Raw genomic sequence first — 56,238 nt, 5'->3', positions numbered from 1 at the left:
GCAATCTCCAGACCGAATCCGCGAGACGCGCCGGTGATGAACCATGTGCTCATGACAGCCACCCTCCACCGCGGAAAACACCTCTTATGTAGCGATTTACCCTGTTGGGCATTTTACGATCGGTGCAGTGCCTACGCCTTTTGGCGGCCGACAAGCCTGGGACACGACGCCTCGCTCTCCGCGCTCGATCTTGCGGACCGTGCCGAGGCGATGTGCGCTGCACAGGCGAGTTGCTGCTGGGTCATATTCGGGGGGCGAAGCTGCGGTGGTACGCGATACGACGGCCTACCGGCCCGGGTGTGGTCGGCGGCGTACTCGCTCCGTTCGAGGCATCCGCTTCGAGCCGTACGGGGAGCTTCACGTCCTGAAACGAAATCGGCCCCACCCGAACCCCAGGTCCCGGGTGGGGCCGTCCGGTCGCATCACTCGTTGACGATGCCGCTCAAGTCGGTGAGTGAGCGGATGGACCAGTCCGCGGCGGCAGTGACGTCCGGGTCGTCACCCCACCAGTTCCCCCACGGGCCGCGGCGGATGTGAGCAACCCGCAGCCCGGCCGCCTTGGCGGGGAAGACGTCGTTGACGGGGTGGTCGCCGACGTACACCGTCTCGTGAGCGGCCGCGCCGGACTCCTGCAGAACCCGCTGGAAGAACAACGGGTCCGGCTTCGCGACGCCCCATTCGGCCGAGGTGGCCACAAGGTCGGCCGGGAGGTCGAGGGACCTCAACAGAGTTCCGGCCTTCTCCGTCTGGTTCCCGACGACGATCACGCGGATCCCCATCTTGCGGAGACCGGCCAGAGCTGGGCGAACATCCGGGTAAAGATCCGCCTCGTCGAGTTGCTCGCCACGGCCGGCGGCCTCGCGGGCGCGGTGCTCGGCTGCGATGTCGATATCTGGTCTCAGGATCCGAAGGGCCTCTGTGTTGTCCCGGCCCTGGGTGACGACGGCTCCGACGAGGGCGCTGACCGTGTGCCGGGGGATGTCGAGCCAGTCTGCCCAGGACGCCCAGTAGTGGTCATCTCGGGTGAGGGTTTCTCCGATGTCGAAGACGATGGTCTCAATCACGTGCCGACCCTATGTGTGGACGCGATGTCACACGGACGCATGAGCCGCAGTCCTTCCGGGTGGTGAGCACCGGCCCGGACCCGAGCCGGTGCGGGGTCGACAGGACGAGACGCCTGGCCTGTGACCTCGGACGCCTTCCGCAGCAAGCGGCGCAGCCCTTCGCGCCGATCCCCGGTCGGATCGGAGGAGTCGGAGCAACGGGCTGCCCGGTCCCCTCACCCGGCCTCGGCTCCATCGGCAGAGCGGTGTCGGCACCGGCTCTCCGGCTCACATCAGTGAGAGGAGACCTTGCGGACGGTGATGTCGTCGGGGTTCAGCCGTCGCCCCTCCGCCGACCGGACTTCCAGTGCACGAAGGCGCTGTCCCTGCCGGCGGTCGACCATCTGCGAGTGCGGTTCGCCGGGGGCGAAGAAATTCTGTTCACCCCACTGCCGCAGAGCCACGATGACGGGGAAGAGTGCTTCGCCCTTCGGGGTCAGTACGTACTCGCGGTAGGCGCTGCCGTCCGAGGCGGGGACGGATTCGAGGACACCGCCGGCTACCAGGGCGCGCAGGCGCGCGGTGAGGATGTTCTTCGCCACGCCGAGGCTGCGCTGGAACTCCCCGAAGCGACGGCTCCCGTCGAACGCGTCACGCACGATCAGCAGGGACCACCAGTCACCGATCGCGTCCACTGACCGCGCGACGGGACAGTCGCTGTCGTCGAAGCGTGTCCTTGTCACCATGTCGTCCTCCATTCTCACACTAGTTGCAAGATGCTACCAACAAAGCTACGGTCCACATTGGTAGCAAGATGAAACCAAGTGGGGGTGCTGAATGCTTGGCAACCGTGAGGCTGCGACACCACGGACTGCGGCCCGGAGCGGCGGAGGCTCCGGGTTCGTCCTTTCCCGCGGCATCGTCCTACTGTTCGCCGTCGCCTCTGGAACCGCGGTGGCCAACGTCTACTTCGCCCAGCCGCTCCTGGTGACTGTGGGCCATGACCTCGCTATGAGCCCGGCACTTGTCGGCAGCGTCGTCACCCTCACTCATGTCGGATACGGGCTGGGACTCTTCTTTCTCGTGCCGCTGGGCGACGTGGCCGACCGCAGACGGCTCATCGTGGCCCAGCTGCTGCTCCTGGTCGTGGCGCTGGCAGTGGTTGCCACCGCTCCCACCGCGGCGATCCTGCTCGCGGGCATGGCTGGGATGGGCCTTCTGGCGGTAGTCACGCAGACACTGGTGGCCTTCGCGGCGTCGCTGGCCCATCCCGCCCGGCGCGGACGCGTCGTCGGCCTGGTGACCAGCGGCGTGGTCGTCGGGATTCTGCTCGCCCGTACCGCTTCCGGCCTCATGGCCGACCTCGCGGGCTGGCGCTCCGTCTACCTCGCTTCAGCGGCGCTCACCGCCCTGCTCGCCCTGGTCCTGTACCGAGTGCTTCCGCGCCACAACGATGTCCCGCCGACATCCCTGCGTTACGGACAGCTCCTGCGCTCCACGATCACCTTGTTCGCACAGGAACGGCTTCTGCGGCTCCGGGCCCTGCTCGGCCTGCTGATCTTCGCCGCCTTCAGCACCCTGTGGAGCAGCATCGCGCTGCCGCTCAGCGAGCCCCCGTTTTCCCTTTCCCACACCGAGATCGGGGCATTGGGGCTGGTCGGAGTCGTAGGAGCCCTGGCCGCGACCATGGCGGGCCGCCTGGACGACCGCGGACTCTCTCAGCGGACCACCGGCATCGCCCTGGCGCTGCTCACTACATCTTGGCTGCCTTTGGCCTTCACCCGTAGCTCACTCTGGGCCCTGGTCGTCGGGGTGGTCCTCCTCGATCTCGCCGTGCAGGCGGTCCATGTCACCAACCAGACCCTGATCCATGCGCTGCACCCGGACGCGGGCAGCCGGTTGATCGGCGGATACATGGTCTTCTACTCGATCGGCAGCGCCACCGGTGCCATCGCCGCGACCTCCCTCTACACAGCGGCCGGCTGGGGCGCCGTGTGCGCACTCGGCGCCATAGTCAGCTGCCTCGCGTTTGCGCTTTGGGCGCTCACGCGACACAACACCCCGAACCCCAGCACCAAGGCCACCGACAGAGGTCATTCCGTGGCTGTTGAGGAATCGACCGATTGATGCGCAAGGTCGGTAGGCGAGGACTCGCGACCGGATCGACCGCCGGATCATCTCCATGAAGCAGTGTCAGAAAGTCTATTCAATCAAGAAGTTGAGCAGCACACTGTGCCGATGGGCGCTCTCACGTCCGCCGGACAAACCTCCGAGTGATCATGTTCGGGCACCGATCGAGCCGAGACCCCAGATCCAAATTCAACGTGCCCCGGCCGGGTTGGCGTCCTCGCCGAGGTAGGTGCCGTATCCCTGGGCGACCAGCGGGCCTTCGAAAGTCAGCACCTCGTTGACCAGGCCGCCCTTCTGGTTGCGGTAGTTGATGACCAGGCAGTCCACGCCGACGTAGCATCCGACCACTTCGAACTGCAGGTCCGGGATGCGTCGCAGGCCCTCTGCCCAGTAGGCGCGCAGTGCCTCCTTGCCGTGAATGACCCCGTCACTGCCGAGCAGTTGCGCGGCCACAGGCGACCGAAACGTCACGTCGTCGGCGAAGTGCGTCAGCAGAGAGTCCAAGTCATGCGCGTTCCACGCCGTCACCCATGAGTCGACGAACGCCCGCGCTGTTCCGTGATCCATGGACGCATTATGCCGTTCCACAGGTCGGCTGATCGGCTGAACGGCTGAACGGCTGGAAGAACGAGCGGCCACCCACCCGATACGACGAGGAGGTGTGGGACGCCACGATGGCTGATCATCAGGTGTGTCTCCCGGCCGCGTCCTCAGGTGGGGCAGAACAGGCGGTCTGGACTGCACTCGGCGTCGGGCCGCAGCCAGTGGGACACGTCCACGGCCGGCACGAGCCGCCCGTCTGCCGCCTTCGGCTGGGGCGGTCCGGCCAGCAGGGCACCGCGCAGTCGGCGGGCATCGATCCGACCGCGGTTGAGGGCGTCGTACAACGCGCCGTGCCCTCGGCGGTGTTCGGCCAGCAGAGTCAGGTCCACGGGCGTCGTCACGGACCCGTCCGCGCAGAGCAATGCGTCGGTCAGCTCGAACGGCTCGTCACGGCGAGCGGTCAGACATGCGTAGGAGTCGTCCCGGAAGTGTGACGCCACAGCGAACGGCATCGTTCGAGGCCAGAGTCCAAAGGAACAAGCTCAGCCGGCGCAACGTCACGCCTTCAAGGCGATGGGACGGTACAGCGGGTCCGGGCGTGCCGCGTCCTGGGCCGGTAGTGCGGCCAGCCGTCGGCACACGTCGGTCGCCTGGTCCGGGGACGCGCGCGTGCACCAGGGGATGTGGCCCGCCTCGATCACCTCGCGCCACCTGCGCGGGCTGCGGCCCTGCCCTGTTCCGGGGAACACCATCTGCCCTGCAAGCCCCAGCCCCAGCTCCGCCGCCCAACTGAGCACCCGGGCGGAATGATCGGGCACGCGGGGTGCGTACTGGCGTCGCAAGTCCACCGTGACCTGAGCGATGTCACTGTCCTCGACGAAGTACGCGTCGTCCTTGTCGACGGTGGTGATCAGCACCCCGCCGGGCCGCAGCACCCTGACTGCCTCGACCAGCACCGATGCGGGGTCCGGCAGCAGATGCAGCAACCACACGATCACGACGGCGTCTACCCCGTTCGACGCAACGGGCAGCCGCGTGGCGTCGCCGCGCACGACACCTCCCGGCACCCGCTGCCCGGCAAGGCTCAGCATCCCGGGCGAACGGTCGACGCCCACCACCGCCCGCTCCGAACGCAGCAGCCTTCTGGTCACGATGCCCGTGCCGCACGCGATGTCCAGGATCATGCAAGGTCCTTGCGGCAGTAGCAGTTCCACCACATCTGCCGCGCCCCGGGCTCTCGGTTCACCACCTCGGGACGCGTCGTAGTCCTGGGCCTCGCCCTCGTAATCGATCACCCGTCCATCCTGTCCCAGCGCCTGCCGCGCGACGCACCTCTTACGGGCCCCCTCAGAGCATCGTTCGAGGCCAGACCTTGAAACACAAGCTGAGCTTGTTCTTTATCTTCTGGCGCTCCTGAAGTGGTGCGGGCAGAGTGGGCAGCATGACAGATAGGTCCGGCCCTGTTCCTGCGGACGTAGAGGACCGCCAGGCGATAGAGCACATCCTCTGGCGTCCCTTGAGGCAGACATGGCCGACAGGTGCATTGGCACCGGGCAGCCGGGTCACGGTCGTTCGCGCTCAGGACTGGGACGGCCCTTGGCAGGTCGAGTTTGCTGGAACGATCGATGCCATGGGTGCGCCCGAACCCAACGAGCATGCCCAGGCGCTCGATGGCGAGTTGCTGTACTGGGTCACCTTCGACACGTCGCAGTACGACAGCGGCGGGGATGGCCCCTATCGCAAGGCTCAGATCTGGGGACGGTACCTGAGGGCCGAGCCGGAGCCCGAAGCGTAGACATACCGCAGGTCGTGTTGCTGTGCTCGAATCATCCGTCGAACTAAGAAGTCGTCTCATTTGGTGAGTCTGCGGTAGCAGATGAGGGTGCAGGCGATGCTGGTGAAGGCGAGGAAGTGCTTGGCTTTGCGTTCGTACCGGCGGTGCAGGCGGCGGCAGCCGGCGAGCCAGGCCATGGTGCGTTCGACGGTCCAGCGGTGAAGGCCGAGTCGTTGGGAGGACCCGATGCCTTTGCGGGCTGTGCGGTGCGTGATTCCGCGTAAGCTGAGCCATCAGCGCAGGTGGTTGTAGTCGTAGCCCTTGTCCGCGTGCAGTCTGGCGGGACGCCGGCGACGCGGACCGCGGCGGGAGCGAATCGGCGGAGTGCCGCAGACCAGTGGGATGAGGGCCTGGCTGTCGTGCAGGTTCGCCCCCGAGATCCAGCCTGCTCGTGGGCGATGTTCCGTGTCCTGAAATCGTCCCCGGAATGTCTCATTCGTGACTGAGGAACAGCGGACTCCGCCCGTAGCTTCTCGGTGCATTGATGCAGTAGCCAATGACGTGGCTCGGACGGGTGCCCCATTTCTCGCCTCCGGTGAGTGGGGCAGTCCTTTTCCCGGGCCGTTCCGAGACGGGAGTAAATATGCGCAAGTTCGCACGCACTTTGGCTTGTGCAGGCGCCGCCGCCGTGCTGGGCCTGGCCTTCACGCCGAGCCCCGCCAGCGCGACCGACTCTTATCACCTTTCCTGCGACACGACGGGCGCCACAGGGGACCTTGAGGTCCAGTGGAGCAATGGCGCCACCAGCCAGCCCGTGGTCTTCAGCGTCTCAGACGCGCTCTCCGACGGGCACGCCGTCGAGATCCGCATCATCGGCAGGAACCAGGTCGACACCCCGCTCAGTTGGCCGTGGCACAAGGTCACCGCAGGTTGGGGCCATGGCCAGTCATGGGCGAGCACGGCCACTTACAGCGGCGGTATTTACGACATCGGCCTGGAAGTGGCGCGCTATTCGGGGACCGGTACGATCATGAACCACTGCACCAGTTCACTCAAGGACGGCATCTGACGGTCCGTCAAGCTACAGGTGGAGCTGGCCGGTCAGCTTCTCGATACGCTCATCCAGGTCGGTGCGGTGTGCCGGTTCGCTGGGCTGGCTTTGGCGGTTGCTCAGTAGTTACAGCGCATCCTAGGCGGCGGAGGCTTCAAGGCGCCACCGCAGGGCGTCACGGTCTGGGGTGGTGTGTCGGTCGTAGATGAAGGCGACGGCGGCCGGCGATGTCTCCGCCGACGCCGGTAATTCGATGCGCGAGGCGTCCATGGACTCAAGGTCCAACCCCCACAGATGGCTGCGGACGAGCCCGCCAAATGAGACGACCTCCAAGTCGGGCACCTGCGGATTCGCCGGACGTGGGGGGCGGCCTTCGTCTGATCATGTGCTCCGACGAAGGTGCACATGCCCAAGACGAAGGCCGTAGGTGAGTCTGTTGCCCGATGGTGTCCGGAGGGAGGCGTCTGTCGCTGTGAATTCCGGCGTGAGTCACACCCGCGCGAGGGCCAAGACTCACTGACCATGGCCACACACCTTCGCGGACATCATCGACCCGATTCCTTCGTCCGCTGCTGAAACGTCAATTTCCGCTCAGCGAGGGGGCTCTACGCCGACCGGACGGGGAGAGAGCCGGGTGGGCGCCACCGCTTCGGGTGCGGTGGTCGGCTTGCGGTCGGTGCGCACCGGCAGCGCTCTTCTGCGTGAAACCGGAGGCGCACCACCGCAGTGACTCCGTCGGCTCAGGACAGGATCTGCTCGCTTCCCCGCAGTCAGAGCCCACGCCGTCGTGCCGCGCAAGCACAGGGCAGTAGTCGAGGACGGCACTCCTGCGTTGCATCCGTACGGATGAATCCCCGCCCAGCCGGGAATAGCAGGCACGGGTGGCTGTTGTTCACACCATGACTTCTGAGACGCGCGAGACATTCGGACGGGTCGGCATCTGGAGCAGTGCCCTGCACGGGTCGCGGACGGACGACGCGGGCAGGGGGGCGATCGCGGAGGCGGTCGCCGAGCTCGAAGAGCTGGGGTACGGCACGCTCTGGATCGGGGGCAGTCCTTCGCCCGACGACGCCGCGGCTGTCGTCGCCGCCACCCGCACGGTCACCGTGGCCACCGGCATCCTGAGTATCTGGGACCACACCGCCGAGGAGGTGGCGGCGCGGATCGCGGCGATCGACGCGGGCGCACGCGGGCGATTCGTCCTCGGCCTGGGCGTCAGTCATGGCCCGTTGGTGCCGCAGTACGCGAAGCCGTACAGCGCGATGGTCGCCTACCTCGACGCACTCGACGCCGCCGTACCGCCTGTCGATCGTGGACGTCGGGTCCTGGCCGCGCTCGGCCCGAAGATGCTGAAGCTCGCAACCGGCCGGGCGCTGGGCGCACACCCCTATCTGGTCACCAGCGAGCACACGGCGGAGGCACGCGAAGCGCTCGGCCCCGACGCGCTGCTCGCCCCGGAACTCTCGGTAGTGCTCGACACCGACCTCGACCGGGCCCGCACCACCGCGCGGAACATGCTGGCGAGGTACCTCGGACTGCCCAACTACACCGACAATCTGCTGCGCCTGGGGTTCACGGAAAGCGACTTCGAGGGCGGCGGCAGCGCCCGTCTCCTCGACGCCCTCTTCGCCCTGGGCGACGCCGAGCGCGTGAGGGCCCGGACCAGTGAGTACCTCGACGCCGGCGCCGACCACGTCGCGCTCCAGGTACTCACTGCCGACGAGGGCAGCGCAGGCCTGCCGCGGACCGAATGGCGTGAGCTGGCCAGGACCTTCGCCGCCGAGTTGTAGAGGGCGGCTCGCAACAGCCGTTCGAAGTGGCCACCCAATCCCGTCGAGGGCCATCGATGACGCGGTGCCAGACATGGCCGCCGCCAATTCTGGACCGCTCCGCGACGGCGAGGTGCTCCCCCGCCGTGCATCCTCGGCCCGCCGACATGAAACGCCGACGTAACGACCGATTAGGTGCCCGTTCGAACCGCCTTACCTTGATCGGCCGGACAGTTCCGCCTCGGTTGGACGGGACTTTCTCAGGACGCCGCGCGGACGAAGCGGAGGGATGCGGTGACGGTGGTGCGGCCGCGCATCATGCCCAACTGGTTCCAGCCCATGCTGAACTCCTCCCGGTCCACGGTGAACTCCGCCGCGACCGTGACCGCGTCGGCGCTCGCCTCGATGAGGTGCGCGGCGAAGGACTGCGGTCGACTGATGCCCCGCGCGGTCAGCTGACCGGCGACCTGGACCGTCTTGCCTTCCCCCGGAGTCGCGCTGCTCACGGCGAAGGTGAGCTCGGGGTGCCGGTCCGCGTCGAAGAAGTCGGCGGACCGCAGGTGCGTGTCGCGCTTGGCGTTCTTGGTGTCCAGGGATGTGGCGTCCAGGGTGACCGAACCGCTGGCGGAACCGTCGGGGCCGACCTCACCCCCACCCGTGAGACCGGTGAAGGCACCCTTCACGGTAACCATGCCCCACATCGTCTTGTGCCGGACTCCGACGGTGGAGCGGGCGGGGTCGAGCTGCCAGGTGCCGGTTTCGACTGCCATGGACATGCGGTCCTCCTGATGGGACGCCCGAGGTGAGTGGTGGACCGGAAACGGAGTACGACGCCTCCCCTCCAGTCATCCAAATTTGGATGACTGGAGGCTAGCCGATACTCCAAATTTGAACAATAGGTACACTGGGATCATGGTGACTCCCCCCGTCCCCGCCGACCCGCCCGGACATGACGCGACCGGCGAGTCCACCTTGCTGCCGCCCGAACTACGGGCCTGGATGGGGCTGCTGGCCGCGGCCGGCGCGATCGAGCAGCAACTGCGTGCCCGCGTGAAGGAGACGCTCGGCGTCTCCCACGACGAGTTCCTCGTACTGTGCCTGCTGGCTGACGGCGCCGCCACCGGCCTGCGCATGACGCAGATCGCCGAACGTCTCGGCCGCCCCAAGACCCGGCTCACCTACCAGGTCGCCTGCCTCCAGCACGCCGGGCTGATCACCCGCAGCACGGCCTGCGGTGACCGGCGGGGCATCCAGGTGACGCTCACCGACAAGGCGCGGCAGCTCCTCCGAGAAGCCTCCGGCGCGCTGGCCGAAGCCGTCACCCAAGCCATCAAGGGCCTGGAGGGCCCGCACGACTGCGCGATGATGCACAGCCTGCTGCCGAACTCGGCGGATGCCGAGGACAACACGTAGGTCCAGGGGCCCGTACCTGGGCCTCCCCGCTCTGAAACAGAACTCTCCGGAGCCTGACCCGCCCACCGCAGCCGGTCGGACTCCGATGGCAACCGGTCCGAGCTCACTGGCACAGGACACGGCCCCCGCAGAGTCCCGTAACCCGACCTGAAGCCCGCAGTCACCACAGGACAGGGCCGATTGCACAGGCCGGCCCGGGATTGGACAGCCACTCCGAACCGGCGCTCGACTTCGCCGGCACAGCGCCGTTCCAGGAGGGCAAAGAACCCGTCGATTCGCAGGAAAACCGGTGGAACAGTCGGAGCGTGTATCCGTACCGTCCGCGGTGTGACGTATCTGAGCCCCCTGGGATATCTGCTGGGCATCGAGGGTGCCGCTCTGCTGCGCGGCTTCAGGGAGGGAAGCGCCGACCGGGCGTTCGTCGAGGCCCGGATCGCCGAAATCCGCACCCTGCTGGACACACCCACCCTGGCGCAAGCCGAGGGGGTCACGGCGCATGCCGGCACGATCAGCGCGGCCGACGTCTACCAGGACTGGGCGCCACATTATGACGCCCCCGGCAACCAGATGATCGACATCGAACAGCCCGTCGTGCGACGCCTCCTGGACGGCCTGCCCGCCGGTACGGCACTGGACGCGGCCTGCGGAACCGGTCGTCACACCGCCTACCTGCAGGAACTCGGCCACCATGTGATCGGCGTCGACGCCTCACCGGACATGCTCACCCAGGCCCGAAAGCGCCTGCCAGGCGTCGAATTCCACGAGGCCGACCTGCATCGGCTGCCCCTTCCCGACAACGCGGTCGACACCGTCGTCTGCGCACTGGCCCTCACACACGTCCCCGACCTGGCCCCCGTGCTGGCCGAGTTCGCGCGCGTCCTGCGCCCCGGCGGAAACCTTGTGATCTCGGATGCCCATCTCCTGGTGTCCTACCTCCGCCCGACCCTGGCCCGCCGTCCCGGCCTGGATGGCCGCCCGTCCCTCCTCACCGAATACCACCGCCCGCTCAGCGCTTACCTCGCAGAAGCCCTCCCACTGGGCTTCCAGGTCCGGCACTGCGAGGAACTCCGTCGTCCGCGCCCCTCCCCCGACCCCGATACCGCCCCGGACCCTCTCCCGACCCACATGTCCTGGGACCTGCTGCGCTGGTACCCGGAAGCGTCGGCCGCGGCCATGGACGATTCACCGATCGTGGTCATCTGGCACTTCCAACTCGACGGCACCCGGGAGGGTTGAACAACCGGCCTGAGCCGAGGCCGCGATCTGGGCAGGCATCGACGCAGGTAAGAGACGTTGCCACTGCCTGGTGATCGACGAGAACAGGGGTCGGCTGCTGTCGCGCCGCGTCGCCGACGACGAGCCGGGAGCTGCTCCAGTCGCTCGCCGACGTCATGTCTTCGGGTGACGAGGTGACCTGCGGCATCGACCTGGCCAACAGCGGGGCCGCCCTGACCATCACCGTGCTCCTCAACCACAGCAGGCGAACGTTCTACATCTCCGGGCGGGTACGCCCCTCCGCCTTGCGATGCACCGCATCTGACGCCGCGCACTGATCCACCGGGCATCACGGGACAGCCCTTAGGCTGCCGGTCATGAATCCGGACATGACCAGCGGTGCGACCACGGAGCCCGCGATCCTTGACGCCTTTGAGCTGGCTTCCGATCCGGAACTGGAGGCCCGGTTTGCGGAGTCGGCCCACCGGATCCTGTCGCACCTGGTCGGTGGAGGTGCCGCGCTGGGCTGGGTCGAACCACCCTCCCGGGATGAGGTGGCGGAACTGCTCGGCCACGTCGTCTCTGCGGTGCAGGCTGGGGATGCGGCCTTGCGTGCTGCATACCTCGACCGTCGGCTTGTCGGATTGGGATACTGGCTCCGCTACGGCAGGCCGACCCATCGGCCGCACGCCGATCTGGAGAAGATCGCGGTAGACGCTGCTGCCCATGGCCGTGGCGTCGGTCGGGCGCTGGCCGCCGCCTTGATCGCTGACGCCCGGGAGGCGGGTATCGAAGTCCTCACCCTGGACGCCCGTGGCGACAACACCAATGCCCTGCACCTCTACCGGTCGCTGGGCTTCACCGAATACGGCCGCCTGCCCGGCTTCGTCGCCGTCGGCGAACGCCGCTACGACAAGGTCTTCTGCATGCTGGACTTCCGCCAACAGGACTGACCGGACACGCACCGACGCCCGGCGGCGGCCCGTCGGCACCTCGCGATCTTTCATACGAGATGATCTCGATATGCGTGGCAGGGATGGACTGTTCGACCGATGGCCGTGATGGGTGGTGGTGTGCATCTGCATGTCGCCACGGCTGGCCGAGCGCTCCGGCGCCCCGGTCACGACCCTGCGTTTTCACGGATCCTGGCTGCTGTCCGCGAAGCGGACCATGCCGGCCTCTCGCGTCGATGACCGGAACGCCGTCGAACGCCGCACGTCAATCCCGACCGGCGTCCGCCCCTCTTCCGTGCCGGCCCACCGACCCACTGGCCCACCGCAAGATCCCGCCCCGCCTGCGGCTCATGGATACCCGGCAACCGTCAGCGGTGTGGCGGTCGGATTCCGGGCAGCGGCGACGCGGGACCTCTCGGCCGAGTGGTGCCGGATCAGCGGATCTCGGTGGTCCGCTGCTCCCTGAGCGCTGCACAGTTGGAGTTCTCCACCGATACGTACACGTTGGCGATGTTGCCGCCCCAGCTCACGCAGTGGCCCTTGCCATACACGTAGCCCGGCCCCGCGTACGACGTGTAGTTACCGGAGTCCCCGGCCCACTCGTCGGTGTCGGTGACGTAGATGTACGTGGACATGTCCTTGGCCTTGCCCGGGTTGGCACGGATGGTCGCGACGCAGTTCTTGCCGTTCGAGGAGTTGTACGTCAGATAGACGGTGCCCAGCGAGCCGACGGGTACCGAGTTGACGGTCTTGTAGGCACTGCCACAGACGCCCTGCGGTGTGACGTTAGGTGCGGCAGAGGCCGCCGTGCCGAACACGGCCGTGCCACCCACCACCAGCGTGGTTAACGCCCCCACAGCCGCGAAATTGCGCATGCTTCCCATGTGTCCCCCTTGTGTCCCTGAGAGCTGTTTACTCCCACTTGATGTGACTCCCGAACGGCAAGGATGGTTGCACCGGGTGCGCACAGAAATGCCGGGTGAACTCATGGATGCGGCGATCGGACAGAGCGACGCAGTGCGGCCCCTGTGCGCCGCGCGCACCCCCGACCCCGGGCACCTGCGGGAACGGCGCCTCCGGGCTCGGGCGACGGGTCGAGCGGGCGCAGAATCGTGCTGCGGCCGACGGGAGCGAGACCGATCTCGCTCTTGTTGGCGTGTACATGATCTGGAAGTCTCTCTTCACATCGGCCTGCCGCCCGAGTGGGCCCATCGACTCCAGGAGTGTGCATGCTCCCCCGCTCTCCCCACCGCCCGGCGCTCATCGCCGCGATCACCGCTGCCCTGGCCGGGCTGCTGATGACGCTGACGCCACAACCCGCCGAAGCTTGGGGCTACGGCGTCAACCGGGTCCTGAGCGCCGCCGAGGACAGCCACACCCAGACCGGGATGGGCCCTGGGTGGGTGCTGCTGAGCTACAAGGCCAACGGCCCGATGGTCGGCTACCTGTTCGGCCAGGACTTCGCCTTCGCCGATGGCAGCGTCAAGCCCGGCCCTGATCACATGGACATCCGCGACACGGGTGACGCAACCGCCGGCAACACCGAGGGCATCGACCGCTGGCCCTGGGGCTATGCAGGCGGCAGCTTCGACGGCTGTGCATACGCGTACGGCACCAGCAAATTCGGATTCGAGCACGGCGGCTTCACGTCCGCCAGCTGCGCCGGCGGGCCGAACGTCATCGGTTCCAGCAATGCCGACGGCAGCCCCGACCAGCTGAACTGGTGGCATTCCGAGAATGTGTTCTGCACGGACACAGCGACTGATGTGCTGTGCAGCCCGTGGGGTGTGTGGAGCGAGAACAAGGGCGGCGGCCTGAAGGTCACCTCCTCCATCGCCTCCTGCACCACCTACGGCAACATCGGTTCCGCTGCGGCTTACGGCTCCGGCGCGGCGGTGCCCGCGCACCCGCTCGGCACCGTACCGCCCGGCCAGCAGGTCGACGTGCGCTATGTCGCCAAAAGCCGCCAGTGGGTGATGGCCAAGTGGCACGGCCAACGCCTGGCGGGCGGTATCGCCTGGGCGTTCTTCCCCCGCAGCTGCCTGGCCTGAGCGGACGGCATGTGGCTCCACGCCGGGGTCACGTTCTTGCCGCGGGTGCCCTTTCGGGAGCTCCCGCCGCTACCCGTCCCTGCCGCTGAATCTGCCGCTCACCCCGGTCATGCTGCTGCTCTTCGCCTACGTCCATGGCGATCTCACGAACACCGGCATCGGGCACGCTGTCGACAGCGTGCTGCAGTGCGTGATGAACGTGGTCCTCATCGGGGCCACGACAAAGCGCTGACACTGATGATCCTGCCGCTCCTCTCCAGCACCTTCGTACCGGTCGACGCGATGCCCGGCAGGTTCCAGCAGATCGCCGGGTACCAGCCGTTGACCCCCGCCGTCGAAACGCTGGTGGCATCCTCCTCGGCAGCGAGATCGGCAACAGAGAATGAATGGAGGTCGCCTGGGGCCGGCCGTGCTCGGCTCCTTCCGGTCCACGTCGCTGTTCAACCGCGACCCGAAGTAACAGGAGAGAGACCGGCCAGCAGCCTGAGTGCCGTGGCCTTCAGCCCCACTCCGGGGCGGCGTACTCCGACTCCGTGTCGGCGTACGCCGCCCCGTTGGCGGTCTCCGCCGCCCGCCAGGCCCGCAGCGCCGACAAGGCTCGCCCAAGATTCGGCGATTCGCGGGCCCAGGTCGACCCGATCCGAGATGACGACGGACGGCAGTTCGGCGAGCGCCTACATCACGGCGGTGTCCCGCGCAGTGCGAACGGGCAGGCCAACGAGCTTGACCGGCCAGGGAAACCGACCGACTCGCAGACCTGTTGAGGCATCACCTGAGTTCGTCCTGGTGGACCTCCTCGATCCGGAAGCGACGCTCAGGGATCGCAGAGTGCGTATTCCGCGTCCGGGTTTCCCAGTCATGTGACTGACACGGCGGCCTGGACGAAGCCCAGACTGCGAACGTGCAGAGAGAAGGAAACCCTCATGAGACGTATCGCCTTTTCGGTCGCGGCCCTGCTGATCGGGGCCGTTCTCCCGCCCCACCGGCTCTGACGGCATCCGGCGGGTACACCGCACAAGTGATCGCGTGGGGTCCGTGTGCGGATGCCCAACTGTCCGCCGGCGGTGCGGAGCGTCTCCGAAGGGAAGGTGCGCACGAGCCCTTCCAGCCGAAGCGCGGGGCGGCCTGTCCCCAGGAGCCCCACGGGCCCGCGACGGCCAGGCCGGCGCTCCGACCGCGAACACGAGCGCCGACGACGACAGGAAGCCGCCATCGCGACCGTGCGTTCAACTCCTTGTGCATGCAGAGCAATTACGGGGTCTCCTTGCTTCACATCTTGACGCGCCTGGTTCAGACCTTTAGGTTCACCGATCACCACCGTTCCAAGAATGCACTCGACGTTCACATGTCTGGACGGGCCACGCACCTTCCGTCCCGATGCCTGCACCTGCGCGCCACGCCCCCGCCCCCACCGTCGGCCACGCACGAAAGGCTGTGACCTCTCGATGACCAGACATCTCCTCCTGCGGCCCACGACGCTTCGCGGCACCCTCTCGACACCAGTACTCGACCTCTCGGCCAGTACCCTCAGCCTGTCGCCAGCCGCGGGCCCGATCACCGGGCTTTCGGGCAAGCGCTTTGACGTCACCGGCAATTCGCCCCTGACGGAGCCTGGCCAATTGCGGGCCTGCAGCATCGCCGACAGCCACTCCGGAGTGAGCCGGCAGAACTGGCACTGCACACGCACCGTCGCGCAGTACACCGGCTGACGGACGCGTGCGCCCCTCCCACCCCCCACCCCAGCCCGTGAAGGAGATCCCACCGTGCCCGGATCCAAGAGAGAAACCGGCCGCAGCCGGATACCGAAGCTGCTCACCCTGATCGCCCTCCTGGCCACGGCTGGAACCAATGTCGCGGCCGTCTCACAGGACATGCCGACCGCGCAGACCGCTGCACTGCCCACCAGTTGGGCCACCGTGGTCAACATGGGCAGCGGCAAGTGTGTCGACGCGCGAGCCGCGGGAACGGCCAACGGCACCGTCGTCCAGCAGTACGCCTGCAACGACAGCCAGGCCCAGCAGTGGCAGTTCGCGGCCACCTCCGGCGGCTACGCCCAGATCGGCAATCACACCGACGCCACCAAGGTCTGGGACGTCACCGACGTCTCCACGGCGGACAGCGCGCTGGTGCAGCTGTGGACGTACGGCGGCGGAAACAACCAGCAGTGGCAGGCCGTGGCGGAGTCCAGTGGCGCCTACCATTTCGTGAACCGCAACAGCGGCAAGTGCCTCGACGTGCCGAGCGCCTCGACTGCGGACAGCGTGCAGCTCCAGCAGTACACCTGCAACGGCAGCCCGGCCCAGTCCTTCCGCGTCAACCCCGTGGATCCCCAACAGCCGCCCGGGACACCGGACCTCGGCCCGAATGTCACCGTCTTCGACCCGTCCACACCCGCTGCCACCATCCAGAACAGCCTCAACGCGGCCTTCGCCCAACAGGAGACCAACCAGTTCGGCACCGCCCGCAAGGCCTTCCTCTTCAAGCCGGGCACCTACGACGCCGATGCCAACGTCGGCTTCTACACCCAGGTCGCTGGGCTCGGCCTCTCCCCCGACGACGTCACCATCCGCGGTGCGGTACACACCGAGGCGGACTGGTTCCAAGGCAACGCCACCCAGAACTTCTGGCGGTCGGCGGAGAACCTGTCCGTGACCCCGACCTCCGGCACGGACCGCTGGGCGGTGTCGCAGGCCGCTCCGTATCGCCGGATGCATCTGCGCGGCAACCTCCTGCTGGACGACGGCGGTTGGTCCAGCGGCGGCTACATGGCCGACACGAAGATCGACGGTCAGGTCAACTCGGGTTCGCAGCAGCAGTGGCTGTCGCGCAACACCGAGTGGTCGAGCTGGACCGGCTCCAACTGGAACATGGTCTACGTCGGCGCCAAGAACGCTCCCGCGAACAGCTTCCCGAGCCCGCCGTACACCACGGTCGATCAGACCCCGGTGTCGCGTGAGAAGCCTTTCCTGTACGTCGATTCGGCGGGCGCCTACAAGGTGTTCGTGCCCGGTGTACGCTCCAACTCATCTGGCACCTCGTGGAGTTCAGGTACTCCCACAGGCACATCTGTTCCTCTGTCCGACTTCTTCATCGTCAAGCCGGGCGCGACCGCCGCGCAGATGAACGACGCACTCGCCCAGGGCAAGAACCTGCTGGTGACGCCTGGTGTCTACCACCTCGACCAGACGCTCAGGGTGACCAGGGCCGACACCGTGGTTCTGGGCCTCGGCCTGGCCACGCTCATTCCCGACAACGGGATCACCGCCATGACGGTCGCCGATGTGGACGGCGTCCAACTGGCCGGGCTGCTGATCGACGCCGGCACCACGAACTCGTCCCAGCTCCTGGAGATGGGGCCGAGCGGCTCGTCCGCCGACCACAGTACCGACCCCAGTTCCCTGCACGACGTGTTCTTCCGCGTCGGCGGCGCGGGCGTCGGCAAGGCCACCTCCAGCCTGACCATCAACAGCAACGGCGTCATCGGCGACCACCTGTGGCTGTGGCGCGCCGACCATGGCAGTGGCGTGGGCTGGACCAGCAACACCGGCGCCACGGGGCTCGTCGTCAACGGCAACAACGTGACGATGTACGGCTTGTTCGTCGAGCACTACCAGAAGCACCAGACCGTCTGGAACGGCAACGGCGGCCGCACGTACTTCTACCAGAACGAGATGCCGTACGACCCGCCCAACCAGGCTTCCTGGATGAATGGTTCGACGCAGGGCTACGCCGCGTACAAAGTCGCGGACTCCGTCACTAGTCATCAGGTGTACGGGTTCGGCAGCTACTGCTACTTCAACGTCAATTCGAGTGTGACCGCCGAGCACGCCATCGAGGCTCCCAACAACGCGAATGTGCGTTTCAAGGACATGGTGACGGTCTCGCTGGGCGGCACCGGGACGATCCGGCACGTCATCAACGACCGTGGCGGACCATCCAACTCCACCACCAACGTCGCCAATCTCGTCAGCTACCCCTGATACTCGAAGGAAGGATCGTCGATGGACATCGGCACGCACATCAGCAGATCCGGTCCGGCGCGTACGACCCTGTGGGTACTCGTGCTGCTGGCGACAGTGCTCGGCCTGGCGGCACCGCCCGCCGCCCGGGCGAGCACGGCGGCGACGCCTTTCAAGGTGCTCGCCCTGTACAACGGCACCTGGGACGCCGCGCACATCAGCTTCGTCCACGAGGCCAACGACTGGTTCCCCAAGCAGGCCACGCAGAACGGCTTCACCTACACGGCCAGCAACAACTGGGACCTGCTCAGCAACGGAGGCGTGAACGCCTATCAAGTCGTCCTGTTCCTCGACGACTTACCACAGACGGCCGCCCAGCGGTCCGGCTTCGAGCAGTACATGCGCGGTGGCGGTGCCTGGATGGGCTTCCACGTCTCCGCCTTCACGACGGACGCACAGGCCTGGCCCTGGTACCACAACCAGTTCCTCGGCAGCGGCACCTTCAAGTCCAACACCTGGGGTCCGACCACGGCCGTCCTGAAGGTCGAGGACCGCACTCACCCGTCCACCATGGACCTGCCCGCGACGTTCACCTCGTCGGTCAGCGAGTGGTACAGCTGGTCCAACGACCTGCGGCAGAATCCGGACATCAAGATCCTCGCCTCGATCGACCCCAGCAGCTTCCCGCTGGGAACGGACCCCGACCAGACCTGGTACAGCGGCTACTACCCGATCCTGTGGACCAACACGAAGTACAGGATGCTGTACGCGAACTTCGGTCACAACGCGATGGACTACGCATCCAACACCGCGCTGTCGTCGACATTCGCCAGTGAGACACAGAACCGGTTCCTGCTCGACGGGCTGAAGTGGCTGGGCGGGGCTGGAGGCACCACGCCACCGGCGGACCAGATCCCCGAGACCGCTTGGTACTCGCTGACGAATGCCGCCAACGGCACCTGTGTGGACGCTCGTTCCGCCGCCACCGCGAACGGGACCGCGATCCAGCAGTATTCCTGCAACGGGACCCTGGCGCAGCAGTTCCAGTTCCGCTCGACGGACAGCGGATACACACGGATCACCATCCGCGGGAACCCGCAGCAGGTCATCGACGTGACCGACCGCTCGACCGCCGCCAACGCTCCACTTCAGCTGTGGAGTTACTCCGGCGGGCAGAATCAGCAGTGGCAGCCCGTGAAGGAGAGCAGCGGCCGTTTCCACTTCGCCGCCCGCCACAGCGGCCAGTGCCTGACTTCCGCGAGCTCCTCGGCGAACGGGGTCCAGCTGACCCAGCGACCCTGCGACGGCTCCTCCGCACAGAGCTTCACACTCACAGCACAGCCCTGACCGCTCCACCTGACGGTGCCCCTCGCCCCTGATCCGCGGCGAGGGGCACCGGGCCGTTCTCACGACAGGGAAACACAGGGCGGCCGGCATCCGCCGGGGCGCCTGCGGATCATTCCGGCCGCTCATGTCGACGAACAGGCCTTCTCGCATCCGGGCCAGGCACTGACGCCCGAAGGGCAGCGCACCCTCCCTGGCATGGGCCCACGGCTCATACTTCAAAGGGCGCCGCCGAACCGTGAACTGCTCAGAAAACGCTCGCACGAAGCCAGCCGGGACGTCACCCGTTTGCCCCGCAGTGGTTGCCGTTGAGCCCGGTGGGAGGTGGGCTGTCAATGCGCCTGGCGACAGTCGCCAGCGCCAGGAGCGGTCGCCCGAACGGGACGGACCAGCTCCGACCGAACCACACGAGACTTGGAGATTCACATGCCCTACCGCAAGGGACAGCACGTGGAGTACCGGGACCAGCAGGACGAGCTTCAGCGCGGCGAGATCCGCAGCTCCGAAGGCAGCGGGGCGCAGGCGCGCTACGCGGTCCAGAACGAGGCGACCATGCGCGAAGACAAGGTCAGCGAGAACCAGATCGAGCGCGAGCTGTAGTAACCGCTCTGCCGACTCGGCCGCCGTTGCACTGAACCAGAGTGCAGCGGCGGCTGCGTGGTGCCCGAGACAGGGCCCACCGAACACCAGCGGCCGGGCCGCCGAGCCGCCCGTCCTGTACCGCAGTGCCGGTTCCTGACGCGCGTCCACGTCGCCACCCGAGTGCGGTGAGAGTGGCGAAGGCCTGGCCGACTCACCCGGTTTACGTAGAACGTGGCCTGAACGCCGCGATGCCGGCGTCGGCTACGCACCCCCGCCTCGTGACGACACCTGCTCGGGTGTCGCGACAGAGGCCACCCCGAGGGGGCGGGCCAGACCGATCAGCCCTTCGTCCAGGCGTTGCAGGTGCCGCAGGACGCGGTCCGTGACACGGTCGTGCCGGGGGCCGGGCTTGTCCGTCTCCAGCATGGAGGCCAGGCTCGCGCCGGTCTCCAGCACGCCGTCGCTGTTGTCGTCCTCGACGCGAGCGATGAGCACGTCGATGTTGTGGGCGATGCGCCGGCCAGCTCCCTTGAGGAGGGGGTCCGCGGCGACGCTCTTGCTGGTCGGGAGGAGTTCGGCCGTCGCTGCCAGCGAGCGCGCGTGGTAGGCGCAGGTCTCCAGGAGCGCCACGACGTAGCGTGCGGTCTGGCGGCGGGTCCGCAACGGGGTGATCGGGTGGGTCAACGGCTGCGTGGAGGACCGCAGGTCGTCCAGTGCCGTATCGAGCTCCCGGGCCATGTCCAGCAGATCGAGCGCACGCCCGCCGCTCAGCTGCTCCACCGCGGCATCGGTGACGTCACCGAGCCGGGTCAGCACCGTGCCAAGGAGTTCGTCGGTACGGCGATCGGTGTGCACCGGCAGGACCACGGCCGCTGCGACCACGCCGCAGACAGCGCCGAGCGCGGTCTCCTGGATACGCAGGAGGAGCACCGCGGAGCTGTAGGTGTTGAGCAGGGTGTACAGCAGCCCCAGTGCCGCCGTGACGAAGAAGGACATCAGGGCGTACGACAGCGGCGCGGTGAAGAACATGGCGAAGATGAACAGCAGCACGAGGGCGAACGCCGTCCAGGTGTGGTGGCCCACCAGGCCCGCCAGGACGACACCGGCGACGACGCCGAGAACCGTACCCAGCAGCCGACGGTAGCCCTTGACCAGGATCTCACCGGTGGACGCCGTGTTCAGGAAGACGACCCAGCAGGTCAGCACCGCCCAGTACCAGCGCTGACTGGAGAGGAGCTCCCCGCCCACGATGGCCAGCGCCGAACCCACCGACACCTGGACCGCGGCACGGGTCGTGGGACGCTCCAGCCCCTTGCGGAGATCCTCGACCGGCTCGGTCTCCTCGGCCTGCGCGATGGCGACGTCCTCGGCATCCAGCTCCTCGCGGGAGCGCGTGGTCGCAGGTGTGTCGTCGGATTCGTCCTGCGGTCCGTCGAGAGCCAGCCGTAGGCCCATGACAGCGCGCGCCGCCTCTCCGATGCCGCGGAAGACGTCCTGGACGGGGGCCGGTGCCCGCGGCAGGTTTTCCTCGTCCCGATAGCCGAGCAGCCGGTTGCGTAGGTGGGCCACCGCGGCGCCGCGGTTGTCCGGCCCCGGGCGGCCGACGAGCAGGCGCAACGCGTTGAGATCACGGCGCAGCGTCGCGGTGATGTCGTCCTGTGTCCGCAGCTGGTCGCCGGGCGTCGGCACGGGCGCGTGAGGCAGATGGAGCGTGAGCGTATCGGCGCGTTCGGAGCTGCGCGCGGTGAGGATGAGTACGCCGAGCCGCTCGGCGGCGATCTCGGCGTCGGCGATACGGCGCTGGACGAGCAGGGCGGTGGCGCTGTCACTGGTGCCCTCCTCCAGCCGCCCCTGGATCATCATCGCGCTCTGGTGAAGGCGCGCGGTGTGCCGGCGTACGTCCTCCAGCGTCTTCTCAGCATGGTCCGGCACAGCGTCGAGCAACTCGATCTGCGCGAAGACCAATTGGGCGAAGCGCGCACGGAATGCCTCGCGCAGTCGCAGCAGAATGCGTTCGGGTGTCTCGACAACCAACGCGAACCGCACGACCGCGCTGCAGACGAACGCGACGACCAGTGTTCCGCACAGCCCCGGCAGCGCGGAGATTGCGGCCCTGACGAACAGGGACACGAAGTAGATCTGAAACCCGATGAGTCCCAGGGCCGTACCGCGATCGCCGAACCGGCGACTGTAGACCGCGGCGAAGATCAAGGCCAGGAAGACGAGGTCGCCCGCGACGACCTGGGTACTCAGCAGCGCTCCCAGTGACATCGCCACGAGCGCGACGGGCAGGCCGAGCGCGAGCGTGATGGCCTGTTCGCGCCGCTGCTTCTCCTTGATGGCGAAGGTCGCGACCATGGCCGCGATGGAACCGGCAACCATGTGGCTCACATCAGCCTTGAGCAGCGCCAGGACCACGAGCGTGAGCGCGATGGCGCCGACTGTCCGCAGGCCGGCCATCAGCCGCAACAGTCCGGGGTCGGAAGCCGAGAACCACTCCCAGACCCTCGTCCGGCTCGCCCGTTTCACTGTCCTCACCTGCCGCTTTCCCCGCACGCCACCATAAACCGGAGCGTCCAGCATGGCACGCGTCACCCCCCGTCATGACCTCGCCGTCCCGTGGGAGTGATCAAGCGGTTGTGTGTACATGCCGAACGAGAAGGGCGTTGGCGAGGCACACGGCCTCGTCATCCTGCACGCCATGGTGGTCCTCATGCTGATCACCGACCAGGTGGGGAAGCCGGGGGTGCTTCCTTCCCGCTCGCGGCACGGGCGGTGGTCGCGGCGATGGACCGGACGACGGCTTCGTGACTGTCAGCCCGGATCGGGCGGCGAGCCGGGCAGGACCGCGCCCACCCGGTCGTCGGCGGGGGCGCGGAGGGGAAGGCAGGCGCGGACAGTGGCGCTGGACCGGATGTGGTCGGAGACCCGGGTGAAGAGGTCGCGGCGCCGGAGGGCCGGACGGCAAGTCCCCACACCCTCAAATGGAGTGACGTGCGTCACGTCGCGTCGTGTCACATCTTGGAGATCCGCGGTGTCCTGAGGGCATGACTGAACACAGCAAACCCAGCAAGGTCGTGGTCATCGGCGGTGGTTACGCCGGAACACTCGCGGCCAACCGTCTGCGCACGCGTGCCGACATCGACATCACGCTGGCCAATCCCCGCCCGACGTTCGTCGATCGAATCCGGCTGCACCAGTTCGTGGCCGGCACCGGTGACGCCGTGGTGGGCTACGACACGCTACTCGGTGAGGGGGTCCAGTTGGTCGTCGACAGCGCCACGCGCATCGACACCGTCGCCCGCACGGTACTGATGGCGTCGGGCCGCGCGCTGGACTACGACTACGTCATCTACGCGGTCGGCAGCACCGGAGTGGCACCGTCATCGGTGCCTGGCGCGGCCGAGTTCGCTCTCCGCATCGCTGAATACGAGTCCGCCCGGCGGCTGCGCGCCAGGCTGGAGGAGTTGCCCCGCGACGCTCCGGTCACCGTGGTCGGCGGCGGACTGACCGGCGTCGAGACGGCCGCCGAACTCGCCGAGCAAGGACGTACGGTCACGCTGATGTGTGGCGGGACCCTGGTGCCGTCACTGAGTGCGCCAGGTCGTCGGTCCGTCGCCAAGTGGCTGTCCCGGCACGGTGTCGCCGTAGTCGAGGCCGGCGTGGTGACCGAGGTCCGGCCGGAGGAGGTCGTCCTTGCCGACGGTTCTGCCGACGGTACGGTGCGTCCGAGCGCACTGACCATCTGGACGGCCGGTTTCGGCGTGCCGGAGCTGGCGGCCGCGAGCGGACTGCGCACCGACGCACTCGGCCGGCTGCTCACCGATGAGACACTGACCAGCGTCGACGACGACCGCATCGTCGGGGCCGGCGACGCCGCCGCACCCTCGGGCCAGCCGCTGCGGATGAGCTGCTATGCCGCGGGGCCGCTCGGGGCGCAGGCCGCCGACACCGTGCTGAGCCGCGTCGCTGGGAACCAACCAGCGGTGATCGACCTGGCTTTCTCAGGCTCGTGCGTCAGCCTCGGCCGGCACGCCGCCGTCCGACAGCTCGCCCGCAAGGACGACGCCGTGGTGAACGCCTACATCGGCGGACGGACGGGCGCAGGGATCAAGGAATTGGCTTGCAAGGTCGCGGTGTGGAAGATCCGCCGCGAAGCCCGCAAGCCAGGTTCCATGATCTGGCCCAAGGGCGGCCCACGGCCCGAGCAGCCCACCTCCGCTTCGCAGGAGGCCACGTCCACGTGACCACCGACGAGCACGCCGAGCGGTTCACCCTGTTGCGGCCACTGCTGTTCACGATCGTCTACGAGGTACTCGGCTCGGCGACCGAATCCGACGACGTGCTGCAGGACAGTTACCTGCGGTGGGCCGACGTCGACCTCACAACGGTGCGGGACACCAAGTCGTACCTGGCACAGCTGGTGACCCGCCAGGCGCTCAACGCGCTGCGGGCGAGTGCGCGCCGTCGCGAGGACTACATCGGCCCGTGGCTGCCGGAACCGCTGCTGCTCGACGAGCACGACCCGTCGACCGATGTGGTGCTCGCCGAGTCGGTGTCGATGGCGATGCTGGTGCTGCTCGAAACACTCACCCCGGATGAGCGTGCGACGTTCGTGCTGCGCGAAGTGTTCGGCTTCGACTACGACGACATCGCCGCAGCGGTCGGTAAATCCGTGGCGACGGTGCGCCAGGTGGCGCACCGCGCCCGCAAGCACGTACAGGCGCGGCGTAGGCGCTTCACACCCGCCGACGCCGCGAAAACCGCGCAGATCACCGAGCAGTTCATGACCGCGGCAGCCACCGGTGACCTGGAGGGGCTGCTCTCGCTGCTCGCACCGGACGCCACCTGGACCGCCGACAGCGGCGGCAAGACCACCGCAGCACGTCGACCGGTTGTGGGCGCGGCCAAGGTGGCCGCGGTGGTCCTGAACATCCTCCGCGTGGGACGGCTGGCGGACCTGCGGACCGAGTTGGTCAACTGCAACAACACGCCGACGATGGTCATCTACAGCGGCGACCACGTCGAAGGCGTCTTCCTGGTCGAGATCATCGAGGGGATGATCACCAGCATCTACGCCATCCGCAATCCGGACAAACTCGTCGCGGTAGCGGTTCCGCGTCGGATCAGCCGGTGAAGAGCCGTTACGGGCTCTCCCACCATTGGTAGTGAGGCGTGTCGGCCAGGCTCCTGGGGCAAGGGCTCGCTACGCGGAGCCGCGCCAGTGCTGCTCCGCGCAAGTTGGTAGAGGTCGTGATCTTGCGGGCGGGGGGCCACTGGCTGACATCATGTCGCCATGGCAGCGGACGAGGTGGCGCAGTACGGGGCGGGCGAGACAGCGCTGATCGTCAGGGTCTCCGAGGCGGAGCCTGTCGTGGGCGGCTGGCGTGGACGGTTCGATGGGTCGGTGAAGGCCGGGGTCCCAGCGCATGTGTCGTTGCTCTACCCGTTTCTGCACCAGGACCGCATTGACGAGCAGGTCTTGGGCGTCCTGAGTGACGTGTTCGGTTCCTGCAGCGCTTTTGACCTTCGTTTCCGGGAGTGCGGTCGCTTCCCCGGGGTGCTCTTCCTCGCCCCGGAACCTGACGGCCCGCTGCGGGCGTTGACCGCGGCCGTCGTCGACAGGTGGCCGGAGGCACCACCGTACGGGGGTCGATTTTCCGAGGCCATTCCGCATCTGACGGTGGCGAACGGTCAGGAGCCGAGCGTGTTGGACGCGGTTGAAGCCGACCTGGCGAGTCGGCTGCCCGTCACGACACGCGTCAGTTCCGTGCAGTTGCTCGTGTTCGACGGCGTGGTGTGGCGTGAACGGGCGGACTTCGCTCTGCGCGCACCACAGGTCGATGCCGGTCAGGCGGCCTTGAGCGGGCTGCCGTCGCAGGTCCAGCGGTAGGGCTTTGCGGTGGTGTTGTGATCGATCGCGTAGGTGTCGAGCTTGCCGATGAGGTCGTCGCGGCCGGGGAAGTCACCGTGCCGCAGGACCCGGCGGGTCAGCGCGGAGAGGAACAGCTCCTCCTGGTTCGACCAGGAGGCGTGCGGCGGGGTTCAGTACACGGTCCAGCGCGGGTGGCTGGCCGGCCATCTCCTGGTGTGCTCGGCGGTATATGAGGAGCCGTTGTCCAAGAGATGTGGACCTCGTGGTCGGGTGCGATGACCGCGTCGAGCCGGTCGAGGAATGCGGTGAACGTCGCCGTGTCGTTGCGGGCGATGATCTCGGCAGGCGAGTTGCCTGGCGAGGAGGATCTGCTGCCGCTGTGCCGCCTGCGCTTCACCGGTGTCGTGCACACCTGGGGCTTCGCGATCTACCTTGCCGGCCGAGGGAAATATGAGGGCAGCTTCCTCCCCACCGGACTGCCCACCGGCTCACCCGAAGACGCCCTGGACTGCGCCTGCCTCCTCTGCCTCGGCGACCCCACCCCCTGACCAACACCCCTCCACGACTTCGGCGGAGCCGCGCTAGTAATAGCCCTTCGTGCCGTCGAGCAGCTCTCGGACGATGTCCGCGTGCCCCGCATGCCGCCCTGTCTCCTCGACGAGGTGGATCAGCATCCAGCGGAGGTTGGCGCTACCGGAGCGGAAGCCGGGGTGTCGGCCGATCGCGTCCGGGGACGCGGCGGCAACGATCTCGTTGCTTCGGGCGCACTGGGCCTCGTACTCCGCGAGGAGCTCGGCGAGGGGGCGGCCGTCGGTGTGCCAGTCGGCGTCCTCGCTCGACTCGTCGAACGACGGGTTCTGCTTCTCGTCGCCGCCGAGGAACAGCACCTCCAACCACATGTGCTCGGTCCAGCGCATGTGGGAGATGAGACCGGCCATCGTCATGACCGGTGAGGTCGGGATGACCGGGCGGTGCGCGTCCTCGTCGCTCAGCCCCTCGCATTTCCAGCGCAGGATCTGCCGCTGCAGGTCCAGCCAGCCGATGAGCGCGGTACGTTCGTCCGCTTGGAGCGGGGGGCGTTCCAGTTCCGATGTCATGTCGGCGCACGCTACCGGGGCGGTCAAGAGGGGACACCTGGGTTTCCGGGCTCTTCCGCGATTGATGATCTCCGACACGGCTGAGGACAGTGGGGTGCTGCCCCGGGCCGCGGCTGCGCACATCGGAGGATGTTCGCCAATGCCGAGGCCGAGGAGGCGACCTGCGGATCGACGATTTGGATACCCAGGTGAGCCGCCCCAAGGCCCACCGACCCGGCAACGTGACTTTGTGCCCGGCAAGCGCGAGCAGTACACGGTCAAGACGACCACGATCAGCGATAGGCAGGGTCGGACCCTGTGGTCCGGAGCGGTGCGTCCGAACCGGATGCATGACCGGACCTGCGTACGCACCGAGGACATCGCCCACCACGCAACCGAGCGCACCACCCGGAGTCGGACGAGTACCCAACTCGTGCCCGTCCGCCCCATGACCTGCTGGCCCAACCACCGGTCGAACCTCCAGACCGACACGCCTCACGACCAATCGCGGGAGAGCCCGTAAGTCTCCTTCTTCGCTTCAGCACTCTTCTACCGCTGTGACCGCAAGGGGTTCGCCGGGTTGCGTTCAGGCCGCTTGTGATTCGCAGCCGTGGATGGCCACTCCCGAGACGGCATCGAGCGATGAGTTCCGATACGAAGAGAGGTCTTCATGGGCAGACGTGCTCGTGAGGTGCCGGTAGAGGCGCCGTCCGGTCCTCGGATCGTGGGCACGTACGAACTCGACCAAGCTTGATGACCGGTAGGGAGACTCCAGCGTGAGCGACATCGTGGTCCAGAAGATCGTCCGTCCTGAGCGCGCAGTATCGGGCCCGTGGCTGGAGGTGATCGCCTCCAATCTCGATTACCACCGGGCGACCTTCTTGTGGAAGTGCGAGGACCTCTCGGATGCACAACTGCGGCTTCGTCCTGTGCGGTCGTCGGCGTTGACCCTGCTGGGGCTGATGCGCCATCTGCAGGGGGTTGAGCGTGCCTGGTTCCAGCGGACGTTGGCCGGCGCAACTCCTCGCTTCTTCCCCTATCGGACCTACGTCACCACTGACGGCGGCGAGTGGTACGACGAGTCGGACGCCACGACGGCCAGGGACGTCTACGAGGACTACCTGAAGGCGTGCGAGGAGTCGCGGCAGGTATTCGCGAAGGTGACCGTCGACCTCGCACGCATCGTGCCGAACCCGGAATTCGGCGACACCGATGTGCGGTTCGTCCTTGAGCACGTGATCGAGGAGTACGCCCGCCACGTCGGCCATGCGGATCTCCTCCGCGAGGCCATCGATGGCGCCACCGGTGAGTGACCGCGGCACGCCGGTCCGGGGTGCCGCCGGTGTACGACGATCCGGCATGCACCGGCCGGCAATGCTCCAGGTGCGGACACATCGACCGGAAGAACCGAGTCGATCCAGCAACGTTCGCGTGCCGCGCCTGCGGCGTCACCCTGCACGCGGACGACAACGCGTCCCACGACATCGAACGCAAGGGCGAGACCGTGTGAACTGCGGGACGTGAGTCACGCGTCCCAGCCGCCCCATGGGTGGTCCGGACGGAGGAGACAACCCAGCGGCCGGCTGGGCTCTCATCCGAGCCCGTTCCTTCAGGACCAGGTCGAGTTGACCAGTGCTGCGACCGCACACGTTCGCCGGGCTGGTCCCCCGCAGTGTCGAGTAGTGTCGAAGCCGTGGAGACGACAAACCGACCCGCCGCGCGGGTGATCTGCCTGGATGCCGCCGAGCGTCTGCTTCTTCTCCACTGGCGTGATCCGTTCGACGGGGCATTGCTCTGGGAGCCGCCTGGTGGCGGTATCGAACCGGGCGAGACACCGCTGATGGCGGCCCGGCGGGAACTCTCGGAGGAGACCGGCCTGAACCCCGATGCGGTCCGTGACCGGTCCGTGCCGGTCGAACGCGACGTTCGGTGGAACGGGAAGCGGTATGTCGGGCCGGAGCATTTCTTCGTGGCTCATTTCGCCGAGGAGCGGCCGGTGTTGAGGACGACCGGCCTCCTCCCGGATGAGCAGGTCAATCTTCACGCATACGCCTGGGTCGCGTGGTCCGACCTGAACACATTGGTGGATCGAATCGAGCCGCCGACGTTGTTGCGTGTTCTCGCCACGCTGGTGCCGGACGGCCCTTGGTGCGGTCCGGTGTGGTGAACGGGACCTTCTCGCTGCGGACGCGTTCGCGTCGCTGGGCGGCCATCATGCCGGGGTGACCCCGCGTCCAGATTGCGCCGGCGCAGGTAACGGTGCAACGTCCGGGTCTGGACTGTGTGGTGGCGATGGTGGGCGTCGGCCAGGGTGAACTGCCGCAGCAGCCCGAAGCGCTTCATCCGGATTCTCCCAGGACGCGTTCATCGGCGTGAAGCACAGATCGATCTTGTTCTTCTGCACCCAGCGCCTGATCATCCGTCAGTTCTTGCAGGCCGGACAGGCCGGCCGTGGTCACGTGGATCGGAGCACCGTCCGGGCGAGCCTCGTGGATCGACTTGCGCACGGCCCAGGTCGGCGTGCTGCCTTTGCGGCGCCGGTCGACGTCCCAAGGGGTGTCATCGCCGGCCGAGCACCATGGAGGCAGGTGGTGCCATGGGCTCGTTGACAGGTCGCAGGCAGCCGGGGCTGCCCTGCTTCGCTCCGCAGGCCCCGATGGTCGGGGGGATGCCCGGCGGCGGGCCCCGCATCATCCCGACCGACGGGGGGCGGGGGCGTGTGCGGTGGGTGCGCATGCAATGGCGAACCGTCAGCAGGTTGCCCGTCGGAGGATTTCAGAAGCACGGATTTCTCGGTTCCATCGGGGCGCAAGAGCGAAAGTCACAGTCCCCGAGGTGATGGGGGAAGAAGTTTTCCCGCCACGAAGAAACGGGGTTCCCATCCCGAAATGTCTTGCCATGCACATGGCACACTCGATCGATCTCGAACTGTTTATTTTCTGTTTCAAACATCTCTTCCCTCGCTGGCCAGAGACCCCACAGATCCTTCAGGTGGGTCAGTTGGACCTGATTCGTACGACATTAATCGGGCCGTGAAATTTATTCCTGCGGAACGCCGTCGAAACATGAACATGAACGCAATTCGGTCACCCGAAAATATCCTTCGACGGGCTTCCCATCGATATTCGCCGCGCTCTAAAGTCTGCTCCCGTCGACGTTCCCCCCACGTTCGCTTCTTTTCCCTTCACTCCGCCAGAACGAGGACAGGAACGCCTGTAGATGTCAGCAGACCGCTTCGCCTCCACCTCCCCGACGACCCCCGACAGCGCGCTCGCCGTACCCGAACCCCGGCACGGACTCAGTCGCCGGGCGATACTGGGCGGCGCCGCGGCAGTGACCGGAGCCGCCGCAATGACGGCCGCCACGGTGACGCCCGCCGCCGCGCACTCCGAGAAGCCGTCCACGCACTGGGCCGACTACGAGCACGCCTTCCCCTCCGTCGGATCCGTCAAGCGCCGGGCCCGGCTGGTCGACTACGAGGTGGTCGAACTGGCCGCCCTGCTGAGGGCACGGGTCGTCACCGCTGTGCAGGTGACCACCGCGTACCTGGACCGTATCGACCGATTCAACGGACCTTTCGAGACCTATGGCGACAACGGCGCCTACAACGCCTTCGTACGCGTCGACCGGTCCGGCGCGCTGGCCCAGGCGGAAGCCGCCGACAAGCAGTTCGCCCGCGCCCGCTCCAGCCGTGAGGCCCTTCCCCCGCTGCTGGGCATCCCGTTCGGCATCAAGGACTCGGTCGCCGTCCAGGGGCTTGAGGCCAAGGACGGCAGCCACGCCTTCGACGGCAACGTCGCACTGCGCGACGCCACCGTCGTCCACCGGCTGCGTGAAGCGGGCGCCGTCATCCTCGGGCACACCGTGTGTTCGGCGTTCTCCGGCTCCATCACCGGTAGCTTCGCCGGCAACGCCTGGAACCCCGCCTACGTGCCCGGCGGCTCCAGCCAGGGCTCGGGCGTGGCCCCCGTGGCGCGGCTCGCGGCGGCCTGCATCGGCGAGGAGACCGGCGGCTCCATCATGATGCCGTCAGCCGCCAATGGCGCCAGCGGCATCAAGCCCTCGCTGGGTACCGCCCCGGTCGCCGGGCTGATGCCGCTGTCCCCCGGGTACGACGTGCTCGGTCCGATCGCTCGCTCGGTGCGTGACGCGTCGCTGATCCTGTCGCTGATCCTCGGTCCCGACGCCGCCAACGACCCGCTGACCCTGTCGGCACCCGACCCGTTCCCTGCGATGCCGCTGACCGCGCGCCAAGGCAGCAAGCCGCTGCACGGAGTGACCATCGGCATCCCGCAGACCGACTGGATGCGAACCAGCCAGGGTGTCCAGGCCGGCACCGCGCCGCAGGACACGTACGACGCCGATCACTCGGCCGCCTTCAATCGCCTCAAGCAGCAGCTCACCTCGCTCGGCGCGACGGTGAAGGAGTTCCCGGGCCTGGACGTCACGCTGCCGGAGAACGACCCGTACTTCTCCAGCTCCGACGTGCTCGCCACCGTCGACGGTTCGGTGGTCTCGCCGTCCTCCGCGGTGCTCAGCCCCAACCGGTACGAGATCCGATACTGGGACGCGGTCAAGGAGTTCGCCGCCACCCGACCGGCCGACCAAGCTGCGGCGCTGCTCTCCCAGTACGGCCGCCGAGCCCCCGGCGAGACCGCTGCGTCCTTCGAGTCGGCGACCCGATTCGGTGGCGCCATACCGGCCTCCGTCCGGGTCGAGGGCGAAAAGCGGCGCCGTAAGCTGCAGGCCAACTACCAGGCCGCGCTGGACAAGGCGGACGTGGACTTCATGCTGGTGATGTCGCTCGGCGCGCAGATCGGCCTGCGGACCGGTGGCGGCTTCCCGGTCTATCGGGCGTACTACCAGCTACCCAACGCCCTGACCTGGCCGATGGTCTCCTTTCCGATCGGCTATGACAGCACCGTCGGGCTGCCGATCACCGCGCAGTTCTGGGGCCCCCGGTTCAGCGAGCCGGAGATCGTCCAGGCTGCCATCGACTACCAGGACCACTACCCGCAATACCACAACGCGGCGCCGCCCGACCCTGTGTTCACCGCTCCCCCCAAGGTCGCGCCGCGTGAGCTGAGGGTCGAGTCGACCACGCCGCCGGAGCTGTCCAACGATCCGCTGGTCGCCGAGGAGGCCCTGCGATGAGCTTCCTCACCGTCGGCTGGGGTCCGGTGATCAACGCCGGGCTGCCCCCGCAGCGTCCCGAGGCCGACGCCCCGATCGCCACCGTGGGCTGGCTGCCCAAACTGGGGACCGCCTTCTACCCCTACCCGCACGACGACCCGGATGTGGAGGCCTCCTCGTCCCGGTGACCCGACTCGGGTGCGCCGGCTCTCCCCCGAGGCCGGCCCACCCGTCACCGTTGCGGCCCGGCTCCCGCACAGCCGGGCCGACCCACCGGACGGCTCGTCACCGGACGCCGGGCCGCACACGCCCGTGCGGCCAAACGCTCTCGTCCCGCACGCCGTGGCGCGAGGACGCGGTGCATCTCGGCGATGAAGTCCGGGTCGCTGGACACCTTCCACGTGGTGGTGGTCTCCCGGAAGACCTTGCCGGCACGCAGGATCCGGCGCAGGCCTTTCCGTCACCAGCCACCGGCCGGGACAGGGCCGCTGGACGAGTGATGCGGTTCGTTTGCGACCGCGCACTGATCGGCCACCACGAAGGTACTGGCGCAGTCCGGGCACTCGGCCCGGCCGATGAGGCAGGACCGCTGATCGTCAGAAGATGCCGAAGAAGCGCTGCCACCAACTGGGGCGCCGGCAGTGCCAGAGCAGCCGGCTCGGCCCGTCGTAGTCGCGCTCCAGCTGCTCCTCGGGAACCACCGTGTACCCGAGGTCTACCAATGCCCGATTGACCTGGTCGAGATCAGCATCGCGGCCTCAGGAAGGCGGTCGGCGCATCTTCCAGGTATGTGTGTGGGTTCGCCATATCGCTCTGCGCCGCACCACAAGGCACGGCGCAGGCGACGCTGATCATCCGTCACCGGAAGTTCGGTACTCTGCGGTCCACTTGTTCCGCGGCTTCCGGTCGTTCGTGAGACGGCGGCTGTCCAGGGAGCGCCGGAAGGTCGCAGGTTCTTCGCCTTCTGGTGGTACAGGCATACACGGACCCGTACTCGACCGAACTCTTTTCTTGAATTTCAGAGCATGATGAGCAGACGCGTCTTCGGCTTGAGTTTCCTGTTCACCGAACGGCTCTGTACGTACACCTCCAACTCAGGATTGTTTCCCGCCTTCACGGAGACGGTCCCCTGGATACCCGTACCGAAGAGAAGACTGCGTGCCGCGTCGCCCGTATAGGCGCGATCAGTTTCCTTCTCGACCACGATGACTTCCTTGTTCGGCTGAACCTGAGCCCGGGCGCCCAGCTGGTAGTAACACGAACCGCGTTCGTACATCACGCCCGGATGCGAATCGACGAAGGGGCGAATCTCGACCTCCTTGTCGACTTTCAGGAGCCGATACCTGTCGGCCGGAATCGGTTCGAGTTTCGCCCGCACCTCGTCAACCGATATGTCCTGACCGACGGCGAACAGGTTCTTGGTCCCGCGCACGCCCTGCTCGCGGCCGCGGAGGAAGCTGGTGGCGGCAGCGCGTACAGTGCCGATCGCCTCCTCGACGCCCTCCTGGGAATCTGCGTCCCAGATGGCGATGTTTCCGGCCGGGAAACCGTAATTCTGGGCGGTGCGCTTGGCCAGAGAGTTCGGAACGAGGATTGCGGACGTCCAGTGACCCGGAAGTCCGCCCATCTTCAGCGCGATCCTGTCGAGCCAGGGGCCGAGGATCGCCATATCGCCGTCGTGCCGCCTGTCGCCGCCGGAGGCGTTCTCCTCGCCGTCCGTCACCACGATCTGGAGGAAGCTGTGCTCGCCGTACTCCTCCCAGATATGGCCCAGGTCGTCCAGAGATTTCAGAGATGCCTCGATGAGGGCCGTAGCACCATTCTTGACTTGGTACAGACCTCGCATGGACGGCAGATGCTTCACGTCCATGTCCCAAACCAGGTTCTCGACCTTGTGGTCGAAGGAGTAGAGACTGATCCGGGTCTCATGGCCGAGGCTGTCCGACTCGGCCTTCAGGCCCGCTACGAACTCATCCACGACGCGGATGAGCTGACCCTGGTGCTGACGCATGGAACCCGAACAGTCCACCACCAGCGCGACGTGATTCACCTTGTGTTGGATCTTGTTGGCAGACACGCTTCTGCTCCTCTTCCCAGGCTCCCCGAGTGATGCTTGAACTCTATGGGGAGGCACTGACAACGGCGTTTGACGCGCACTCACCCTGGCGGCCGTGCAAGGTACCCAACAGACGATCAGGCAGCCGTCCCGATACCGGCGCCGACGCGGGGGACGTCATCCCCTCGGCATCGGTCCGCGCGAGATGACAGAACACAACGACGGCTGGTGCTGCGTAAGCAGGGCCGATGGGTTAGCGGTGGGACCGAGCCGAACGCCGCGTGCGCTGCACCCGTTCCAGGAGTAGGACATTGGCGAATGCGGCGGCGGTCAGGATGACAGCGTTCAAAGTCGCGCTCCCTGTGCTGAGCCAGGCGGCCTCGCTGCCGTCCGGCCGGACGACGGGAGCCCAGATCCGTCCGATCGCGGAGAGTGCCGCATAGCCTGCGTAAATCGCCGGAAGCGCCACGGCACCGAAGGGCAACGTCAGCACGACCGCCACAAGGTAGAAGGCGGCACTCTCGCGGACCGCCCCCGCTGCGGCGAGGGCAGCGATCAGGATCAGATAGACGGCTTCCGCGACTCTTCTGATCTTGCCCCTCATCGTCCGCCCCCGTACCGCTCATACCTCAGCCGACGGCACCACGATACGCCGCCCGGTGAGATCCACCGTTGAGGTCGAGCAGGTCTTTCCGGCTCCGGCCGCGTGTTGGTGAGCCCGGCAGACCGTGGAGTCCACCGATACGGTCCACCCCTCCTCGTCACCGGCGTCCGCCATGGCGTGGACGGCCGCGAGGATCCGCGGGCGCCGCACGCGCCGCAGTAGGGGCGAACGGACTCCAGCACCCCGCGTCAGCGTTCCGCTGCACGGACTCCGGGAGCAAGGCCGAGAAGCCCATTCCAGGCCCAAGGGGAGCAGCGCGACGGCCGGAAGTCTCTTTTGCAACACACCGTCCTCTCCCTGTTCGCGTCAGGCGCGGACGCGACCACCATGGGCGGATGCACGCGGATGCGTCAACGGCGCGCCAGCCCTTGACGCATCCGCGTCACGGGTCCAGACTCGCCTCCGGCGTGGGTGACAACGTTGTCGCGTGAGTTCTCTGACAGCCCCCCACGGAAGAGTCGTGCAGGGTGACAGGGAAGGTCTCACGTGTACCGGCACCGAGGGAAATACCACGACAGAACCAACGGCAGCCGCCGCTTCGGCCGTCCGGCCGTCGTCGCAGCGGTGCTTGCCGCGGTCAGCCTGCTGGCGGCGCCGACCGCGCTGGCGGGGCCGTCAGGTGCAGCCGGGCGGGGCGACGGGACCGCGCTCGTCGCGGACCCCACGGCCTACGTCAACACGTTCATCGGCACACAGAAGGGCGTCGACTGGGAGAACACCTTCCCCGGCGTCACCGCGCCCTTCGGGATGATGCAGTTCAGCCCGGACACCGCTTCCGCACCGACCGGCTACGGGTACACCGACACCACCATCAAGGGCTTCAGCCTCGACCACTTCTCAGGTGGCTGCTCGTCCTTCGGTGACATCCCGATCCTGCCGGTGACCGGCGAGGTCGGCGCCGACCCGGCCGGGCGCACCGAGCACTTCTCGCACGACGACGAGCAGGCGGCGCCCGGCTCGTACGACGTGCACCTCGCCGACTCCGATGTGCAGGTGAAGATCGGCGCGACGGCCAGGACCGGGATCGCGTCGTTCGACTACCCGGCGGGCAGCCAGGCGCAGCTGTTGGTCAAGTCCGGTACGAGCCTGGGCGGTGACCTGGCCGCCGAGGTGGACGTGGTCAGCGACCACGAGATCTCCGGCACGACCACTCCGCGCGGGCTGTGCGGCAACAGCAAGTACACGATGTACTTCGACATCACCTTCGACCGCCCGTTCACCGCTCACGGCACCTGGCAGCGCGGCGGGGGCAGCGGCAGCGGTGCCACGGCCGTCACCGCTGGCTCGTCCACCGCGGCCGGCTCCGGGTCCGGCGCCTACCTCACCTTCGACACCTCCACCGACCGCAGCGTCACCGCCAAGGTCGGTATGTCGTACGTGAGTACAACCGGCGCGGCGGCCAACGCCGCGGCCGAGATTCCCGGTTGGAGCGTCGGTCACGTCCAGGCGCAAACCAGGGCTGACTGGCGGGACGCGCTGCGCAAAGTGTCGGTCGGCGGTGCATCCGACGACGAACTCACCACGTTCTACTCCTCGTTGTACCGCTCGCTGCAGTCGCCGAGCGTCTTCAACGACGTGGACGGCCGCTACATCGGCTTCGACGACGCGATCCACCAAGTGCCGCGCGGGCACACCCAGTACGCGACCTTCTCCGACTGGGACATCTACCGCTCGCTCGCGCCGCTGCAGACGATGCTCTACCCGGACAAGGCCGGCGACATGGCCAACTCCCTGCTCCGGGACGCCCAGCAGCAGGGTGGCTGGTGGCCCAAATGGCCATCTCAGAACATGACAGGGAACGTCATGAACGGCGACAACGGCGTACCGTTGTTCGCGCAGTACGTCGCCTTCGGCGCGACCGGCGTGGACATCAAGGACGCGCTGCCGATCATGAAGAAGGCCGCGACGCAGTCGCAGAAAGTCGGTTGGGGCTGGGTGGAGCGCCCCGGCGTCGAGGACTACGTGCGGCTCGGCTACGCGCCCAACAACAGCACTTCGCAGGGCGACCACGGACTGCAGGGCGCATCGGAAACCCTGGAGTGGGCCACCGACGACTTCACGATCTCGCAGCTCGCGGCCCGGATCGGCGACCACGCGACCGCGGCCCGGTACGCGGTGCGCGGTAACAACTGGCAGAACATCTTCGACCCGGCCACCAACTACTTGCGCCCTCGCGACGACAACGGCGCCTTCCCCGCGGGTCCCGGCTTCAAGACCCCGCCGGCCGGCGCGTTCGGCCAGGACGGCTACGACGAGGGCAACGCCGCCCAGTACAACTGGTCGGTGCAGCAGAACATCGCGGGCCTGGTCACCGCGATGGGCGGCAACGACGCGGTGATCCCGCGCCTGGACGACTACTTCAGCCAGCTCAACGCGGGCGGCAACGCGCCCTACGACTGGGCGGGCAACGAGATCGACACCACCACACCGTGGATGTACGACTACGTCGGCCAGCCGTGGAAGACCCAGGAGGTCACCCGGCGGTTCGAGACGGAGCTGTTCACCACCGCGCCCGACGGACTGCCCGGCAACGACGACAACGGCGCCCTGTCGTCGGAGTACGTGTGGGCGGCGCTCGGCATGATGCCGGCCACCCCCGGCACCCCGACGCTGGTGCTCAACAGCCCGCTGGTCAAGCGAGCGGTGATCAGCCTCGGCAACGGCCACCGGATCACCGTCGACGCGCCGAAGGCCGCGGACGACGCGCCCTATGTCACCGGAATGCAGTTGGACGGACGGCACTTCGAGTCCACCGCGCTGCCCGCCTCCTTCGCCACGCGAGGCGGCTCACTCGACGTCGACCTCTCCACCCGGCCCGACACCCACTGGGCCACCGGTGCCAAGGCGGCCCCGCCGTCGTACCGCACCGGCGAGGTGCCCGCGGTCGGCTATCTCACCCCGACCGGCAATCAGGTGATGCCCAGCGGTACGAGCCTGCCCGCGACGGTGGGCGTCTCCAACCTCGCCGGGCACGCCGGCTCGGTGCGCTGGACCGCCGCCTCGGACGTACCTGGGGTCACCGTGACCCCGTCGTCCGGCACCCTCGACCTGCGGCACGCCGACCGCGTCACCGTGCCCGTCACCATCTCGGTCGCGGGCGGAACCCCCTCCGGCTACCACCCGGTGAAGGTCGCCTTCCGTACCGCGGACGGCACCTCGCTGCCCGGCGGCGCGGCCGTGGTGACCGTACCTGCCGCGGACGGCGCCGCAACCGCCTGCGACACGCTCGGCGCGACCGACACCGAGTGCGGGCTGCGCTTCCGGGACAACGGGGACGGGCACACCACGGCGGTCACCGTCGGCGGTCGCAGCGGCCGGTCCACGACGGACGGATCGCCGTACGAGTACTTCGACATCGACAACACCATCGTCCCCGGCGGCGCCTACCATGCGACCGTCACCATCGACTACTACGACCACGGCACCGGCAGCTGGAGCCTGCAGTACGACTCCACCGCCGGCGCCTACAAGCAATCCCCTTCGGTGGCAAAGACCGGCACCGATACCTGGAAGACGGCGACCTTCACCCTGGACGACGCGGCCTTCCACAACGGTGAGAACGCCGGCAGCGACTTCCGGGTCGCCAACGGCGGGGACACCGGAACACTCGGCCGGGTCCAGGTGACCGTCAGCGGAGGCAACGTCCTGGCCCTGCACCTGTGCCCGGACGGCAGCTGACGGCAACTGACGGCAACTGACGGCAACTGAACACGACCGACGGCCCCCTGGGCGCTGGACAGCACGACCGTCCGGCGCCCAGGGGGCCGTACGGCGCGGTGCGCTCGCATCGTTGTGAGCTAAGGCGATACGTCGAAGGACCGGTGCGTGAGCCGTATCGCAAACTCACGGGGAAGCCGAACGGGTGCGCCTTGCGCACATCGTCGGATTGTGGTGATCGACGACAAATTGACCGCTGCGGCGGCCCACCGCGTGCGTGGCCCGGTGACCGATGGCCGCCGGGCCCGCACCGCCTTCAGGGGCCGATTGTCACGTGACCCACCAGGTCCAGGTGTTCTCGTGGTCCACCAAACCGCCTCCTTCGTAGCGGGCGCCCCGCCAGTTCATGATCTCGCCTTCGGCGAAGTCCTTGTTGCACAAACCCCAGTTGCCTTCGCCGAGGTTGTTGACGCAGGCGCCGGTTCGGTCCGTGCCGTACTTGGAGTCGAAGAACCACTCGGCCACCGCGGAGTGGCCGTCAGCCTGGATGTCCCGGACGTAGAACTCGTCCCCGTCCGGCTTCCAGCACGCGGTGACGCCGACCCAGCTGGCGCACTCGTAATCGCCGGTGGGGCCGCTGGAGATGGCGACGTAATTGGTCTCGGAACCGTAGTAGGCCGCATTCGCCGCGGTGGGGGTGAGAAGGGGAAGCCCCACTCCGGCGAGGGCGGCGAGGATGAGCATGCGATGGCGTGGTGTGCGGATGGTCGGGCTCCTTAGCTGACAGTCGGAAGCGATCACGTGCGCTCCGATCCTGGGCCAGACGCCCGCTCTTTGACAGAGGTTCGTCAAAATCGGGGGCGCCATCTTCGTGCGCCGAGGACGTGGCCACTACGTCCGACGCCCAGGCGTTGCCCGGCATCCATACCGCCTCTGCGGTAGCCCGCTGCCCGCAAGCACCAGGGTCGCGGTCGCCGGGTCCCTGCCACTACCGCGGGCAGACGAAGAGCCACCTGGGCACGTCTTCACGGTCATCGCCATGAACATCGAGCGCCTCAGCCGTCTACCGCCGACCGACGATGCACCCCCTCCCGAACCGTCTTCCGGAACTCTCTGGATCAGCACGGGACCCCACGGCCGAAGTCCTGGCCGGCCGCAGAGACTGACGTCGACGACTACAAGACCCCGACAGAGTCGAGCTGGGAGGTCACCTCAACTGGCGAGTCTGCTGTGGCAGATGAGGGAAGGGCGTTCGGCTGTGTCGCATGATCAGATATCGTGCGCAGCCATGGGTGAACTGATATTGATCAGACACGGCCAGACCGAATGGAGCGTGTCGGGCCGGCACGCCGGCCGCACCGACGTTCCGCTGACCGACGCGGGCAAGGCGGCAGCCAAGTCGCTCGCTCCGCGGCTCGCCCGACACCATCTGGTTGCCGTGTTCAGCAGCCCGCTCAGCCGCGCCCTGCGGACGGCTGAGTTGGCAGGCCTGACCGGCGTCAAGCCCGATCAGGACCTGATGGAATGGGACTACGGCGGCTATGAGGGCCTGACCGCGGCACAGATCCGGGAGACGAGGCCGGGATGGGACCTGTGGCGGGACGGCGTCATCCCGGGCGACGCCACCCATCCCGGCGAGCAGCTCCAGCAGGTGGCCGTGCGCGTGGACGCGGTACTGGACCGGATCCGGCCGCTGTTGGACGGTGGCGACGTCGCCGTCGTCGCTCACGGTCATCTGGCGCGCGTGCTCGCCGTGCGCTGGCTCGGCCTTGACGCGTCCGCCAGCCGACTGCTCGGTCACCCGCATCCAGGCACGCTCGGATTCCTGGCCACCGAGGACCAACAGCCTTTTATTGCTGGCTGGAACGTGCCCTAGCGGGAGCCCGCTGTCTCGCACCGGCCGCGAGAGGCGCTGGAAGCAGATGGGCGCCGCAGCTGTCCCCGCGAGAACCAGGACGTGCTCCGCCTTGCGGCTCGCAGTGACGGTGCGGGCGGCGGCACCCGGCCGGTCACGCCACCGTTCGCTCCCCGGTCCAACGGTGGCGACCCAGCTGCTGAGAGGGCACGATGCCCCTGCGGACGATACGGGAAGCCTCAGCGCTGTCGCCCGAGAGCTCGGAGTGAGTTCTGCTGGTGGGTGTCATGAAGGACTACGGACCAGTTCCGGCTCGTGCTGCAACGTCTGGTCGTGTCGGGGAAGCAGGAGCGGAGTGGCCAGGATGAGCAGCCCCGCGACCATGAGAGCAGTGCGTGGGCTGGTGGCGTCGGCGAGCAGCCCGCCGAGTGCGGTGAAGGTGGCGATGGAGGCCTGCTGGCCGATCGACCAGGCCGACAGGGTGCGGGCGACGAGATGCTTGGGGGTGTGTTCGAGCCGGTAGGTGGCGAGCACCGGGGTGTACAGGCTCATGTTGATGATGATCGCCAGCTCGACGGCTATCACGGTGACGAGACCGACGACGCCGGGGCGGACGAAGGCCAGGCCGATCAGCCAGATGGCGCGCAGGGTGCCGACGGTCCGGAAGACCTTGTGCCGGCCGTAGCGGGCCACGACACGGCGGGCCAGCCGGGAGCCGATGAGTCCGCCGACGCAGGGGGCGGCGAAAGCGAGGCCGTACTGCCAGGGTGGGAACCCGAGCCGGCTGAGGAGGAGCACGGCCAGCAGAGGCTCGGTGGCCATGATCAGTCCGGCGACGAGCATGTTGTTGAGGTAGAGCGCCCGCAAACCGGGATGGCCCATGATGTGTCGCCAGCCGTCAAGCAATGCGCCTGCCCGGACCGGGCCCTTACTCGTTGCCGGCGGCGATTCTTCCGGGCCGTGGATCGCGGTGATGCCGAGCGCGGAGAACAGATAGCTGAGCGCGTCGGCCACCACGGTGGCGACCGGCCCGAACAGGCCGATCGCTGCCCCGCCCATCGGTGGCCCGACCGCGATGGAGCTCCAGTTCGTCGACTCGAACCGTGCGTTGGCCACGAGCAGGTCATCGGGTCGGACCAGAGCCTTGAGATAGGCGCCGCCGGCCGCGTTGAAAGCGATCTTGGCTGCGGCGACCACAGCCGAGATCACGAGCAACTGTACGAAACCGAGCCTGCCGAAGGCGTATGCGACCGGGATCGTCGCCATGACCGCACACCTGGTCAGGTCCATCGCGATCATGACCGGGCGCTTGCGCCGGAACTCCACCCACGGCGCGAGTGGCACCGCGATCAAGGCGCCCACCGCAGGCCCCACCGCGGACAGCGCGGACACCTCAGCGGGGCCGGCGTGCAACACCAGCACGGCGATCAGCGGGAATGCCCCGAACCCCAGCCCGGACCCGTAGGCACTCACCGCATATGCCGCCCACAGCCAGCCGAACTGCCGGCCCAACCGCCTCCTGCCCACCATGCTCAGCGCGCCCCTTGATGTCCCACCCGAACAAACCGACGTTGATCCGGGAAAGCTAAGCGAGCAGCACAGCAGCAGGTCAAACAACTGCCCTGCCACCTGTTCACAACCATCCGTTGTTCACTAAGGTGAATCGGCGTGGATCTCGAAGCAGTACGCACCTTCGTCGCAGTCGCGGAAGCAGGCCAGTTCCAGAGAGCCGCTGCCGACCTGGCCGTCACCCAGCAGGCTGTCTCCAAGCGCATCGCCGCGCTCGAGCGCGACCTCGGCGTGCGGCTGTTCACCCGCACGCCGCGCGGCGCCGAACTCACCATCGACGGGCAGTCGTTCCTGCCCCACGCACGCGAGCTGCTGCGCGCCGCCGAACGCGCGGCCGCGTCCGTACACGCCGGCCGCCGTCCGCTGCGCGTCGACGTGCTCAACTCGCGCGGCGCGGCGTCGGGCCTGATGCGCGGATTCCACCGCGCCCATCCCGGGATCGCACTCGACGTACTGATGCTGCTCGACATCGAGGAGGCCGTCACCGCCGTCCGGTCCGGCACGATCGACGCCTCCTTCCGCGCCGTCGCCGCGCCCGACCGCCCCCTTCCCGAGGACATCGAGTCCGTCCGAGTACTCGACGAGCCGCTCCAGCTCCTCACCGGCCCCGCCCACGCGCTGGCGGGAGCCCGGTCGGTGACCCTCGCCCAGCTCGCCGGACACCGGATCTGGATTCCCGGCCTCCTCCCAGGCAGCGAATGGGCCGCCTACTACGACGACCTCGTCGCCGAGTTCGGCCTCACCATCGAGTCGACCGGCCCCAACTTCGGCTCCGACGTCCTCCTCGACACCGTCGCCGACACCCCGGCCCTGGCCACCTTCATGGGCGAGCACACCCGCCTCATCTGGCCCGCCGACCACGGCCTGCGCCGCATCCCGGTGACCGACCCGACGCCCGTCTACCCACACTCGCTCCTCTGGCACCGCGACAACCCCCACCCAGCGCTGGCTGCCCTCCGCGCCCATCTCGCCGGCACAGCGGGTCGCCACGGCGCCGCCGGGACCTGGACACCGGACTGGGTGATTCAGCGCTGAACACCTCCCGGTCCACGGTCACCGTGACCGGATCGACGGACGGTACAACCCGAGGGCAGATGTGGCCATCGGCAAGCTCCCGCTCTCCCCCACCGCGAGCTACGACGACACGTCTCCGGCCTGCACACGCTCACCTGGTTCGAGTACACGCCACATCTCACAGACCTGCCCCACCAGGAGATGCGGCGCACCGACCGCACGACCAGCAGGTCAGGGCAGAGTGGCTCGTGTCCGCAGAAGCCTTGTGCGGGTGACACCGTCTGGCGATTGAGGCAGGCGTGTCCTGGCGGACCACTTTCCCGACGCAGACAGCCGGAGGTGTTGCATTCCAAGACCGACGACGTGATGCGGATCACTCTCCCGGAGCTTCGGGCCGGACATGCGCGATCATGAGCGCATGGACGCTCGCTTCCTTGGCATCGCTGGGCTGGTCGAAACCCCATCCGTGGCGGTCGTGGTCGACGTCATGCGTGCTTTCACGGTGGCTGCCTGGGCCTTTGCCCAGGGGGCGGAAAAGATCGTTCTTGCTGAGTCGCTGGACGAAGCCCTTGCGCTCAAGACTCGCCACCCGGATTGGGTGGCGCTCAAAGACGGTCCGCGCGCGCCCGGGTTCGACACCGTCAACTCGCCGGGCCTGCTGCGCTCCATCGACCTCGGCGGACGGACCGTTGTGCAGAAAACCACGGCAGGGACGGTCGGTGCCCTCGCGGTCAAGGAGGCGTCGCTGGTGCTCTGCGCCAGCTTCGTGGTGGCGGAGGCAACGGCTCGGCTCTTGCGGACACGCGAGTGTGACAGCGTCGTGTTCGTGGTCACTGGTGAGGACGGGCACGCCGATGAAGATCTGGCGTGCGCTCAGTACATCGCTCGGAGGGCCACCGAGGCTGGGGCGGATGCAGCTGATTTCCTCCGACGCGCCGGCGAGTCGCGCGCCGCCGCCGAGCTGGCGGAGGGTGTGCGTCAAGGAGTCCATCCTGATGACGTCGCACTCTGTCTTGAACTCGACCGGTTCCCCTTTGCCATGGTGGCGACCTTGGAGGACTCGCTCATGGTCCTCCGTCCGTGCGCCGTGCCTTCGCTGACCGGCGAGGCTTCGATCTGATCACTGGTGAGGTCCAGCACGCGCCGTGCGAGAGCCGGCATCCGGTGGGGTATGCAGCACCAGCCGCATACTCCGATGCCGGTGGTTCGGGATGGCGGCAGACGACTGACCCACATGGCACCGGCGGCGGCTTCACCCAGTCGAATCATCGCCTGGACTCGAGCCTGGGGAGCTTCTCCTCACGGGCCCGCTTCCCTGTCTCCCCCGCCGCCAGGTCGCGCTCCCGCAGCGTCCGCCTCCACGCGCGGCGCGCCACATCACGCCCGCGCCTCGCACTTAAGGTGACGCCCGGAGGTGGAAAATGCGAGTGGGTTTGCACGCACTCGGTATCGGTGACGGAGCCCGTCCCGAGGTGATCCGTTCGGTGGCCACAGCAGCGGAGACGCACGGCTTCGCAAGGCTCTGGTGCGGCGAGCACGTGGTGCTCGTGGACGCGCCCGTCTCCCGCTATCCCTACTCCGCAGACGGCCGGATCGCCGTGCCCGCTGACGCGGACTGGCTGGACCCGATGCTGGCCCTGACCTTCGCGGCGGCGGTCACCAGCCGCATCGAGCTCGCCTCCGGCGTACTCCTGCTGCCCGAGCACAACCCGGTCCTGGTCGCCAAACAGGCCGCCTCACTCGACGTGCTCTCCGCCGGGCGTTTCAGCCTCGGAGTCGGGACCGGCTGGTCGGCCGAGGAATTCGCAGCGCTCGGAGTCCCCTTCGCCAAGCGCGGGCGGCGCACCGAAGAGTACCTCGCCGCAATGCGCACCCTCTGGAGCCAGGACCCGGCCTCCTTCACAGGAGAGTTCATCCGCTTCGAAGCGATCCGGGTCAACCCCAAGCCGCTGCGCGGCGGCCACCTCCCCGTCGTGATCGGCGGCAACAGCGACGTCGCGCTACGCCGCGCGGCCACGCTCACCGACGGCTGGTACGGCTTCAACATCCCGACAGCCGACGTCCCGGCACACATCGCCGTCCTCGCCGACGAGTGCGCCCGCCACGGCCGCGCCTTTGACGAACTCACCATCGCCGTCGCGGTGAGCGACGCCACGCCGGAACACCTCCCCGCACTCGAAGCGGCAGGCATCACCGAACTCGTGATCGTCGGCGCACCCCCGCCCACCCCCGACGCGGCCACCACCTGGGTCACAGAACTCGCCCGGACCTGGATCCGCCCGAAGAGATAGCCGAGCCGCCACTGCTCAGGATCGGGCCTAACCGGGTAGAGCCCGCAGGCGTCGAAGAGGCGAGGACCGGCCGGCAGTCGGGAAAGCAGCGGACGAGAGGGTCGGCAGCCGGCCGGGGCCGACATGGTCGGGTTGCCGGGTGATATTGCGGGTGAGCCAGTTGCAGGGGAGAACACGCAGTCGTTCCCGATGCGGCCGGCTGCCCGGTACGGGCTGGCGTCAAGGGATCCACCGGCATTGATCGGCGATCGATCACTCGCGGATACCTCGGGCGAGATTCGCGTTCTGCGGGTTCGTAGCGCACCTTCGAACCGTGGTCGGACCGATACCGGCGAGAAGGGAGCGTAGGGGCGCGGTGTCGGGAATGTCGGCGACGGCCGCGTCGAGGGCGTCATCCATGCCCTTTTCCCACGCCTCGGGCAGAGCGAGTCCTGGCCGCTGCGACCAGGCGATGTCGGCGGTGGCGAGAGGGCTGTGAGAGCACGTCACGGTCGGCTGGGCTTCAGGTGAGATTCAGCCCGCCATCGAGCACAATGACCTCGCCGGTGAGATAGGTGCTGGCGAGCACCGACGCCACCAGGTCGGCCACGTCAGCAGGCTGGGCCGGGCGGCGCATAGGCGCGCGGTCCCGCCACAGCTCGTGCGCCTGCGCCCAGTCCCTCGTCATCGGCGTGTCAACCAGCCCCGGTGCCACCGCGTTTACCCGAACCTCGGGCCCGAGCGCGGCGGCGAGCAACCGGGTCACATGATTCAGCGCGGCCTTGCTCGCCGCGTACGGCACCGACGAGCCCTTGGGGCGCACTCCGGCGTGGCTGGTGACGTTCACGATGCTGCCGCCCGCAGGGGATTGACGCAGCGCCGGGAGTGCCGCCGTGCACAGAACCCATGGCGCGATCAAGTTGACCTCCAGCAGCCGCCGCCAGTCCGCCGGTGTTGCCGCGGCCAGGTCGTCGTGCGGGATCGGCCAGCTGATGCCCGCGTTGTTCACCAGCACGTCCAGCCGGCCGTACCGGTCGAGCGCCGCCTCGACCAGCCCCCGGGCCTCTTCCTCCACGGCCAGATCCGCCCGCACGTAAGCCCCGCCGAGCTCCGCCGCCAGCGTCTCCCCAGCCTCCGTACTACGTCGCGAGTGCACGACGACCCTCATCCCGTCCGCCGCCAGCCTCCGCGCGACGGCCTCTCCGATCCCCGACGTGGACCCGCTGACCAGGGCGACGGGCCGATCCTCTTGTGCAGTCCCCATGCCCGCAGATCTTGCCACAACGCCCCAGCGGCAGGTCCGTCGGCATAACTGGCGCACTGGTCACCTGGATGCGTCGGCCGCCGCCCCGCGCGGCTCGCCTCGGCGTCGACAGCGGCGCAGCCCGCCTCTCGTCCGGCCTCGGCCCCTCCTGCACCTCCGGTTCGCTGCGGGCGGAGGCCGCCGCCCGGCACGAACACCCGGGCCGCGGCCTCGCGCTCCGGATCCGTTGGGCTTTCGGCAGTGCAGCTCGACCAGGCGCGCCGACAGGCGGAGCGAGCACAGCGAGCTGCCCAACGGGACCCGGATACGGCCCAGTTGACCGTGGTTCGTCCAGGTGACGAGCGTGCACCTGCAGTCCTTCCCGACTGCGCACCAGCCTGTCGAGTCCGGACCTCCCCGCTCGGTCTGTCCGGGGCGCAAGCCGAGGTTCGGGCGTTCCATCTGCATGGAGTGGGCCGTTTCGCCCACGCCGAGCGCAGCGCGGGCGAGTCCCTCACCAGCGCCGGCTGGACGATCGACGACACCTGGTAGGTCCTGCCGCGCCCACCCGGGTGGCGATCGGCGCCGACTGCCCGAACTCAGACGTCTTCACCATGCCGGTGGCCAACGGCTTCCACACCGCGCTGACGCTCAGCGCGCGTGGCGAGGCCGAGGGCTGGCCCGGATAACAGGCTCGGCGACGGTGGCGCGTGCTCTTGCGGCCGGTCTGCTGCCCCAGTGGCGGGCCAGGGTGCCTTCCTCTCGACGGGTCGCGCTCGCGCTGGGCTTCCGGGAACTGTTTTCCAGCTCAGTATCGAACTCGGGTAGCCGCACTGTGCTCTGGGGCGGCAGGTGCCTGCCGCCCCGAGGAACACTCCGGATCAGGACGGCTGCGACGTCGCGGCGACCACGACCGGGAAAGCACTCCACTTGGCCCGTAGTCTTGGCATGCATCGGTGGGTTCGGATGTTCGAGGCCACGGAAGAGGTCCTGTCTCAGAGCCGCTGAGGAATTCTCGGTACTTTCGTGGTGGTCGCCGTCCCCCGTGTAAACAACTGCCGCTTCGCTCGCGAATACCGACTTGGAGTGGGTCAGGATGATCCGATGAGCCAAGAGACCGGCGGTACAGGCGAAACGATGGCAGGCGAGCCGAAGCGAGGAAGTTTCCGGCTTGCGGCGTACGCCGTGTGCATCAAGGACGGACGGGTGCTGCTCGCCCATCACAGGTCAAAAAACTGGACACTTCCGGGCGGCAGGGTCGAGCACGCCGAGGATCCGTTCGACACGGTCATCCGGGAGGTGGCTGAGGAGACCGGCTGCGACGCGGTGGTCGAACGCCTACTGGGCGTGGACTCGAGGGTGATCCCCACGACCGTCGCGCGTGCCGGGGTCGAACACCAGAATGTCGGCGTCTTCTACCAGGTCCGTATCACCGGCGGCCGTCTCCGGCCTGAGCCGAACGGCGAAACCGTCGAGTCGGTCTGGACTCCGATCCCCGAGGTCGCCGGCCTCCGCCGATCATCGCTGGTCGACATCGGACTTGCCCTCGCGCGGACCGTTCCGGCAACCGGCCACGTCGCTCCCATCGCGGTCGGCGGCCTGATCCAGCACTGAGGCACCACCACTCCCCACCTCGCCCGCTCAGCCAGCGCCGACCGGCGGTCCGCCGGTGCCGCCACCCAGCCGCGTAGAGATATCGGCTCACTGGCAGGCGCTGCTCTCGGGCGACCAGAGCCGCGAGGCTGTCCATGACTGGGCGGCTCCCTGGGTGGAAGGCCCCAGTGACCCCGAGGATCCTCTGGTCCTGACAGCCCTGCAGGTATCTGCACGGTTTCGATCTGAGTGTCGACCCGCAGCACCCTGGGCCAGTGAGACATGGACAGGGAATCGGGTGCTGCTCGATCAAGGACATCAGTGATGCGTTCAGCCGATGGCAAGCGAACTGCGTCACCTACGATTCCGACCCTGAGCTCTGACGACAGTCCGTGTCGAGGCGGGCTCGGTCCTCTATCGAGGCCGAGGTGGACGTAGGCGTACTTGGTCGAGCAGGTGGTCGCCGTGTCGTGGCTTTCAGACTTCACCGGCGGTGAGTTCGAGAATGTGCCGGGCGGTGCCGACGGGGTCGATGATCTGGTGCAGATGCGCACCGGGCAGGTGTGCGGTTCGCCAGCCGCGTTCGCGTGCGTCCGCGGCGATGTCGTCGTAGGGCGGACCGAACAACAGGTAGGAACAGGGCTGGTCATCCCAGCCGTCGGGTACGGGGATGCGCTGCTCGTAGTAGGACAGCGGCAACGTGGGCTGCTCAGCGACAATCTTCTGCCGCATCGCCGGATCCGAGAACATGGGCGCGATATCGGATTCGTCCCACCAGTCGGTCCAGCGCGGCAGCATGCCGTTCACCGCCATGGGACGGAGGAACTCCAACAGTTCGGGTGAGGCGACGAGTGTCGATCCACTCCGGGCCGGCAGCGCGGCGTCGACGAAGACCGAGCCGACCACCCGATGTTCAAGTCCCGAGCGGATCGACGGGAGGAACAGGCCCGCGTTGCTGTGCACCACCAGCACAAGTGGCTGATTCGTCGGGATCTTCCCGAGGTCGTCACGTACGGCATCGGTGATCCGGGGCCAGAACGGTGGTTCGCCCGCGCTCACGTGCAACAAGGACGGCACTCGCACCTGATGCCCCGCTGCGGCGAGTTGTTCGGCCACTGGGTGCCAGGTGGAGGGGCCCACCGACGGACTGTGCACGAGAACGAAGATCGGCTCCATGCGAACATCTTGCCGCCGCGCCCACGTGATTGCCACCGCATCGGCTGATGGCGAACACCGCGTGGACGAAGCATGGCACCACGCCCCGAAAGCGGATCAAGATTGTGGAATGATCAGGGACCGCGGGGCGAGGAGACCTGCCAGAAGCCCAACGGGCCGTTCTTGCGCTTCTGCCGCCCCGAGGCCGGAAACTCGGTCGACCGCTGCGGCCGAGCGCAGGCTGATCAACGACACCCCCGCCTGGAACTGCTCCGACCCACCACTACCGACCACACGTGGGTGTTCGAAGCGAAGGCCCCTCTCGACGGTTGACCTTCCCCTTGGGGGAAGCCGCAGCATCGGTGGAGCCGGGCGATGCGCTCGGCATGAGGAGGAACGAGCATGGGATTGCTGACCATCGGGGCGTTCGCGAAGGCGTCCCGGCTGTCGCCGAAGGCACTGCGTCTTTACGACGAGCTCGGCCTGCTGACCCCCGCTCGTGTCGACCCGGTGAACGGTTACCGCTTCTACGCACCGGAACAACTGGACCGGGCCCGGCTGGTCGCCTGGCTCCGACGCCTGGGGATGCCCCTCACCCGCATCCACCACGTATGCGCGATGGATGCGGGTCCGGCGGCCCAGGAGATCCGCGCGTACTGGGCCCAGGTCGAAGCCCGCAACGCCGCACGGCGGGAGCTGGCCACCTTCCTCATCAACCACCTGACCTGGGAGGACCCTGCCATGTCTGCGACCGTCAAGCCCCTCGGAATCCGTTACGCCGCTCTTTCCGACACAGGCCTCGTCCGTGAGAAGAACCAGGACACCGCCTACGCCGGCTCCCGCCTGCTCGCCGTGGCCGACGGCTGCGGCGACGCAGGGGCCCCCGCAAGTGCGGCCGCCGTCGACGCGCTCAAGCACCTCGAAACCGGCGGCATCCCGGCGGGCAATCTCCTCAACGTCCTCGAAGACGCCATGGAACAGGCCAAGCAGGCCGTCCACAGCGTCGCCGGGAGCAGCTCCTCACCCGAAGAGGCCGGGACGACACTCACCGCGATGCTCTGGACCGGATCGCAGCTGGCCCTCGTTCACATCGGTGACTCACGCGTCTACTTCCTGCGGGACGGAGAACTGTTCCGGATGACGCACGACCACACCGTGGTGCAGTCGATGATCGACGAAGGACGCCTCACCCCCGCCGAAGCCGCCTCGCACCCCCAGCGGTCGATGTTGACGCGAGCCCTGGGCCATGGTGCCGATGCCACCCCCGACATGCGCCTGCATGATGCCCGGCCGGGGGATCGCTACCTGCTCTGCTCCGACGGTCTGTCGACCGTGGTCTCCACCGAAGAGATACGCCGAGTGCTCTCCGAGAGGAGCGAGCCCGAGAGGGCCGTACGCGAGCTCATCGATCTCGCCAACGGTTCTGGCGGCCCCGACAACGTCAGCTGCGTGGTCGCCGACGTCATGGAGCTCCAGCAGTAGGAGCGAGGGGCATGCGCTTCGCGTTGCATCGGATCCGCTCTTCAGAGTCCTTCCGTAGGGCCGACCGGTCAGGGCGATGAGCCGCGCGCCGGAGTCCACCACCCCGACGGCCGCACGCCCCGCCACCGCCCGCGGCACGACCAGGCGCGACCGGCACGCAGGCTCGACGCGGCTTGCCGAATTGACTACGGACGGGCACGGACAAGCACATCCCCGTCCGGGCCAATTTCCTTGCGGGATAGGGATACGGTCTTCGCGACTTGCGCGAACGGACTGGTCACAGAGCCGGTGCGATCAGGGGGCCCTGACCTCATCCACGTCAAGACCGCGGTCGATGCCGTGGGCGATGACCGTCTGCCCGGGCTCGATGTCCAGGCGCCTACCGTCGAGATGGACCTCGACCTGGTCGGGTTCGAACGACACCATGTCTCCGATGCGGTCGACCTCTCGGTAGGCGTCGCGGTACGACCATGCGGCGCGGTGCGCGTCGCCGATGTCGTAGTAGTCGCACAGCCCCTTGTAGGGGCAGAAGGTCCGGCCTTCGACAGGGTGCAGCCTGGTCTCGTCGATGTCCGCGCGCGGCACGTACCAGCGGGGTGCGAATCCGGACTCGAAAAGCACGACGGGATGCCCGGAGCGGGCGATCACTGTGTCGCCGGACCGGACTTCCAGGCTGCGCGAGGTCCTGCGGATGTCGATGCGGTGATAGGGGTCGGCGGCGTGGCCGAAGATGCGCTCGTCCTCTTCGTAGAATCCGTCCATCGCACGCCACGCGAAGGCGACTCGCCCCTGTAGTTCAGCGGCATGGCCGGGTAGCGCGATGAACTCCCATGCGGCGCGTTCGGCGGTCCGGTCACCGGCGTGCACCGCGTACCAGGCCATGTCGCCCAGGTCCTGGTGGTGGGTGACCTTGTCGCTCGCGACCAGGGCCTGCTCGTCGACGTCTGCGCGGGGGAAGTACGCAACGGGGTAACGGCCCGGCTCGTGCAGCAGGACGACGTTCTCACTGTCGGCGACAGAAGTGTCGTGGAACTGCACGCGCATGCGCCGGCGCAGTCGCTCGGCGAAGAGGAGGCGCTGGGGCAGGGGGTCCGGGGTGAGGAAACGTCCGATCGCACCGGCGGAAAGGGGGCCTTGCTGCCAGGACAGTCCCATGACGGATTCCTTCCGGGAGCGGGGCGGTCCGGTCGGCGGCCGTACCCCGGGGGCGATTGTCGAGGGTCAGGGGATACAGGAACAGCGGGCACCCGGGCGCCTTGTCTCACGATGGTTCCTTCGCGACCCCGAGCGGGTCAGGCGAGGACGCGGGCGAGGAAGTCTCGGATGCGCTCGGTGATGGTCTCGAGGTGGCTTTCCAGCGCGAAGTGCCCGGACTCGAACAGATGGATCTCGGCATCGGGCAGGTCCTGCCCGAACGCCGTGGCACCGTCGGGACCGAAGATCTCGTCGTTGGCGCCCCAGACGGCCAGCAGCGGAACCTGGGAGTCGCGGAAGTACTGGTGGACGCGAGGGTAGAGATCCACGTTGGTGGGATAGTCGCGGAACAGCTTGAGCTGGATCTCGTCGTTGCCGGGCCGGTCCAGCAGTGCCTGGTCATGGACCCAGTTGTCGGGGCTCACCAGGCTCGGGTCGGTGACTCCGTTCACGTACTGCCAGCGGGTGACCTCAGAGGTCAGCGCGGCACGCATAGGCGCCTCGGTGTCCGGCCCCGGGGTTCCTGCGTAGGCGAAGACGCCGTCCCAGAAAGGCTTGACGAAACCCTCTGCGTACGCGTTGCCGTTCTGCGTGATGATCGCGGTGACGCTGTCAGGGGCCCGGAGTGCAAGCCTCCAGCCGATGGGGGCACCGTAGTCCTGCACGTACATCGCGAACCGGTCGATACCCAGGTGCTGCAGCAGGCCGGAGGTGACCTCGGTGAGGGCGTCGAACGTGTACGGGAAGTCCTGCAGGGTCGGCATCGCGGACTGGCCGAACCCGATGTGGTCGGGGGCGATGACGCGGTATCGGTCGGCGAGTGCCGGGATCAGGTGGCGGAACATGTGCGAGCTCGTCGGGAAGCCGTGGAGGAGAACCACGGTGGGTGCCGCCGGGTCGCCCGCCTCGCGGTAGAAGACTTCGAGCCCATGGACGGTGGCGGTGCGGTGGTGGACTGCGAAGGACATCTATCTAACCCTTCAACTGAGTTTCAATGGTTACACATCCAGTCGAACATGCAATGCCTAACCTGTCAAGACAACTTTAATGGTTAGCCTCTGGATCGACTGCCACGGTGGCGCCACCCATCCACGACACATGCCGACCCACATCCACCTTCCGTCCACGCCTGAGCGTCGGCCATCGGAGCCTCCCGGCACGGCCGCCCGACGCGATGACCACCCGACCGGCTGCTGCCACCGGGCGAGCCCTTCGCGTTGCAGCACTCCCGGGGCCTCAGCAGTACGCGCACATTGGCACCCAGCCACAGCCCCGCCGTGACCGGCAGCCGCGCGGCCAGCGGCACGCTTCGAACGCGGTGACCCTCCGTAATACCTATTACGGTTGGCGCGGAAGAGGACATGTAACCTTCTATACAAGGCGAAGCGGTTAGGAGGTGCGGGTGATGTCCGACCGAGGTCAGCAGGACGCACTGCTGGAGCTGCTCAACTCCACGCCGGTGGTCGACGGCGCGATCCAGGACCAGCTCGCCGATTCGGGAACCGCCCGGTCCTGGCAGCAGACCCACGGCGGCAGAGGCACTGCGGAGGAAAACCTGCACCTCGCGCAGGCGCGCGATGCCCTTCAGGACGTGGTGCGCGGCAGCCGGCCCGTCACCTCACTGGCTCCACTCCTGGAACGCGTCGTCTCACGCCCGCACCTCTCCCCCATGGGTGTCTCGTGGGAGCTGGACGCACCTGCCGAGCGCCGGATGGCAGTGGATGCGGTCATGGCGTGGAGTGCGTTGCAAGAGACGATGCCTGGCCGGCTGCGGCCGTGCGCCAACCCGGAGTGCCGTCTCTTCCTCCTCGATCGCAGCAAGACCAACAAGGCCCGCTGGTGCTCGATGGCAGTCTGCGGCAACCGGATGAAGGCCAGGCGTCACTATCAACGCACCCGAGGCACCGCGGCCGAGTGACTTCGCCGGCCCCGGGCATCCGGCGGGGTGAGCCGCCGAGGCGGGGGCGACTCGTGTGACTGGGAATCAGTCAGAGGTCGTCGACACCCCTGACGGCAGCTCCGCCCAGATGATTTTTCCCTGCTCCTGGTAGCGAGTACCCCACTGGGTTGCGAGGTTCGCGATGATGAACAGCCCTCGTCCGGTCTCATCGATGGTGCGAGCATGTTTCACGTGCGGTGCGCTGGTACCGGCGTCGCTGACCTCACAGGTCAGCATCCGCTCACAGATCAGGCGCAGTTGCAGGGGCGGAGTGCCGTACCGAACCGCATTGCCGACGAGCTCGCTGACGATGAGCTCAGCGGTGAACGCCGTCTCCTCGTCGACCCTCCAGATGTTCAACTGTCGGCGGGCTGCTGCGCGGGCGATCGGTCCGGCCTCGGGACCCGCGGGCAAGCCACAGGTCAGTACCCGGTCGTGGGGCAACGCCTTGGTGCGGGCGAGCAGCATCAAGGGTTCGCCGGTGCGGTCGTCGACCGTCCGGTGATCTTCTGCGAGCGCGTGCGCGATGGCATCGCGCACGTCCGGCAGGGGTCTCCCTCCGACACCGTCCAGTAGGGGTCGCAACGGACCGGACGGCGCCAGGACCTCGTTGGCGAGTGCGGCCGTGCCCAACGCCAGGAGACTCCCTTCGGGAAGGTCGGCAGTGATCGCGGGGAAGGGGGCGCCGTCCAGTCCGGCGAGCAGGGGACCTGAAGGTACGGACAGGCTTGCCGAGGTACCGCCGGGAAGGATCACGACCGGCTCCGGGAAACCGGCTCGGGCAACGGTGCAGGTGAGTTCGATCGGGTCGTAGATCGCGATGGCGCATCCGGCGGCGAGCGGCCCACGGTGCAGGGAGTCCATGGGAGGCAGTGCGGCGTACGCAGCGGCGAGACGGGCTGCGGTGTCGCTCAAGCGAGCCAGCAGCTCGTCCGGCTGTAGATCCAGGGCGGCGAGCGTTTGGGTGGCTGTCCGGAGAAGTCCCGTCGTGAGGGCCGCGGCAACGCCTCGCCCCACCACATCGCCGACGATCAGAGCGGTCCGTGCACCGGGAAGCGCGATCGCATCGGACCACGCGCCGCCGCCCTCCGGGCCGGAAAAGTGCAGCTCGGAGATCTCCACGGTGGTCTGTATGACCGGTTGCTGGGGAAGCAGCCTGCGCTGGACAGCCGACGCGATGATCCACTCGCGCATGTACCGACGAGCATTGTCGATGCAGAGCGCGGCGTGCGCGCACGCCGCGGACGCCACCGTGACATCCGCCTCCTCAAAGGGGTCTTCCTGCTGGTGGCGGTAGAAACTGACCACTCCCAGAGCCTGACCCCGCACGGCCAGTGGTGCCACGATCACGGAGTGGGCACCGGACGGCCTGATGACCCCGGCCCAGGCCGGGTCGGCCGCCTCCCACGAGCTGCCCTCCTCGATCGAGATACGGCGCGGTCGAAGGTCGGACAGCACGCTCGCGAGGGGGTTGCCCGCCGGTAGAGCGCGCGCCTCCTCGACCATGTCGGCCGGGACCCCCTGGAAGGCTGTACGGCGCATTGGAACGTCCCGGTGAACAGGCAGCGGCGGAGGCTCCTCCCCACGGAGGACGTCTTCGACCACCTCGACGATGGCACTGCCTGCGAAGGCGGGTACCACCGCCTCCACCAGCTCCCGGCAGACAATGCCCACGTTCAGCCAGTGCCCCACTCGTGTACGGACCGTATCCAGGAGGGCCAGGCGGTTGCGTGCGTTCTCCAGCTCGGTGACATCAGCCACCGATACCGCTACTCCGAGCACCAGGCCGCGGGAGTCCTCCAGGCGGAAGTAGGAGACGGAGTAGATCCGGCGCGGTGCCTCGGCGCTCCGGACAAGCCGGTTCAGCGCCGGCTCTCCGCTGTCGAGGACCCCTTGCGCCACAGCGGCTTCCACCTCGGGGCCTTCGAGTTCACACGCCTCGGTGAAATGCTTACCCAACACGTTCCCCACCGGCGTGTCGCGCACCCCACGCGTGGCGGTGCTCGTCCGGACCACGCACAGCTGGTCGTCCAGGACGTGCAGTGCGACCGGAGACCGGGTGAACATGGCCTCCAGGATCGCCACATCCTGCCCCGGCGCGGTGTCCCCCACTGCGAGTACCTGCCACACCACGGAGGCGCCTCGCATGACGGGTTTGACCAGTACCGTGGCCGCATCCGAGAACCCGTCCCCACGATCATCCCGGTCAGCGCCGACCCGACACACGAGCGCGGTCACGGACCGGCCGACCGCCTCCTCGGCGGACCACCCGAACAACTCCTCAGCCGGACGCCTCCACTCGACCACCCGGCCATCCTCATCGACGAGGACGAGCACGTCACCGCTGGGCATTCGAAAACACCTCCTCCCCCCATCCCTGCCCACCCCGTGCCGACGACAGGCCCGCTCACCCGGCAGCTACACCGATCGGCTCAGCCCGCCCCTATGGCCTGTTCAGGGCCATTCATGACCGGCCGGTACTTCGCCACCGGTACAGAGCCTCGCGCAGTGTGAGGTTCCCCCGCTGTGCGGGGGTGGCTGACTAGTAGTGCTTGGTCATGTTGGTGCGGGGTCTGGCATGTCGCGATGACAGGTGGGGCAGGCGCCGGTCCAGGTCGCGAGGAGTATCTGCAGCT

At 67.8% G+C, this 56,238-nt stretch carries 52 protein-coding genes and 3 pseudogenes (1 of these 55 only partly in view); 32 read left to right on the top strand and 23 right to left on the bottom strand.

From position 1 onward, the window contains the following. The 3 genes from ACFVXE_RS24905 to ACFVXE_RS24895 form a co-directional block, all read right to left on the bottom strand. Window positions 1-53, bottom strand: partial view of an oxidoreductase gene (locus ACFVXE_RS24905; RefSeq protein ID WP_389674245.1) — the 5' end (the start) only. The gene continues 796 nt to the left of window position 1, outside the view; the window shows 53 of its 849 coding nt (coding positions 1-53); its start codon is at window positions 51-53; its stop codon lies beyond the left edge, outside the window. A gap of 369 nt (window positions 54-422) precedes the next feature. Beyond that, a complete protein-coding gene (locus ACFVXE_RS24900; protein ID WP_389674243.1) occupies window positions 423-1,064 on the bottom strand; it encodes an HAD family hydrolase in 642 nt (213 codons plus the stop codon). A 272-nt stretch (window positions 1,065-1,336) separates the two neighbouring features. After that, on the bottom strand, window positions 1,337-1,789 hold the full coding sequence (locus ACFVXE_RS24895; protein WP_389674241.1) for a winged helix-turn-helix transcriptional regulator: 453 nt from the start codon (window positions 1,787-1,789) through the stop codon (window positions 1,337-1,339). Window positions 1,790-1,880: 91 nt separating this feature from the next. Here ACFVXE_RS24895 and ACFVXE_RS24890 point away from each other — a divergent pair, with 91 nt between their 5' ends. After that, window positions 1,881-3,170, top strand: coding sequence for an MFS transporter (locus ACFVXE_RS24890; protein ID WP_389674239.1), 1,290 nt, complete (start codon window positions 1,881-1,883; stop codon window positions 3,168-3,170). A gap of 192 nt (window positions 3,171-3,362) precedes the next feature. Here ACFVXE_RS24890 and ACFVXE_RS24885 read toward each other — a convergent pair whose 3' ends face one another. The 3 genes and pseudogenes from ACFVXE_RS24885 to ACFVXE_RS24875 all read right to left on the bottom strand — a co-directional run bounded on the left by ACFVXE_RS24885 (window position 3,363) and on the right by ACFVXE_RS24875 (window position 5,011). After that, window positions 3,363-3,740, bottom strand: a complete 378-nt coding sequence (locus ACFVXE_RS24885; RefSeq protein WP_389674238.1) for a nuclear transport factor 2 family protein — start codon at window positions 3,738-3,740, stop codon at window positions 3,363-3,365. A 152-nt stretch (window positions 3,741-3,892) separates the two neighbouring features. After that, a pseudogene (locus tag ACFVXE_RS24880) lies at window positions 3,893-4,228 on the bottom strand (transposase); the annotation flags it as partial. 45 nt (window positions 4,229-4,273) lie between these two features. After that, window positions 4,274-5,011 (bottom strand): class I SAM-dependent methyltransferase, encoded by a 738-nt coding sequence (locus tag ACFVXE_RS24875; RefSeq protein WP_389674236.1) that lies wholly within the window; start codon window positions 5,009-5,011, stop codon window positions 4,274-4,276. Window positions 5,012-5,157: 146 nt separating this feature from the next. Here ACFVXE_RS24875 and ACFVXE_RS24870 point away from each other — a divergent pair, with 146 nt between their 5' ends. Continuing rightward, the gene (locus ACFVXE_RS24870) at window positions 5,158-5,511 is read left to right on the top strand and encodes a ferrous iron transport protein A (protein ID WP_389674234.1); all 354 of its coding nucleotides are present in this window, start codon (window positions 5,158-5,160) and stop codon (window positions 5,509-5,511) included. A 56-nt stretch (window positions 5,512-5,567) separates the two neighbouring features. On the opposite strand, the pseudogene ACFVXE_RS24865 reads toward ACFVXE_RS24870, so the two are convergent. After that, a pseudogene (locus ACFVXE_RS24865) lies at window positions 5,568-5,930 on the bottom strand (transposase); the annotation flags it as partial. Between the two features lie 203 nt (window positions 5,931-6,133). Between ACFVXE_RS24865 and ACFVXE_RS24860 the strand changes: the two are divergent. Together ACFVXE_RS24860 and ACFVXE_RS24855 are read left to right on the top strand one after the other, a co-directional pair. Next, a complete protein-coding gene (locus ACFVXE_RS24860) occupies window positions 6,134-6,559 on the top strand; it encodes a hypothetical protein (protein WP_389674233.1) in 426 nt (141 codons plus the stop codon). A gap of 881 nt (window positions 6,560-7,440) precedes the next feature. Further along, window positions 7,441-8,331 carry a TIGR03620 family F420-dependent LLM class oxidoreductase gene (locus tag ACFVXE_RS24855; protein WP_389674231.1) on the top strand — a complete coding sequence of 297 codons (891 nt, stop codon included), beginning with the start codon at window positions 7,441-7,443 and terminating at the stop codon, window positions 8,329-8,331. A 239-nt stretch (window positions 8,332-8,570) separates the two neighbouring features. Here ACFVXE_RS24855 and ACFVXE_RS24850 read toward each other — a convergent pair whose 3' ends face one another. Further along, window positions 8,571-9,086, bottom strand: coding sequence for a YceI family protein (locus tag ACFVXE_RS24850; RefSeq protein ID WP_389674229.1), 516 nt, complete (start codon window positions 9,084-9,086; stop codon window positions 8,571-8,573). A gap of 136 nt (window positions 9,087-9,222) precedes the next feature. Here ACFVXE_RS24850 and ACFVXE_RS24845 point away from each other — a divergent pair, with 136 nt between their 5' ends. The 4 genes from ACFVXE_RS24845 (at window position 9,223) to ACFVXE_RS24830 (ending at window position 11,891) form a co-directional block, all read left to right on the top strand. After that, window positions 9,223-9,723, top strand: coding sequence for a MarR family winged helix-turn-helix transcriptional regulator (locus tag ACFVXE_RS24845; RefSeq protein ID WP_389674227.1), 501 nt, complete (start codon window positions 9,223-9,225; stop codon window positions 9,721-9,723). A gap of 327 nt (window positions 9,724-10,050) precedes the next feature. After that, entirely contained in the window at window positions 10,051-10,959 is a 909-nt protein-coding gene (locus tag ACFVXE_RS24840; RefSeq protein ID WP_389674225.1) for a class I SAM-dependent methyltransferase, read from the top strand. Window positions 10,960-11,114: 155 nt separating this feature from the next. Further along, entirely contained in the window at window positions 11,115-11,276 is a 162-nt protein-coding gene (locus ACFVXE_RS24835; protein WP_389674223.1) for a hypothetical protein, read from the top strand. A 51-nt stretch (window positions 11,277-11,327) separates the two neighbouring features. After that, on the top strand, window positions 11,328-11,891 hold the full coding sequence (locus ACFVXE_RS24830; protein WP_389674279.1) for a GNAT family N-acetyltransferase: 564 nt from the start codon (window positions 11,328-11,330) through the stop codon (window positions 11,889-11,891). Window positions 11,892-12,325: 434 nt separating this feature from the next. Here the strand turns inward: ACFVXE_RS24830 and ACFVXE_RS24825 are convergent, their stop codons facing one another. After that, complete coding sequence (locus tag ACFVXE_RS24825; RefSeq protein WP_389674221.1) at window positions 12,326-12,775, bottom strand: spore-associated protein; 450 nt, start codon at window positions 12,773-12,775, stop codon at window positions 12,326-12,328. A 345-nt stretch (window positions 12,776-13,120) separates the two neighbouring features. On the opposite strand from ACFVXE_RS24825, the gene ACFVXE_RS24820 reads away from it, so the two are divergent. From ACFVXE_RS24820 to ACFVXE_RS24795, 6 genes are all read left to right on the top strand, one after another. After that, a complete protein-coding gene (locus ACFVXE_RS24820) occupies window positions 13,121-13,942 on the top strand; it encodes a hypothetical protein (RefSeq protein WP_389674219.1) in 822 nt (273 codons plus the stop codon). 109 nt (window positions 13,943-14,051) lie between these two features. Next, window positions 14,052-14,174 (top strand): hypothetical protein, encoded by a 123-nt coding sequence (locus tag ACFVXE_RS24815; RefSeq protein ID WP_389674218.1) that lies wholly within the window; start codon window positions 14,052-14,054, stop codon window positions 14,172-14,174. A gap of 1,213 nt (window positions 14,175-15,387) precedes the next feature. Continuing rightward, window positions 15,388-15,651, top strand: a complete 264-nt coding sequence (locus ACFVXE_RS24810) for a hypothetical protein (protein ID WP_389674216.1) — start codon at window positions 15,388-15,390, stop codon at window positions 15,649-15,651. Window positions 15,652-15,813: 162 nt separating this feature from the next. Next, entirely contained in the window at window positions 15,814-17,922 is a 2,109-nt protein-coding gene (locus ACFVXE_RS24805) for an RICIN domain-containing protein (protein ID WP_389674277.1), read from the top strand. A gap of 21 nt (window positions 17,923-17,943) precedes the next feature. Continuing rightward, window positions 17,944-19,248 carry a ThuA domain-containing protein gene (locus tag ACFVXE_RS24800; protein ID WP_389674214.1) on the top strand — a complete coding sequence of 435 codons (1,305 nt, stop codon included), beginning with the start codon at window positions 17,944-17,946 and terminating at the stop codon, window positions 19,246-19,248. Window positions 19,249-19,671: 423 nt separating this feature from the next. Next, the gene (locus tag ACFVXE_RS24795; RefSeq protein WP_389674213.1) at window positions 19,672-19,845 is read left to right on the top strand and encodes a hypothetical protein; all 174 of its coding nucleotides are present in this window, start codon (window positions 19,672-19,674) and stop codon (window positions 19,843-19,845) included. Window positions 19,846-20,088: 243 nt separating this feature from the next. On the opposite strand, the gene ACFVXE_RS24790 is transcribed toward ACFVXE_RS24795, so the two are convergent. Next, window positions 20,089-22,410, bottom strand: a complete 2,322-nt coding sequence (locus ACFVXE_RS24790) for an FUSC family protein (RefSeq protein ID WP_389674212.1) — start codon at window positions 22,408-22,410, stop codon at window positions 20,089-20,091. A gap of 464 nt (window positions 22,411-22,874) precedes the next feature. Between ACFVXE_RS24790 and ACFVXE_RS24785 the strand changes: the two genes are divergently transcribed. From ACFVXE_RS24785 to ACFVXE_RS24770, 4 genes are all read left to right on the top strand, one after another. After that, complete coding sequence (locus ACFVXE_RS24785; RefSeq protein WP_389674211.1) at window positions 22,875-24,074, top strand: NAD(P)/FAD-dependent oxidoreductase; 1,200 nt, start codon at window positions 22,875-22,877, stop codon at window positions 24,072-24,074. Continuing rightward, window positions 24,071-24,964, top strand: coding sequence for an RNA polymerase sigma factor SigJ (gene sigJ, locus ACFVXE_RS24780; protein ID WP_389674209.1), 894 nt, complete (start codon window positions 24,071-24,073; stop codon window positions 24,962-24,964). The genes ACFVXE_RS24785 and sigJ overlap by 4 nt, the downstream gene beginning before the upstream one ends. A gap of 159 nt (window positions 24,965-25,123) precedes the next feature. Then, on the top strand, window positions 25,124-25,720 hold the full coding sequence (locus ACFVXE_RS24775) for a 2'-5' RNA ligase family protein (RefSeq protein ID WP_389674207.1): 597 nt from the start codon (window positions 25,124-25,126) through the stop codon (window positions 25,718-25,720). Between the two features lie 287 nt (window positions 25,721-26,007). Continuing rightward, window positions 26,008-26,250: a hypothetical protein gene (locus ACFVXE_RS24770; RefSeq protein ID WP_389674205.1), complete on the top strand. Its 243-nt coding sequence runs from the start codon at window positions 26,008-26,010 to the stop codon at window positions 26,248-26,250. Window positions 26,251-26,283: 33 nt separating this feature from the next. Here ACFVXE_RS24770 and ACFVXE_RS24765 read toward each other — a convergent pair whose 3' ends face one another. Continuing rightward, the gene (locus tag ACFVXE_RS24765; protein WP_389674203.1) at window positions 26,284-26,799 is read right to left on the bottom strand and encodes a DinB family protein; all 516 of its coding nucleotides are present in this window, start codon (window positions 26,797-26,799) and stop codon (window positions 26,284-26,286) included. Between the two features lie 755 nt (window positions 26,800-27,554). Between ACFVXE_RS24765 and ACFVXE_RS24760 the strand changes: the two genes are divergently transcribed. The 5 genes from ACFVXE_RS24760 to ACFVXE_RS24740 all read left to right on the top strand — a co-directional run bounded on the left by ACFVXE_RS24760 (window position 27,555) and on the right by ACFVXE_RS24740 (window position 32,099). After that, a complete protein-coding gene (locus ACFVXE_RS24760; RefSeq protein WP_389674201.1) occupies window positions 27,555-28,091 on the top strand; it encodes a DinB family protein in 537 nt (178 codons plus the stop codon). Next, the gene (locus tag ACFVXE_RS24755; RefSeq protein WP_389674199.1) at window positions 28,088-28,288 is read left to right on the top strand and encodes a zinc ribbon domain-containing protein; all 201 of its coding nucleotides are present in this window, start codon (window positions 28,088-28,090) and stop codon (window positions 28,286-28,288) included. Before ACFVXE_RS24760 ends, ACFVXE_RS24755 begins: the two co-directional genes overlap by 4 nt. A 183-nt stretch (window positions 28,289-28,471) precedes the next feature. Then, entirely contained in the window at window positions 28,472-28,945 is a 474-nt protein-coding gene (locus ACFVXE_RS24750; protein WP_389674197.1) for an NUDIX domain-containing protein, read from the top strand. Between the two features lie 1,052 nt (window positions 28,946-29,997). Further along, window positions 29,998-31,932 (top strand): amidase, encoded by a 1,935-nt coding sequence (locus tag ACFVXE_RS24745; protein ID WP_389674195.1) that lies wholly within the window; start codon window positions 29,998-30,000, stop codon window positions 31,930-31,932. Next, window positions 31,929-32,099 (top strand): hypothetical protein, encoded by a 171-nt coding sequence (locus ACFVXE_RS24740; protein ID WP_389674193.1) that lies wholly within the window; start codon window positions 31,929-31,931, stop codon window positions 32,097-32,099. Before ACFVXE_RS24745 ends, ACFVXE_RS24740 begins: the two co-directional genes overlap by 4 nt. 408 nt (window positions 32,100-32,507) lie before the next feature. Here ACFVXE_RS24740 and ACFVXE_RS24735 read toward each other — a convergent pair whose 3' ends face one another. From ACFVXE_RS24735 to ACFVXE_RS24720, 4 genes and pseudogenes are all read right to left on the bottom strand, one after another. After that, entirely contained in the window at window positions 32,508-32,633 is a 126-nt protein-coding gene (locus ACFVXE_RS24735; protein ID WP_389674191.1) for a hypothetical protein, read from the bottom strand. A 296-nt stretch (window positions 32,634-32,929) separates the two neighbouring features. After that, window positions 32,930-33,988: a VWA domain-containing protein gene (locus ACFVXE_RS24730; RefSeq protein ID WP_389674190.1), complete on the bottom strand. Its 1,059-nt coding sequence runs from the start codon at window positions 33,986-33,988 to the stop codon at window positions 32,930-32,932. Window positions 33,989-34,220: 232 nt separating this feature from the next. Next, the gene (locus tag ACFVXE_RS24725) at window positions 34,221-34,571 is read right to left on the bottom strand and encodes a hypothetical protein (RefSeq protein ID WP_389674189.1); all 351 of its coding nucleotides are present in this window, start codon (window positions 34,569-34,571) and stop codon (window positions 34,221-34,223) included. 84 nt (window positions 34,572-34,655) lie between these two features. Beyond that, window positions 34,656-34,769, bottom strand: a pseudogene (locus ACFVXE_RS24720) (IS5/IS1182 family transposase); the annotation flags it as partial. 348 nt (window positions 34,770-35,117) lie between these two features. Here ACFVXE_RS24720 and ACFVXE_RS24715 point away from each other — a divergent pair. Continuing rightward, window positions 35,118-38,309 (top strand): GH92 family glycosyl hydrolase, encoded by a 3,192-nt coding sequence (locus ACFVXE_RS24715; protein ID WP_389674188.1) that lies wholly within the window; start codon window positions 35,118-35,120, stop codon window positions 38,307-38,309. A gap of 309 nt (window positions 38,310-38,618) precedes the next feature. Here ACFVXE_RS24715 and ACFVXE_RS24710 read toward each other — a convergent pair whose 3' ends face one another. Beyond that, a complete protein-coding gene (locus ACFVXE_RS24710; RefSeq protein ID WP_389674186.1) occupies window positions 38,619-39,032 on the bottom strand; it encodes a hypothetical protein in 414 nt (137 codons plus the stop codon). A gap of 544 nt (window positions 39,033-39,576) precedes the next feature. Here ACFVXE_RS24710 and ACFVXE_RS24705 point away from each other — a divergent pair. Beyond that, on the top strand, window positions 39,577-40,164 hold the full coding sequence (locus tag ACFVXE_RS24705; protein WP_389674184.1) for a histidine phosphatase family protein: 588 nt from the start codon (window positions 39,577-39,579) through the stop codon (window positions 40,162-40,164). Window positions 40,165-40,428: 264 nt separating this feature from the next. On the opposite strand, the gene ACFVXE_RS24700 is transcribed toward ACFVXE_RS24705, so the two are convergent. Continuing rightward, complete coding sequence (locus tag ACFVXE_RS24700; RefSeq protein ID WP_389674182.1) at window positions 40,429-41,673, bottom strand: MFS transporter; 1,245 nt, start codon at window positions 41,671-41,673, stop codon at window positions 40,429-40,431. A gap of 138 nt (window positions 41,674-41,811) precedes the next feature. On the opposite strand from ACFVXE_RS24700, the gene ACFVXE_RS24695 reads away from it, so the two are divergent. The 3 genes from ACFVXE_RS24695 (at window position 41,812) to ACFVXE_RS24685 (ending at window position 45,017) form a co-directional block, all read left to right on the top strand. Next, window positions 41,812-42,747, top strand: coding sequence for a LysR family transcriptional regulator (locus ACFVXE_RS24695; RefSeq protein WP_389674180.1), 936 nt, complete (start codon window positions 41,812-41,814; stop codon window positions 42,745-42,747). Between the two features lie 397 nt (window positions 42,748-43,144). Further along, window positions 43,145-43,846: a 2-phosphosulfolactate phosphatase gene (locus ACFVXE_RS24690; protein ID WP_389674178.1), complete on the top strand. Its 702-nt coding sequence runs from the start codon at window positions 43,145-43,147 to the stop codon at window positions 43,844-43,846. Between the two features lie 301 nt (window positions 43,847-44,147). Beyond that, on the top strand, window positions 44,148-45,017 hold the full coding sequence (locus ACFVXE_RS24685) for an LLM class F420-dependent oxidoreductase (RefSeq protein ID WP_389674176.1): 870 nt from the start codon (window positions 44,148-44,150) through the stop codon (window positions 45,015-45,017). A 252-nt stretch (window positions 45,018-45,269) separates the two neighbouring features. Here ACFVXE_RS24685 and ACFVXE_RS24680 read toward each other — a convergent pair whose 3' ends face one another. Together ACFVXE_RS24680 and ACFVXE_RS24675 are read right to left on the bottom strand one after the other, a co-directional pair. Next, window positions 45,270-45,506, bottom strand: coding sequence for a hypothetical protein (locus ACFVXE_RS24680; RefSeq protein WP_389674174.1), 237 nt, complete (start codon window positions 45,504-45,506; stop codon window positions 45,270-45,272). Window positions 45,507-45,519: 13 nt separating this feature from the next. After that, window positions 45,520-46,260, bottom strand: coding sequence for an SDR family NAD(P)-dependent oxidoreductase (locus tag ACFVXE_RS24675; protein WP_389674172.1), 741 nt, complete (start codon window positions 46,258-46,260; stop codon window positions 45,520-45,522). Window positions 46,261-46,705: 445 nt separating this feature from the next. Between ACFVXE_RS24675 and ACFVXE_RS24670 the strand changes: the two genes are divergently transcribed. Both ACFVXE_RS24670 and ACFVXE_RS24665 read left to right on the top strand, forming a co-directional pair. Beyond that, window positions 46,706-47,290: a GNAT family N-acetyltransferase gene (locus ACFVXE_RS24670; RefSeq protein ID WP_389674170.1), complete on the top strand. Its 585-nt coding sequence runs from the start codon at window positions 46,706-46,708 to the stop codon at window positions 47,288-47,290. 86 nt (window positions 47,291-47,376) lie between these two features. Beyond that, window positions 47,377-47,853, top strand: a complete 477-nt coding sequence (locus ACFVXE_RS24665; RefSeq protein ID WP_389674276.1) for an NUDIX hydrolase — start codon at window positions 47,377-47,379, stop codon at window positions 47,851-47,853. 456 nt (window positions 47,854-48,309) lie between these two features. Here ACFVXE_RS24665 and ACFVXE_RS24660 read toward each other — a convergent pair whose 3' ends face one another. Continuing rightward, complete coding sequence (locus tag ACFVXE_RS24660) at window positions 48,310-49,008, bottom strand: alpha/beta fold hydrolase (RefSeq protein ID WP_389674169.1); 699 nt, start codon at window positions 49,006-49,008, stop codon at window positions 48,310-48,312. Window positions 49,009-49,389: 381 nt separating this feature from the next. Between ACFVXE_RS24660 and ACFVXE_RS24655 the strand changes: the two genes are divergently transcribed. Then, window positions 49,390-50,469: a protein phosphatase 2C domain-containing protein gene (locus tag ACFVXE_RS24655; RefSeq protein ID WP_389674167.1), complete on the top strand. Its 1,080-nt coding sequence runs from the start codon at window positions 49,390-49,392 to the stop codon at window positions 50,467-50,469. Between the two features lie 294 nt (window positions 50,470-50,763). Here the strand turns inward: ACFVXE_RS24655 and ACFVXE_RS24650 are convergent, their stop codons facing one another. Further along, window positions 50,764-51,624, bottom strand: a complete 861-nt coding sequence (locus ACFVXE_RS24650; RefSeq protein ID WP_389674165.1) for a DUF427 domain-containing protein — start codon at window positions 51,622-51,624, stop codon at window positions 50,764-50,766. 137 nt (window positions 51,625-51,761) lie between these two features. Beyond that, a complete protein-coding gene (locus tag ACFVXE_RS24645; RefSeq protein ID WP_389674163.1) occupies window positions 51,762-52,631 on the bottom strand; it encodes an alpha/beta fold hydrolase in 870 nt (289 codons plus the stop codon). A 437-nt stretch (window positions 52,632-53,068) separates the two neighbouring features. On the opposite strand from ACFVXE_RS24645, the gene ACFVXE_RS24640 reads away from it, so the two are divergent. Beyond that, window positions 53,069-53,581: a CGNR zinc finger domain-containing protein gene (locus ACFVXE_RS24640; RefSeq protein WP_389674161.1), complete on the top strand. Its 513-nt coding sequence runs from the start codon at window positions 53,069-53,071 to the stop codon at window positions 53,579-53,581. 66 nt (window positions 53,582-53,647) lie between these two features. On the opposite strand, the gene ACFVXE_RS24635 is transcribed toward ACFVXE_RS24640, so the two are convergent. Beyond that, window positions 53,648-55,954, bottom strand: coding sequence for a SpoIIE family protein phosphatase (locus ACFVXE_RS24635; RefSeq protein ID WP_389674159.1), 2,307 nt, complete (start codon window positions 55,952-55,954; stop codon window positions 53,648-53,650). Window positions 55,955-56,238: the final 284 nt, after the last annotated feature.

It is taken from the genome of Streptomyces sp. NPDC058231, from assembly GCF_042882275.1.
Classification (GTDB): domain Bacteria; phylum Actinomycetota; class Actinomycetes; order Streptomycetales; family Streptomycetaceae; genus Streptomyces.
The sequence above is the reverse complement of the archived record's forward strand: the minus strand, read 5'-3'. Positions and strand labels throughout refer to the sequence as shown.

Excerpts from the sequence above, each read along its gene's own strand:
- ACFVXE_RS24895 (WP_389674241.1), bottom strand. The coding sequence starts at position 1,789 with ATGGTGACAAGGACACGCTTCGACGACAGCGACTGTCCCGTCGCGCGG.
- ACFVXE_RS24890 (WP_389674239.1), top strand. The coding sequence starts at position 1,881 with ATGCTTGGCAACCGTGAGGCTGCGACACCACGGACTGCGGCCCGGAGC.
- ACFVXE_RS24885 (WP_389674238.1), bottom strand. The coding sequence starts at position 3,740 with ATGGATCACGGAACAGCGCGGGCGTTCGTCGACTCATGGGTGACGGCG.
- ACFVXE_RS24870 (WP_389674234.1), top strand. The coding sequence starts at position 5,158 with ATGACAGATAGGTCCGGCCCTGTTCCTGCGGACGTAGAGGACCGCCAG.
- ACFVXE_RS24860 (WP_389674233.1), top strand. The coding sequence starts at position 6,134 with ATGCGCAAGTTCGCACGCACTTTGGCTTGTGCAGGCGCCGCCGCCGTG.
- ACFVXE_RS24855 (WP_389674231.1), top strand. The coding sequence starts at position 7,441 with ATGACTTCTGAGACGCGCGAGACATTCGGACGGGTCGGCATCTGGAGC.
- ACFVXE_RS24850 (WP_389674229.1), bottom strand. The coding sequence starts at position 9,086 with ATGTCCATGGCAGTCGAAACCGGCACCTGGCAGCTCGACCCCGCCCGC.
- ACFVXE_RS24845 (WP_389674227.1), top strand. The coding sequence starts at position 9,223 with ATGGTGACTCCCCCCGTCCCCGCCGACCCGCCCGGACATGACGCGACC.
- ACFVXE_RS24835 (WP_389674223.1), top strand. The coding sequence starts at position 11,115 with ATGTCTTCGGGTGACGAGGTGACCTGCGGCATCGACCTGGCCAACAGC.
- ACFVXE_RS24830 (WP_389674279.1), top strand. The coding sequence starts at position 11,328 with ATGACCAGCGGTGCGACCACGGAGCCCGCGATCCTTGACGCCTTTGAG.
- ACFVXE_RS24825 (WP_389674221.1), bottom strand. The coding sequence starts at position 12,775 with ATGGGAAGCATGCGCAATTTCGCGGCTGTGGGGGCGTTAACCACGCTG.
- ACFVXE_RS24820 (WP_389674219.1), top strand. The coding sequence starts at position 13,121 with ATGCTCCCCCGCTCTCCCCACCGCCCGGCGCTCATCGCCGCGATCACC.
- ACFVXE_RS24815 (WP_389674218.1), top strand. The coding sequence starts at position 14,052 with ATGCTGCTGCTCTTCGCCTACGTCCATGGCGATCTCACGAACACCGGC.
- ACFVXE_RS24810 (WP_389674216.1), top strand. The coding sequence starts at position 15,388 with ATGACCAGACATCTCCTCCTGCGGCCCACGACGCTTCGCGGCACCCTC.
- ACFVXE_RS24805 (WP_389674277.1), top strand. The coding sequence starts at position 15,814 with ATGCCGACCGCGCAGACCGCTGCACTGCCCACCAGTTGGGCCACCGTG.
- ACFVXE_RS24800 (WP_389674214.1), top strand. The coding sequence starts at position 17,944 with ATGGACATCGGCACGCACATCAGCAGATCCGGTCCGGCGCGTACGACC.
- ACFVXE_RS24795 (WP_389674213.1), top strand. The coding sequence starts at position 19,672 with ATGCCCTACCGCAAGGGACAGCACGTGGAGTACCGGGACCAGCAGGAC.
- ACFVXE_RS24790 (WP_389674212.1), bottom strand. The coding sequence starts at position 22,410 with ATGCTGGACGCTCCGGTTTATGGTGGCGTGCGGGGAAAGCGGCAGGTG.
- ACFVXE_RS24785 (WP_389674211.1), top strand. The coding sequence starts at position 22,875 with ATGACTGAACACAGCAAACCCAGCAAGGTCGTGGTCATCGGCGGTGGT.
- ACFVXE_RS24775 (WP_389674207.1), top strand. The coding sequence starts at position 25,124 with ATGGCAGCGGACGAGGTGGCGCAGTACGGGGCGGGCGAGACAGCGCTG.
- ACFVXE_RS24765 (WP_389674203.1), bottom strand. The coding sequence starts at position 26,799 with ATGACATCGGAACTGGAACGCCCCCCGCTCCAAGCGGACGAACGTACC.
- ACFVXE_RS24745 (WP_389674195.1), top strand. The coding sequence starts at position 29,998 with ATGTCAGCAGACCGCTTCGCCTCCACCTCCCCGACGACCCCCGACAGC.
- ACFVXE_RS24740 (WP_389674193.1), top strand. The coding sequence starts at position 31,929 with ATGAGCTTCCTCACCGTCGGCTGGGGTCCGGTGATCAACGCCGGGCTG.
- ACFVXE_RS24725 (WP_389674189.1), bottom strand. The coding sequence starts at position 34,571 with ATGAGGGGCAAGATCAGAAGAGTCGCGGAAGCCGTCTATCTGATCCTG.
- ACFVXE_RS24710 (WP_389674186.1), bottom strand. The coding sequence starts at position 39,032 with ATGCTCATCCTCGCCGCCCTCGCCGGAGTGGGGCTTCCCCTTCTCACC.
- ACFVXE_RS24705 (WP_389674184.1), top strand. The coding sequence starts at position 39,577 with ATGGGTGAACTGATATTGATCAGACACGGCCAGACCGAATGGAGCGTG.
- ACFVXE_RS24700 (WP_389674182.1), bottom strand. The coding sequence starts at position 41,673 with ATGGTGGGCAGGAGGCGGTTGGGCCGGCAGTTCGGCTGGCTGTGGGCG.
- ACFVXE_RS24690 (WP_389674178.1), top strand. The coding sequence starts at position 43,145 with ATGGACGCTCGCTTCCTTGGCATCGCTGGGCTGGTCGAAACCCCATCC.
- ACFVXE_RS24685 (WP_389674176.1), top strand. The coding sequence starts at position 44,148 with ATGCGAGTGGGTTTGCACGCACTCGGTATCGGTGACGGAGCCCGTCCC.
- ACFVXE_RS24675 (WP_389674172.1), bottom strand. The coding sequence starts at position 46,260 with ATGGGGACTGCACAAGAGGATCGGCCCGTCGCCCTGGTCAGCGGGTCC.
- ACFVXE_RS24670 (WP_389674170.1), top strand. The coding sequence starts at position 46,706 with ATGGAGTGGGCCGTTTCGCCCACGCCGAGCGCAGCGCGGGCGAGTCCC.
- ACFVXE_RS24665 (WP_389674276.1), top strand. The coding sequence starts at position 47,377 with ATGGCAGGCGAGCCGAAGCGAGGAAGTTTCCGGCTTGCGGCGTACGCC.
- ACFVXE_RS24660 (WP_389674169.1), bottom strand. The coding sequence starts at position 49,008 with ATGGAGCCGATCTTCGTTCTCGTGCACAGTCCGTCGGTGGGCCCCTCC.
- ACFVXE_RS24655 (WP_389674167.1), top strand. The coding sequence starts at position 49,390 with ATGGGATTGCTGACCATCGGGGCGTTCGCGAAGGCGTCCCGGCTGTCG.
- ACFVXE_RS24650 (WP_389674165.1), bottom strand. The coding sequence starts at position 51,624 with ATGGGACTGTCCTGGCAGCAAGGCCCCCTTTCCGCCGGTGCGATCGGA.
- ACFVXE_RS24645 (WP_389674163.1), bottom strand. The coding sequence starts at position 52,631 with ATGTCCTTCGCAGTCCACCACCGCACCGCCACCGTCCATGGGCTCGAA.
- ACFVXE_RS24640 (WP_389674161.1), top strand. The coding sequence starts at position 53,069 with ATGTCCGACCGAGGTCAGCAGGACGCACTGCTGGAGCTGCTCAACTCC.
- ACFVXE_RS24635 (WP_389674159.1), bottom strand. The coding sequence starts at position 55,954 with ATGCCCAGCGGTGACGTGCTCGTCCTCGTCGATGAGGATGGCCGGGTG.